53 protein-coding genes are annotated in these 54797 nt (G+C 73.6%); 19 read left to right on the top strand and 34 right to left on the bottom strand.

All coding sequences use genetic code 11. From position 1 onward, the window contains the following. The 6 genes from hpnE to PSD17_RS27325 form a co-directional block, all read left to right on the top strand. Nucleotides 1–1315, top strand: a 1315-nt coding sequence (hpnE, locus tag PSD17_RS27350) for a hydroxysqualene dehydroxylase HpnE (protein WP_339125142.1), incomplete at its 5' end; no start/stop codon positions are given. Continuing rightward, a complete protein-coding gene (locus PSD17_RS27345) occupies nucleotides 1312–2382 on the top strand; it encodes a polyprenyl synthetase family protein (RefSeq protein WP_103380201.1) in 1071 nt (356 codons plus the stop codon). The genes hpnE and PSD17_RS27345, both read left to right, overlap by 4 nt. Continuing rightward, nucleotides 2382–4289 carry a squalene--hopene cyclase gene (shc, locus tag PSD17_RS27340; RefSeq protein WP_013675769.1) on the top strand — a complete coding sequence of 636 codons (1908 nt, stop codon included), beginning with the start codon at nucleotides 2382–2384 and terminating at the stop codon, nucleotides 4287–4289. Before PSD17_RS27345 ends, shc begins: the two co-directional genes overlap by 1 nt. Then, nucleotides 4286–5815, top strand: coding sequence for a 4-hydroxy-3-methylbut-2-enyl diphosphate reductase (ispH, locus tag PSD17_RS27335; protein WP_339125138.1), 1530 nt, complete (start codon nucleotides 4286–4288; stop codon nucleotides 5813–5815). Before shc ends, ispH begins: the two co-directional genes overlap by 4 nt. Beyond that, nucleotides 5815–6819 (top strand): adenosyl-hopene transferase HpnH, encoded by a 1005-nt coding sequence (gene hpnH / locus PSD17_RS27330; protein ID WP_013675771.1) that lies wholly within the window; start codon nucleotides 5815–5817, stop codon nucleotides 6817–6819. The genes ispH and hpnH overlap by 1 nt, the downstream gene beginning before the upstream one ends. Before the next feature lie 150 nt (nucleotides 6820–6969). After that, nucleotides 6970–7626, top strand: coding sequence for a VC0807 family protein (locus PSD17_RS27325; protein WP_103380232.1), 657 nt, complete (start codon nucleotides 6970–6972; stop codon nucleotides 7624–7626). A 17-nt stretch (nucleotides 7627–7643) separates the two neighbouring features. Here the strand turns inward: PSD17_RS27325 and PSD17_RS27320 are convergent, their stop codons facing one another. Further along, nucleotides 7644–8813, bottom strand: coding sequence for an MGDG synthase family glycosyltransferase (locus PSD17_RS27320; protein ID WP_339125134.1), 1170 nt, complete (start codon nucleotides 8811–8813; stop codon nucleotides 7644–7646). 41 nt (nucleotides 8814–8854) lie between these two features. Between PSD17_RS27320 and PSD17_RS27315 the strand changes: the two genes are divergently transcribed. From PSD17_RS27315 to PSD17_RS27305, 3 genes are read left to right on the top strand one after another with little or no spacing between them, the layout of a single operon-like run. Then, the gene (locus PSD17_RS27315; protein WP_339125132.1) at nucleotides 8855–11446 is read left to right on the top strand and encodes a WS/DGAT domain-containing protein; all 2592 of its coding nucleotides are present in this window, start codon (nucleotides 8855–8857) and stop codon (nucleotides 11444–11446) included. Between the two features lie 31 nt (nucleotides 11447–11477). Then, nucleotides 11478–12407 carry a DMT family transporter gene (locus PSD17_RS27310; RefSeq protein ID WP_013675775.1) on the top strand — a complete coding sequence of 310 codons (930 nt, stop codon included), beginning with the start codon at nucleotides 11478–11480 and terminating at the stop codon, nucleotides 12405–12407. Then, nucleotides 12404–13147: an SDR family NAD(P)-dependent oxidoreductase gene (locus PSD17_RS27305; RefSeq protein WP_013675776.1), complete on the top strand. Its 744-nt coding sequence runs from the start codon at nucleotides 12404–12406 to the stop codon at nucleotides 13145–13147. The genes PSD17_RS27310 and PSD17_RS27305 overlap by 4 nt, the downstream gene beginning before the upstream one ends. Nucleotides 13148–13395: 248 nt before the next feature. On the opposite strand, the gene aroQ is transcribed toward PSD17_RS27305, so the two are convergent. Further along, nucleotides 13396–13836 (bottom strand): type II 3-dehydroquinate dehydratase, encoded by a 441-nt coding sequence (aroQ, locus tag PSD17_RS27300; RefSeq protein WP_013675777.1) that lies wholly within the window; start codon nucleotides 13834–13836, stop codon nucleotides 13396–13398. 18 nt (nucleotides 13837–13854) lie between these two features. Between aroQ and PSD17_RS27295 the strand changes: the two genes are divergently transcribed. Both PSD17_RS27295 and PSD17_RS27290 read left to right on the top strand, forming a co-directional pair. Further along, entirely contained in the window at nucleotides 13855–14454 is a 600-nt protein-coding gene (locus PSD17_RS27295) for a GNAT family N-acetyltransferase (protein ID WP_013675778.1), read from the top strand. Between the two features lie 53 nt (nucleotides 14455–14507). After that, on the top strand, nucleotides 14508–14966 hold the full coding sequence (locus tag PSD17_RS27290) for a MarR family winged helix-turn-helix transcriptional regulator (RefSeq protein ID WP_013675779.1): 459 nt from the start codon (nucleotides 14508–14510) through the stop codon (nucleotides 14964–14966). A 180-nt stretch (nucleotides 14967–15146) separates the two neighbouring features. Here the strand turns inward: PSD17_RS27290 and PSD17_RS27285 are convergent, their stop codons facing one another. The 10 genes from PSD17_RS27285 to PSD17_RS27240 form a co-directional block, all read right to left on the bottom strand. Next, a complete protein-coding gene (locus PSD17_RS27285) occupies nucleotides 15147–16505 on the bottom strand; it encodes an MFS transporter (RefSeq protein WP_339125130.1) in 1359 nt (452 codons plus the stop codon). A 2-nt stretch (nucleotides 16506–16507) separates the two neighbouring features. Continuing rightward, entirely contained in the window at nucleotides 16508–17650 is a 1143-nt protein-coding gene (locus tag PSD17_RS27280; RefSeq protein ID WP_013675781.1) for an ABC transporter ATP-binding protein, read from the bottom strand. Continuing rightward, nucleotides 17647–18825, bottom strand: coding sequence for an ABC transporter ATP-binding protein (locus PSD17_RS27275; RefSeq protein ID WP_013675782.1), 1179 nt, complete (start codon nucleotides 18823–18825; stop codon nucleotides 17647–17649). The genes PSD17_RS27280 and PSD17_RS27275 overlap by 4 nt, the downstream gene beginning before the upstream one ends. Beyond that, nucleotides 18822–19796, bottom strand: coding sequence for an ABC transporter permease (locus PSD17_RS27270; RefSeq protein WP_103380197.1), 975 nt, complete (start codon nucleotides 19794–19796; stop codon nucleotides 18822–18824). Before PSD17_RS27270 ends, PSD17_RS27275 begins: the two co-directional genes overlap by 4 nt. Continuing rightward, the gene (locus PSD17_RS27265; protein ID WP_013675784.1) at nucleotides 19789–20832 is read right to left on the bottom strand and encodes an ABC transporter permease; all 1044 of its coding nucleotides are present in this window, start codon (nucleotides 20830–20832) and stop codon (nucleotides 19789–19791) included. Before PSD17_RS27265 ends, PSD17_RS27270 begins: the two co-directional genes overlap by 8 nt. A 7-nt stretch (nucleotides 20833–20839) precedes the next feature. Beyond that, nucleotides 20840–21184 carry a ferredoxin gene (gene fdxA / locus PSD17_RS27260; RefSeq protein WP_013675785.1) on the bottom strand — a complete coding sequence of 115 codons (345 nt, stop codon included), beginning with the start codon at nucleotides 21182–21184 and terminating at the stop codon, nucleotides 20840–20842. A 42-nt stretch (nucleotides 21185–21226) separates the two neighbouring features. After that, entirely contained in the window at nucleotides 21227–22852 is a 1626-nt protein-coding gene (locus tag PSD17_RS27255; protein ID WP_013675786.1) for an ABC transporter substrate-binding protein, read from the bottom strand. 144 nt (nucleotides 22853–22996) lie between these two features. Next, nucleotides 22997–24352: a Rieske 2Fe-2S domain-containing protein gene (locus tag PSD17_RS27250; RefSeq protein ID WP_013675787.1), complete on the bottom strand. Its 1356-nt coding sequence runs from the start codon at nucleotides 24350–24352 to the stop codon at nucleotides 22997–22999. An 81-nt stretch (nucleotides 24353–24433) separates the two neighbouring features. Next, nucleotides 24434–25132 (bottom strand): 4-carboxy-4-hydroxy-2-oxoadipate aldolase/oxaloacetate decarboxylase, encoded by a 699-nt coding sequence (locus PSD17_RS27245; protein ID WP_445261040.1) that lies wholly within the window; start codon nucleotides 25130–25132, stop codon nucleotides 24434–24436. Beyond that, nucleotides 25126–25866 carry a PIG-L deacetylase family protein gene (locus PSD17_RS27240; protein ID WP_103380195.1) on the bottom strand — a complete coding sequence of 247 codons (741 nt, stop codon included), beginning with the start codon at nucleotides 25864–25866 and terminating at the stop codon, nucleotides 25126–25128. Before PSD17_RS27240 ends, PSD17_RS27245 begins: the two co-directional genes overlap by 7 nt. A 224-nt stretch (nucleotides 25867–26090) precedes the next feature. Between PSD17_RS27240 and PSD17_RS27235 the strand changes: the two genes are divergently transcribed. From PSD17_RS27235 to PSD17_RS27210, 6 genes are all read left to right on the top strand, one after another. Beyond that, entirely contained in the window at nucleotides 26091–26774 is a 684-nt protein-coding gene (locus PSD17_RS27235; protein ID WP_339125124.1) for a GntR family transcriptional regulator, read from the top strand. Nucleotides 26775–26847: 73 nt separating this feature from the next. After that, on the top strand, nucleotides 26848–27990 hold the full coding sequence (locus tag PSD17_RS27230; protein WP_013675791.1) for a cobalamin-independent methionine synthase II family protein: 1143 nt from the start codon (nucleotides 26848–26850) through the stop codon (nucleotides 27988–27990). A gap of 7 nt (nucleotides 27991–27997) precedes the next feature. Beyond that, nucleotides 27998–28717, top strand: a complete 720-nt coding sequence (locus PSD17_RS27225; protein ID WP_339125122.1) for an alpha/beta hydrolase family protein — start codon at nucleotides 27998–28000, stop codon at nucleotides 28715–28717. Between the two features lie 67 nt (nucleotides 28718–28784). Then, nucleotides 28785–29060 carry a muconolactone Delta-isomerase family protein gene (locus PSD17_RS27220; protein ID WP_013675793.1) on the top strand — a complete coding sequence of 92 codons (276 nt, stop codon included), beginning with the start codon at nucleotides 28785–28787 and terminating at the stop codon, nucleotides 29058–29060. Nucleotides 29061–29062: 2 nt separating this feature from the next. Beyond that, complete coding sequence (locus PSD17_RS27215; protein ID WP_339125120.1) at nucleotides 29063–30763, top strand: thiamine pyrophosphate-requiring protein; 1701 nt, start codon at nucleotides 29063–29065, stop codon at nucleotides 30761–30763. Nucleotides 30764–30825: 62 nt separating this feature from the next. Next, on the top strand, nucleotides 30826–31656 hold the full coding sequence (locus PSD17_RS27210) for an alpha/beta fold hydrolase (RefSeq protein WP_339125119.1): 831 nt from the start codon (nucleotides 30826–30828) through the stop codon (nucleotides 31654–31656). Here the strand turns inward: PSD17_RS27210 and PSD17_RS27205 are convergent. The 7 genes from PSD17_RS27205 to PSD17_RS27175 all read right to left on the bottom strand — a co-directional run bounded on the left by PSD17_RS27205 (nucleotide 31625) and on the right by PSD17_RS27175 (nucleotide 39336). Continuing rightward, complete coding sequence (locus PSD17_RS27205; protein ID WP_339125117.1) at nucleotides 31625–32611, bottom strand: alpha-ketoacid dehydrogenase subunit beta; 987 nt, start codon at nucleotides 32609–32611, stop codon at nucleotides 31625–31627. The genes PSD17_RS27210 and PSD17_RS27205 overlap by 32 nt on opposite strands. Then, nucleotides 32608–33612 (bottom strand): thiamine pyrophosphate-dependent dehydrogenase E1 component subunit alpha, encoded by a 1005-nt coding sequence (locus tag PSD17_RS27200; protein WP_013675797.1) that lies wholly within the window; start codon nucleotides 33610–33612, stop codon nucleotides 32608–32610. The genes PSD17_RS27205 and PSD17_RS27200 overlap by 4 nt, the downstream gene beginning before the upstream one ends. Next, the gene (locus PSD17_RS27195) at nucleotides 33609–34607 is read right to left on the bottom strand and encodes an alpha-ketoacid dehydrogenase subunit beta (RefSeq protein WP_339125116.1); all 999 of its coding nucleotides are present in this window, start codon (nucleotides 34605–34607) and stop codon (nucleotides 33609–33611) included. The genes PSD17_RS27200 and PSD17_RS27195 overlap by 4 nt, the downstream gene beginning before the upstream one ends. Before the next feature lie 61 nt (nucleotides 34608–34668). Beyond that, complete coding sequence (locus PSD17_RS27190; RefSeq protein ID WP_339125114.1) at nucleotides 34669–35688, bottom strand: thiamine pyrophosphate-dependent dehydrogenase E1 component subunit alpha; 1020 nt, start codon at nucleotides 35686–35688, stop codon at nucleotides 34669–34671. Then, nucleotides 35685–36572: a sugar phosphate isomerase/epimerase family protein gene (locus PSD17_RS27185; RefSeq protein WP_013675800.1), complete on the bottom strand. Its 888-nt coding sequence runs from the start codon at nucleotides 36570–36572 to the stop codon at nucleotides 35685–35687. The genes PSD17_RS27190 and PSD17_RS27185 overlap by 4 nt, the downstream gene beginning before the upstream one ends. Continuing rightward, on the bottom strand, nucleotides 36569–38026 hold the full coding sequence (locus PSD17_RS27180) for a dihydrolipoamide acetyltransferase family protein (RefSeq protein WP_339125112.1): 1458 nt from the start codon (nucleotides 38024–38026) through the stop codon (nucleotides 36569–36571). Before PSD17_RS27180 ends, PSD17_RS27185 begins: the two co-directional genes overlap by 4 nt. 245 nt (nucleotides 38027–38271) lie before the next feature. After that, the gene (locus PSD17_RS27175; RefSeq protein ID WP_013675802.1) at nucleotides 38272–39336 is read right to left on the bottom strand and encodes a helix-turn-helix domain-containing protein; all 1065 of its coding nucleotides are present in this window, start codon (nucleotides 39334–39336) and stop codon (nucleotides 38272–38274) included. 230 nt (nucleotides 39337–39566) lie between these two features. Between PSD17_RS27175 and PSD17_RS27170 the strand changes: the two genes are divergently transcribed. Next, entirely contained in the window at nucleotides 39567–40616 is a 1050-nt protein-coding gene (locus tag PSD17_RS27170) for a zinc-dependent alcohol dehydrogenase (RefSeq protein ID WP_013675803.1), read from the top strand. 20 nt (nucleotides 40617–40636) lie between these two features. On the opposite strand, the gene PSD17_RS27165 is transcribed toward PSD17_RS27170, so the two are convergent. The 15 genes from PSD17_RS27165 to PSD17_RS27095 form a co-directional block, all read right to left on the bottom strand. After that, nucleotides 40637–41599, bottom strand: a complete 963-nt coding sequence (locus PSD17_RS27165) for a D-2-hydroxyacid dehydrogenase family protein (protein WP_339125110.1) — start codon at nucleotides 41597–41599, stop codon at nucleotides 40637–40639. Further along, complete coding sequence (locus PSD17_RS27160) at nucleotides 41596–42360, bottom strand: hypothetical protein (protein WP_339125109.1); 765 nt, start codon at nucleotides 42358–42360, stop codon at nucleotides 41596–41598. Before PSD17_RS27160 ends, PSD17_RS27165 begins: the two co-directional genes overlap by 4 nt. Continuing rightward, complete coding sequence (locus tag PSD17_RS27155; RefSeq protein ID WP_158703440.1) at nucleotides 42357–43145, bottom strand: IclR family transcriptional regulator; 789 nt, start codon at nucleotides 43143–43145, stop codon at nucleotides 42357–42359. Before PSD17_RS27155 ends, PSD17_RS27160 begins: the two co-directional genes overlap by 4 nt. 78 nt (nucleotides 43146–43223) lie before the next feature. Continuing rightward, complete coding sequence (locus PSD17_RS27150) at nucleotides 43224–44048, bottom strand: SDR family NAD(P)-dependent oxidoreductase (RefSeq protein WP_339125107.1); 825 nt, start codon at nucleotides 44046–44048, stop codon at nucleotides 43224–43226. Next, nucleotides 44045–44758, bottom strand: a complete 714-nt coding sequence (locus tag PSD17_RS27145) for a cyclase family protein (protein ID WP_339125105.1) — start codon at nucleotides 44756–44758, stop codon at nucleotides 44045–44047. Before PSD17_RS27145 ends, PSD17_RS27150 begins: the two co-directional genes overlap by 4 nt. Then, the gene (locus tag PSD17_RS27140) at nucleotides 44755–45690 is read right to left on the bottom strand and encodes an amidohydrolase family protein (RefSeq protein ID WP_339125103.1); all 936 of its coding nucleotides are present in this window, start codon (nucleotides 45688–45690) and stop codon (nucleotides 44755–44757) included. The genes PSD17_RS27145 and PSD17_RS27140 overlap by 4 nt, the downstream gene beginning before the upstream one ends. Further along, nucleotides 45687–46397, bottom strand: a complete 711-nt coding sequence (locus PSD17_RS27135; RefSeq protein WP_013675810.1) for an alpha/beta fold hydrolase — start codon at nucleotides 46395–46397, stop codon at nucleotides 45687–45689. Before PSD17_RS27135 ends, PSD17_RS27140 begins: the two co-directional genes overlap by 4 nt. A 4-nt stretch (nucleotides 46398–46401) precedes the next feature. Further along, the gene (locus PSD17_RS27130) at nucleotides 46402–46770 is read right to left on the bottom strand and encodes a DUF4286 family protein (protein WP_013675811.1); all 369 of its coding nucleotides are present in this window, start codon (nucleotides 46768–46770) and stop codon (nucleotides 46402–46404) included. Then, nucleotides 46767–47768 (bottom strand): Gfo/Idh/MocA family protein, encoded by a 1002-nt coding sequence (locus PSD17_RS27125; protein ID WP_339125100.1) that lies wholly within the window; start codon nucleotides 47766–47768, stop codon nucleotides 46767–46769. Before PSD17_RS27125 ends, PSD17_RS27130 begins: the two co-directional genes overlap by 4 nt. Before the next feature lie 8 nt (nucleotides 47769–47776). Beyond that, on the bottom strand, nucleotides 47777–48550 hold the full coding sequence (locus PSD17_RS27120; protein ID WP_013675813.1) for an SDR family oxidoreductase: 774 nt from the start codon (nucleotides 48548–48550) through the stop codon (nucleotides 47777–47779). A 127-nt stretch (nucleotides 48551–48677) separates the two neighbouring features. Continuing rightward, on the bottom strand, nucleotides 48678–49934 hold the full coding sequence (locus PSD17_RS27115; protein ID WP_103380173.1) for an ABC transporter substrate-binding protein: 1257 nt from the start codon (nucleotides 49932–49934) through the stop codon (nucleotides 48678–48680). Next, nucleotides 49931–50830 (bottom strand): sugar phosphate isomerase/epimerase family protein, encoded by a 900-nt coding sequence (locus tag PSD17_RS27110; protein WP_339125098.1) that lies wholly within the window; start codon nucleotides 50828–50830, stop codon nucleotides 49931–49933. Before PSD17_RS27110 ends, PSD17_RS27115 begins: the two co-directional genes overlap by 4 nt. A gap of 218 nt (nucleotides 50831–51048) precedes the next feature. Beyond that, nucleotides 51049–52080 (bottom strand): alpha-ketoacid dehydrogenase subunit beta, encoded by a 1032-nt coding sequence (locus PSD17_RS27105; RefSeq protein WP_339125096.1) that lies wholly within the window; start codon nucleotides 52078–52080, stop codon nucleotides 51049–51051. After that, nucleotides 52073–53053, bottom strand: a complete 981-nt coding sequence (locus PSD17_RS27100; RefSeq protein ID WP_339125095.1) for a thiamine pyrophosphate-dependent dehydrogenase E1 component subunit alpha — start codon at nucleotides 53051–53053, stop codon at nucleotides 52073–52075. Before PSD17_RS27100 ends, PSD17_RS27105 begins: the two co-directional genes overlap by 8 nt. 194 nt (nucleotides 53054–53247) lie before the next feature. Next, nucleotides 53248–54066 carry an SDR family NAD(P)-dependent oxidoreductase gene (locus tag PSD17_RS27095; protein ID WP_013675818.1) on the bottom strand — a complete coding sequence of 273 codons (819 nt, stop codon included), beginning with the start codon at nucleotides 54064–54066 and terminating at the stop codon, nucleotides 53248–53250. A gap of 219 nt (nucleotides 54067–54285) precedes the next feature. Between PSD17_RS27095 and PSD17_RS27090 the strand changes: the two genes are divergently transcribed. After that, a partial coding sequence (locus PSD17_RS27090) for a carboxymuconolactone decarboxylase family protein (protein ID WP_339125094.1) occupies nucleotides 54286–54797 on the top strand: 512 nt, incomplete at its 3' end.

Raw genomic sequence — 54797 nt, 5'->3', positions numbered from 1 at the left:
CGCGGGCTCCTTCCGGCGCGGCGAGCTCGACGTCGACACCGGCCAGCACGTCGTGCTGCGCTGCTGCACCTCCTACCTGGCGCTGCTCGACCGGCTCGGGGTCACGGCCGACGTCGGTCTGCAGGACCGTCTCGACATCCCGGTGCTCGCGCCGGGTGCGGCTCCGTCGCGCCTGCGCCGCAGCGGGCTGCCTGCTCCCCTGCACCTCGGCGCGGCGCTGCTGCGCTACCGGCCGATGCCCGTCGCCGATCGGGTGCGGGTGCTGGGCGCGGCGCTCGCACTCGGCCGCGTCGACCCCACCGACCCGGCGGTCGACGCCCGGACGTTCGGCGACTGGCTGGCGGCGCACGGGCAGCGGCCGCGGGCCGTCGAGACGCTGTGGGACCTCGTCGGCATCGCGACGCTCAACGCCCGGGCCGACGAGGCCTCGCTCGCACTGGCCGCCACCGTGTTCCAGCTCGGCCTGCTGACCGACGCCGCGGCGGGCGACATCGGCTGGGCCCGGGTGCCGCTGGGCCGCCTCCACGACGACGCCGCCCGCCGCGCACTGCGCGCCGCCGGCGTCGACGTCCGGACCTCGGCCCGGGTCCGGTCGCTCACCCCGGCCCCCGACGGCTGGCGGGTCGCCGTCACCCGCACCACCGCCCGAACCGGACGGGACACCCAAGCGCAGGCCGGGCCCGGCACCGCCGGACCCGCAGGAGAGGAGGAGATCGTGGCCGACCGGATCGTGTCCGCCGTGCCCCCCGCCGCCGCGACCCGGCTGCTGCCGGCCGGCGCCGTCGACCTGCCCGACGGCTGGGCCGGGCGGCTCGGCAGTTCCCCGATCGTCAACGTGCACGTCGTCTACGACCGGCGGGTGCTGCACCACGAGTTCGCCGCCGCCGTCGACGGCCCGGTGCAGTGGGTGTTCGACCGGACGGCCTCGTCGGGCGCGGAGTCGGTGCATCCGCCGGGCGCGCAGTACCTGGCGGTGTCGCTGTCGGCGGCCGACGACCTGATCGGGCTGCCCGTCGCCGCGCTGCGCGACCGGATGCTCCCGGCGCTGGCCGCGGTGCTGCCCGCCGCCGCCACGGCCCGGGTGCTCGACTTCTTCGTGACGCGCGAGCCGCACGCGACGTTCCGCGCCGCCCCCGGGCAGGCCGCGCTGCGTCCCGGGCCGGTGTCCGGGCTGGCGGGCCTCGCCCTGGCCGGCGCGTGGACCGCCACCGGGTGGCCCGCGACGATGGAGGGCGCGGTGCGCAGCGGTGACGCCGCGGCCGCCGCGGTCCTCGCCGACTCCGGTGCGACCGTCGCCGCGGGGGCGGCGGCATGACCGCGACACTGGGCAGCCGGGCGGTGCCCGGGTCCCCGGACCACGGTGCCGGCCACCGGGAGGTGGCGACCGCGGTGCTGCGGCGCGGCCGCGACACCGTCACCCCGGCGCTGCAGGCCGCCGTCGACCGCCTCGACGACGCCAGCCGCACCCAGGCCCGCTACCACCTCGGCTGGACCGAGCTCGACGGGTCACCCGGCGCGGGCGGCGGCAAGGCCGTCCGGCCCGCGCTCGCGCTGCTCTCGGCCGCCGCGGCCGGTGCCGGGGTCGAGGTGGGCGTACCGGGGGCGGTCGCCGTCGAGCTGGTGCACAACTTCTCGCTGCTGCACGACGACCTGATGGACGGCGACACCGAACGCCGGCACCGCACGACGGTGTGGGTGCAGTGGGGCGCGTCGTCGGCGATCCTGTGCGGCGACGCGATGCTGGCGCTCGCGCAGGAGGTGCTGCTCGAGGCGCCGTCGCCGCACGCGGCGCCGGCCGCCCGGCTGCTCGCCGTCACCACCCGGGAGCTGATCCGCGGCCAGGCCGAGGACCTCGCGTTCGAGTCGCGCGACGACGTCGGGGTCGACGAGTGCCTGTCGATGGCCGCGGGCAAGACGGGGTCGCTGCTCGCGGCGAGCGCGTCGATCGGCGCGGTGCTCGCGGGCGCCCCGGCCGCGCAGACCGAGGCGCTGCACACCTACGGCCACGAGGTCGGGATGGCGTTCCAGCTGGTCGACGACCTGCTCGGAATCTGGGGCGACCCGGGCGTCACCGGCAAGCCGGTGCTGTCGGACCTGCGGTCGCGCAAGAAGTCGCTGCCGGTCACCTACGCGATCCGCAACGGCGGGGACATCGGCCGCGAGCTCGGCGACTGGCTCGCCGCCGACGGCGACCCGACCGACGACGAGCTGCACGCCGCGGCGCGGCTCGTCGAACAGGGCGGCGGCCGCGAGTGGGCCGCCGCCGAGGCCCGCCGCCGCCGCGACCGCGCACTCGACGCCGTGACCGGCGCCGGGCTCCTCCCCGGCCCCACGGCCGAGCTCGTCGCCGTCGCACACCACCTCGTCGACAGGGAGTTCTGATGACCCTCACCGCGCCGGAGCTCCTCGCGACCCGCACGCCGCGGGCCGCGCTGGACGCCGCCGTCGCGTTCCTGCGCGCCGGCCGGCACCCCGACGGCTGGTGGCAGGGCGAGCTCGAGACGAACGTCACGATGGACGCCGAGGACCTGCTGCTGCGGGAGTTCCTCGGCATCCGCACCGAGACCGAGACCGCGGAGGCGGCCCGCTGGATCCGCTCCCGTCAGCGCGCCGACGGCACCTGGGCGACGTTCCAGGACGGCCCGCCCGACCTGTCGACGACGGTCGAGGCCTGGGTCGCGTTGCGGCTCGCCGGCGACGACCCGGCGGCCGAGCACATGCGTCGCGCGCAGCACCACGTCCTCGCCCACGGCGGCCTGGAGCGCACCCGCGTCTTCACCCGCATCTGGCTGGCCCTGTTCGGTCTCTGGTCCTGGGACGAGCTCCCGGACATGCCACCCGAGCTGATCTTCCTGCCGAAGTGGTTCCCGCTCAACGTCTACGACTGGGCCTGCTGGGCGCGCCAGACCGTCGTCCCGCTGACCGTGGTCGCGACGCTGCGGCCCAGCCGCCCGCTCCCCTTCGGTGTCGACGAGCTGCGCACCGGCGCGGTGCCGCCCCCGCCCGCGCGGCCCTGGACGTGGGCCGGGGCGTTCCAGCGGCTCGACCGCGTGTTGCACGCGTACTCCCGGCGCCCGCTGCGCGGTCTGCGGAGGCTCGCCATGCGCCGCGCCGCGGAGTGGGTACTGGCCCGTCAGGAGGCCGACGGCTCGTGGGGCGGCATCCAGCCGCCGTGGGTGTACTCGCTGCTGGCCCTGCACCTGCTCGGCTACCCGCTCGACCACCCCGCCGTCGCCGCCGGCCTGCGCGGGCTCGACCGGTTCCTGGTCCGCGAGGACACCCCCGACGGCGTCGTGCGGCGGCTGGAGGCCTGCCAGTCCCCGGTGTGGGACACCTGCCTCGCGGTCACCGCGCTCCTCGACGCCGGCGTCCCCGCCGACGACCCCGACGTCCTCGCCGCCGCCGACTGGCTGCTCGCCGAGGAGGTCCGCGACGTCCGGGGCGACTGGGCCGTCCGCCGGCCGGACATTCCCACCGGCGGCTGGGCGTTCGAGTTCGACAACGACGGCTACCCCGACACCGACGACTCCGCGGAGGTCGTGCTCGCGCTGCGCCGCGTCGCCCATCCCGACCCGGCACGGCTGCGGGCCGCCGTCGACCGCGGTGTCGCGTGGACCGTCGGCATGCAGTCGAGCGACGGCGGCTGGGGCGCCTTCGACGCCGACAACACCCGGGAGCTGATCACCAAGCTGCCGTTCTGCGACTTCGGCGCCGTCATCGACCCGCCGTCGGCCGACGTCACCGCGCACGTCGTCGAGATGATGGCCGCGGAGGGCCTGGCCGGCACCGACGCCTGCCGGCGCGGCGTCGACTGGCTGCTCGCCGCGCAGGAGCCCGACGGCTCCTGGTTCGGCCGCTGGGGCGCCAACCACGTCTACGGCACCGGCGGCGTCGTCCCCGCACTCGTCGCCGCCGGGGTGTCCCCCACGGCGCCGTCGATCCGCCGGGCCGTCGCCTGGCTGGAACGCCACCAGAACGACGACGGCGGCTGGGGCGAGGACCTGCGCTCCTACGACGACCCCGCGTGGATCGGGAAGGGCGCGTCGACACCGTCGCAGACGGCGTGGGCACTGCTCGCGCTGCTGGCCGCGGGCGAGCGGGACTCGGCCGCGACCGCCCGCGGCGTGCGGTACCTGGTCGACACCCAGCTCCCCGACGGGTCGTGGGAGGAGACGCTCTACACCGGCACCGGCTTCCCCGGCGCGTTCTACATCCGCTACCACCTCTACCGGATGGTCTTCCCGGTGTCGGCGCTCGGCCGCTACGTCCACGGCGAGGGCACCCGATGACGGCCCCGCTGCCCCACACCCTCGGACCGCCGGTCGTGTGCGCACCGTTGGCGGTCGAACGCCGCGCGCTCGACGGGGACGCGCTGGCCGGGGTCAGGCTCGTCCGCACCGGGATGGGCCGGCGCGCCGCGGGCACCGCGCGCGCGCTCGCCGTCGACGGGCCGCGCCCGGTGCTCGTCGCGGGCGTCGCCGGTGCGCTCGCCCCGCACCTGGAGCCGGGCGACGTCGTCGTCGCCGACGAGGTCCGCGACGGCACCGGCGCGCGCGGGCCCGTCGCCGTGCCGACGGCCCGGCCGCTCGCCGCCGCGCTGCGCGCGCTGGGACTGCGCGTGCACGTCGGACCGGTCGTGAGCACGCCGCAGGTCGTCGACGGCGACCAGCGGATCGCGCTGGCCACGACGGGTGCGCTCGTCGTCGACATGGAGTCCGCCGACCTCGCGGCGGCCGCGGCGGGCGGACCGTTCGCGGTGGTGCGCGTCGTCGTCGACACGCCCGGGGCCCCGCTGCTGCGGCCCGGGACCCCGGTGCGCGGCCTGACGGCCCTGCGGACCCTGCGCCGGGCGGCGCCCGCGCTGCGCACGTGGCTCGACGCGACCGGACCGCGCACCGTGCGGCTGGCCGAGCCGCGGTCGTTCTGCGCGGGGGTCGAGCGGGCCATCGAGATCGTCGACCGGGCGCTGGACCGCTACGGCGCCCCCGTCTACGTGCGCCGCCAGATCGTGCACAACGCCCACGTCGTGCGCCGGCTGACCGACCGCGGCGCGGTGTTCGTCCAGGAGGTCGACGAGGTCCCGCCCGGGGCGCACGTCGTGCTCGCCGCACACGGTGTCTCCCCCGCGATCCGCGCCGACGCCGACGCCCGGGGGCTCTCGGTCGTCGACGCCACGTGCCCCCTCGTGGCCAAGGTGCACACCGAGGTCCGGCGGCACGCCCGCCGTGGCGAGTCCGTGCTGCTCATCGGCCACTCCGACCACGAGGAGGTCGAAGGCACCGTCGGCGAGGCCCCCGCGCGGGTGACCGTGGTCGAGGACGAGGAGTCCGCGCGCACCGTCGAGGTCCCCGACCCCACGCGGGTCGCGTACGCGATGCAGACGACGCTCGCCGTCGACGAGGCCGAGCGGATCGCGGCGATCCTGCGCGAGCGGTTCCCGTCGATCGCGGCGCCCCGCCAGGACGACATCTGCTACGCGACGACCAACCGGCAGCGCGCCATCCGCGCGGTGTCTGCCGACGTCGACCTCGTCATCGTGGTCGGGTCGCCCAACTCGTCGAACTCGCGGCGCCTCGCCGAGGTCGCCGCCCGCCAGGGTGTGCCCGCCCACCTCGTCGACGACGTGTCCGAGCTCGACCTCTCCTGGCTGGCCGGGGTGGGCCGGGTCGGGCTGTCGGCCGGCGCGTCCGCCCCCGACGACCTCGTGGACGAGGTCGTCAGCTGCCTGTCCGGGCTCGGCCCGGTGACCGTCACGGCCACCTCGACCGGATCCGAGCACGTCCGATTCACCCTTCCCAAGGAGGTGAGCCACTAATGGCCATGCCGCTTCGCCAGTCGGTTCGGCTGGGTGCCTACCTGATCAAGCAGAAGATCAAGCGCGTCGAGAAGTTCCCGCTGCTCGTCGAGCTCGAGCCGCTGTTCGCCTGCAACCTCAAGTGCAACGGCTGCGGCAAGATCCAGCAGCCGGCCGCCCTGCTCAAGCAGCGGATGCCCGTCGAGCAGGCGGTCGCGGCGATCGAGGAGTCCGGCGCGCCGATGGTCTCGATCGCGGGCGGCGAGCCGCTCATGCACCCGCAGATCGATGAGATCGTCCGGCAGCTGCTGGACCGCAACAAGATCGTCTTCCTGTGCACCAACGCGGTCCTGCTGCCCAAGCACATCCACAAGTTCACCCCGCACAAGAACTTCGCGTGGATGGTGCACATCGACGGGCTGCGCGAGCGCCACGACGCGTCGGTGAGCAAGGACGGCGTGTTCGACCAGGCCGTGGCCGCGATCAAGCAGGCCAAGGAGCTCGGCTTCCGGGTGAACACGAACACGACGTTCTTCGACACCGACACGCCGCAGGACGTCATCGACGTGCTCGACTACCTCAACGACGAGCTCGGCATCGACAACATGCAGATCTCGCCCGGCTACGCCTACGAGAAGGCGCCCGACCAGGAGCACTGGCTCGGCGTCGAGCAGACCCGCGAGCTGTTCCGCAAGGCGTTCGACGGTGGGCGGCGCAAGAAGTGGCGGCTCAACCACTCGCCGGTGTTCCTGGACTTCCTCGAGGGCAAGGTCGACCTGGACTGCACGGCGTGGGCGATTCCCTCGTATTCCTTGCTCGGCTGGCAGAAGCCGTGTTATCTGCTCGATGACGGGTACACCTCTTCCTACAGGCAACTGTTGGAGGAGACCGACTGGGATGCGTTCGGTCGCGGTAAGGACGAGCGGTGCGCCAACTGCATGGCGCACTGCGGGTACGAGCCGTCGGCGGTGTTTGCGACCATGGGGTCGCTGCGCGAGTCGATCCGCGCCGCGGCGGGAAGCTGAGGCCCGCCACGTCAGAGACGGCCCGTTCGGCACGAGCTGCCGCGAACCGGACAGCAGCCCCGTTACCTCCTCGTTATCGGGACCGATATGCTTCGGAGACCCCGAACCCCCCCGGAGAGGCGGACCGCGCGGATGCCGGACCACCACCGCATGACGACCCTGATCCACCTGCCCCCCATCGGGTCGTTACTGCGACAGGCGGGACGCCCGCTGCTCGAGTCGACGCTCGTCCCGCTCGCGCTGTTCTGGGTGCTGTTCACCCAGGCCGGCTTCGACGCGGGGCTGCTGGCCGCGCTCGCGTGGTCGGCGGTGGCGATCGGGCGGCGGGTGGTGCTGCGCCGGAAGATCCCCGCGATCCTGGTGATCAGCACGCTGCTGCTGCTGGCGCGGACGGTGGTGGGCTTCTGCACGGGGAGTGCGTTCCTGTACTTCCTGCAGCCGACGGTGCAGAACTTCGTGTTCGCGTTGGCGCTGCTGGTGACCCTCGGCTTCGAGCGTCCGCTGCTGGCCAAGCTGGCCGACGACTTCTGCGCGTTCCCCGACACGCTGACCGACCACCCGCACATGAAGCGGTTCTTCAAGCGGGTGTCGCTGCTGTGGGCGATCGTCTTCCTCGTCAACGGGGCGACGACGCTCGCGGTGCTGGCGACCCAGACCGTCGGCAACTACCTGATGGTGTCCACGGCCGGGTCGTACTCGCTGGTCGGCCTCGGGATCGTCGCGTCGCTGTGGTGGTTCCACCGGTCGATGCGCGGGCAGGGCATCCGGCTGCGGATCGGCCTGCCGTCGCCGGTGCGCGTGGGCTGAGCCCCCGACCCGTCGGCTCAGGGCCGGCCCGCGGGTGTCCGCACCCGGCCGGCCAGCTCGCGCAGCGCAGCGTCGAGGTCGCGGACGCCGAACTCCGCGGCCCGCGCCTCGAGCGGCGCCACGGCGTCCGGGTCGGCGGCCAGCCGCGCGATCGTGGCGGTGACGTCGGCCGGACGCGGGCACACGAGCGCGAGCCCCGCCTGCTCGGCGAGCCGGGCGCCGGCCCGGCCGTGCCCTGCGACCGGCGTGGCGAACACCACGGGCCGTCCGACGGCGAGCGCCTCGGTCGCGATGACCCCGCCCGCCGTGGTGAGCACGACGTCGCCGGCCGCGATGAGATCGGGTACCCGGTCGGTCCAGCCGACGGCGCGCAGCGTCGTCTCCGGCAGCCCCCGCGCCTCCAGGTCGCGCTTGAGCCGCTCGTTGCGCCCGCACAGCACGACCACCCGCACCGGCCTGTCCGCCGTCGCGGCGGCCAGCACGGCGTCGACCACGGTGTCGACGTCGCCGAAGCCCAGCGACCCGCCCGAGACCAGCACCGTGAAGCCGACGACCGGCAGCCCGAGGTCGACCCGGGCGGCGTGCCGGTCCCGCGGGGCGAAGCGGACGTCGACGGCCGCGGGGGCGACCCGCACGTCGGCGCCCGGGACGACGGTCAGTGCCTGCTCGCGCGAGGACTCCAGCAGCGTCCAGGTCTCGTCGACGTCGCGCCACGCCCAGTACGGGTGCACGGCCATGTCGGTGACCACGGCGACGCTGCGCGCCGACAGCCGCCCGTGGCGGCGCAGCCACGCCAGCCCGCCCGTCGTCATCGGGTAGGTCGACACGACGAGGTCGGGCCGCTCCGCCTCGACGAGCGGGGCGAGGTCGTGACCCACCCGGGCCGCGCTCACCGCCTTGAACGGCGCCGCCGCGCGCGGGGCGTGCAGCAACGCGTCGTAGGCGACGCCGTAGAGGCCGGGGACGTAGCGCATCGTCGCGGCGTAGCTGCGCGCCAGCGCCGCGTCGCGGGCGGTGCTCCCGGTGCTCTCCACCTCGCGCACGACCGCGCGGGGCCACAGCGCGCGCATCCGCGTCGCGAGGGCCCGGGCCGCGGCGACGTGGCCCTCCCCCACCGGCGCCGACAGCACCAGCACGTGTCCCGGGCCCTCGGGAGGTCCGTCCGGGGCCGGGCCGCTCAGCTCCACGACCGCACGCTAGCGCGGACACGACCAGAACGGATGGCGGGATGACCAGCGGGACGACCACCGGTGCCGAGACCCCGGCAGGCGACGTGCGCACCGTCGCCGGGGGCCGCCCCGCCACCGCGGCCGCGGGCCGTGCGCCGCGGCGCGTCCTGCTCGTCACCGGCAGCCTCGGCGAGGGCCACCACGCCGCGGCGCGCGCCGTCGAGGAGCGGGCCAGGGCACTGTGGCCCGGCGTCGAGGTGACCTGGACCGAGACCCTCGACGCGATGGGCCAGGGCGCGGGGCGGCTCTTCCCGGCGATCTACGCCGGCTGCGTGCGCCGGCTGCCGTGGCTCTACGAGCTGTACTTCCGGCTCCTGTGGCACGCCGCGCCGTTCCGCGCGGGGACGCGGGCGGTCGTGTCGCGGTGGAGCGCGCGCGGGATCGCCGCCGCGGTCGACGCCCACCGGCCCGACCTCGTCGTCGCGACGTTCCCCGAGGCCGTGCTGGGCCTGGGCCGGCTGCGGCGCGCCGGGCGGCTGCCGATGCCGGCCGTCGCGCTGGTCGCCGACCCTGCGCCGCACCCGCTGTGGGGCGACGCGGCACTCGACGTGCACCTCGTCAGCACCGAGGACGGCGCCCGGATGCTGCGCAGGGCGGTCCCCGGTGCGGCGGTCCGCGTCGCGGCGCTGCCCGTCGTCGGCGCGTTCACCCCGCCCGGGTCCGACGCGCCCGTGCGCGCCCGGCCGCTGGTCTACGTCTCGTGCGGGTCGCTGGCGTTCGGCGACGTCGCGGGCGCCTGCACGGCCGTCCTCGACGGCGGCGGGGACGTGCTGGTCAGCGCGGGCCGGGTGCCGTCGGTGCGGACCCGGCTCGAACAGGTCGCGCGGGCGCATCCCCGCGGGGTGCGGATGCACGTCGTCGACTGGGTCTCCGACCCGGCGGCGACGACCCGCGACTGCGACGCCGTCGTCACCAACGCCGGTGGGGCGACCGCGCTGGAGGCGATCGCGTGCGCGCGTCCCCTCCTGCTGTTCGCCCCGATCCCCGGCCACGGGCGGGCCAACGCCGAGCTGCTGGCCGGTGCGGGACTGGCGACGGTGTGCCCCGGCCCCGCCGACCTCCGGGCCGCCGTCGAGGCGCTCGCCGACCCCGCGGCCCGCGCGGACGTCACCGCCCGGCTGCGCGCCCGCCTCGACGGCACCGACCTCGCCGCCGACGTGGCGGCGCTGGTCCCGGCCGTAGGGTCCCCCGCCGCAGGGTCCCCCACCGGCAGCACGGCCGCGGATGCCGCGAGCACCGCCGCGGCCCCTGCCGCGACGACCCGGCCCGGTGAGCGCGTGCGCGGCCAGGACGCGCTGTTCCTCTACGCCGCCACCCCGGCGGTACCCCAGCAGGTCGGCGCCCGGCTGCTCATCGACGACCCGGACGGTCCCGGTACCGACCCGGCGCTCGCGGAGGGCTGGCGCGCGCACGTCGCGTCGCTGGTGACCGAGCGCGCGGCCCACATCGAACTGCTCACCCGCCGGCTCGCGCCCTCCCGGCCCGGCCGGGCGCGGCGCTGGGTCGTCGACACCGCCCCGGATCCGGCCCGGCACGTCCGGGCCCGGGCGGTGCACGTCGGGCCCGGGGCCGACCACGAGACCTGGGACGACGCGCTCACGGCGTTCTTCGCCGAGCCGGTGGACCCCGTCGCGACCGGCTGGGAGCTGCTGATCGCCCGGCACACCGGCGGCGACGGCATCGGCGTGCTCGCCAAGGTCCACCACGCCCTCGGCGACGGGCTGGCCGTCACCGACGCGCTCATCCGGCTCCTCACCGACGAGGAGGCCGCCCTGCCCGCGCGCGGCCCCGGCGAGACCGCCGCCCCCCGGACGCGACGCGACCGGATCCGGGCGGGCGCCCGCGTCGCACGCGGGATCGCGGGCCTCGCGCTCGCGGGCACGGCCGGGCGCTCCCCGCTGTCGGGCGGGGTGTCCTCGCCGGGGCCGCGGCGAATCGGGGTCCGGCTGGACGGCAAGCAGGTCCGCGACGCGGCCCGGGCGCACGGCGTCGGGACGACGGTGCTCGTGCTCGCCGTCGTCGCCGAGTTCCTGCACCGCCACCTGGCCGCGCACGCCGGCGGCGCGCCCGACCACGTCCGGACGATGGTGCCGCTCACCACACGGACGACCCGCGGCGTGGGCAGCCGGTCGAGCGGGAACCGGACCGCCGCGGTGTCGGTCGACCTGCCGACCGGACCCATGACCCCCGCCGAACGCGTCACCCGGGTGGCCGCGCTGCTGGAGCGCGGTACCGCGAGCGGCCAGCCCGAGGGCGCCGCCGCGGTCCTGCAGCTCCTCGGCGCGCTGCCGGGACGGGCCCAGGAGGTGCTGGTCGGGGGCGTGTACGGGCGGCGCTTCTTCCATCTGCTCGCCTCGGTCATGCCCGGCGCGCGCCGGCCGCTGCACGTGCAGGGCGCCCGGATCCGCGAGGTCTACCCCGTGCTGCCACTCGCCGAGGGCGTCGGTCTGGCCGTCGGTGCGCTCAACTGGGGACCCTGGACCACCCTGGGTGTGACGGCCGACGCCGGTATCGTGCCTGCTCTCGGGGGAATACCTGATTGTCTGCGGGCGTCGTTGCGCGATATGAGTGACGTGTGCGGCCGGGGGTGACCGCACACCGGTAGGACCACAGGGGGTGGCGATGGACTCCGGGACCGGCATGCTCATCGCCGTCCCGGCGGCAGTGCTGGGTGCCGCCGGCTTCGGCCTGGCGACCGCCGCGCAGCAGCGCGCGACCAAGGAGGTCGAGCTCGCCCCGACGCTGAGCCCGCGGCTGCTCGTCGAGCTGTTCGGGCGGCCGATGTGGATGCTCGGCCTGGTCGCGACGGTCGCCGCGCTGCTGCTGCAGCTCGTCGCACTGGCGTTCGGGCCGATCGCGGTCGTGCAGCCGCTACTCGTCACCGGCGTGGCGTTCGCGGCGGGGTTCTCCGCCCTGATGGCCCGGCGCCGCCCGGACATCCTCATCCTGCTCGGTGCGCTGTGTTGCGCCGCCGGGCTGTCGGCGTTCCTGCTCCTGGCCCGGCCCGTTCCCGGGGGGGCCGACGAGAGCCTCGATCTCGCCGACGGTCTCCCGCTGGCCATCGCGCTGGCCGCGCTCGTCGTCGGCTGCCTCGTCTACGCGGCCGCGGTCTCGCACCCCTCGCGGGTGCTCGCGCTGGCGACCGCGACGGGCGTCCTCTACGGCGTGACGGCCGGGCTCATGAAGGTCGTCACCGGCCAGCTGCGGGTCGGCTGGACCGAGCCGTTCGGCCACATGGCCCTCTACGTGGTGTGCGTCATCGGGCCGCTCGGGTTCCTGCTCAGCCAGAACACCTTCCAGCAGGGCAAGCTCATGTCGCCCGCCGTCGCCGTCATCACCAGCGTCGACCCGGTGGTGGGTGTGCTGATCGGTGTCGGGTGGTTGGGCGAGCAGCTCGACACCAGCCCCGGCATGCTGGCCGGGGAGTGCCTCGCCGCCCTCACCGTCGTCGCCGGGATCGTGCTGATCACCGCGCGCGGCACCCATCTCCTGCACCGCATGGAGGCGATGGAGGCCGTCGGGGCGCGTCACGTCGGACCCGCGCCGGGGTGAGCACGCCTGCCGGAGGAACGGCCGTCGTCACGGGCGGGTCGTCGGGGATCGGTGCGGCCGTCGCGCTGCGGCTGGCCGCCGCGGGCTGGGACGTCGTCGTGAGCGGTCGGGACCGGACCCGCCTCGCCGCGGTCGCCGCGGCCTGCGGCGGGACCGCCGTCGAGGCCGACCTCGCGCGGCCCGACGGCGTCGAGGCCGTCCGGTCCGCAGCCGAGGGGCGGGTGCGGCTGCTCGTGCACGGCGCCGGGCTCGGGTGGGCGGGGCCGGTCGCCGACACCCCGCCCGACGCCGTCTCCGCCATGCTCGCGGTGAACCTCGACGCCCCGATCCGGCTCACGAACGCCCTCCTGCCCACGCTGCGCGACCAGGACGGGCACGTCGTGTTCGTCGCCTCGGTCGCCGCGATCGGGGTGGCGGGTGAGGCCGTCTACTCCGCGACGAAGGCGGGCCTGCGCGGCTTCGCCGACGCGGTGCGCCTCGAGTCCGGCGTCCGCGTGACGACCGTGCTGCCCGGCGCCGTCGACACGCCGTACTTCGCGCGCCGCGGGACCCCGTACCACCGGAGGTTCCCGCGCCCGGTGAGCGCCGATCGGGTCGCGGCCGCGGTCGTGGACTCGGTGGGGCGCGACCGGGCCGAGGTCTTCGTCCCGCGCTGGCTCACCCTGGGTGCACGGGTGCACGGCGCCGTCCCGGCGACCTTCGCCCGGCTCTCCCGCCGGTTCGACCCGCCCGCACGCTGACCGCACGCTGACCGCACGGAGGCCCTCCGTCCGGCCGACGACGCACCCCGCCCGGCCCCGTCCGGCCCGCCGCGCCGTGCCCCGTCCGGCCGACGAACCACCCCGCCCGCAACCTCACTGCTGCCGCCGGCCGCCAGGACGACCGTGTGGTTGCGCCCGACAGCACGCGCGCAACCTCACCGCTCCCCCGACGCGCCACGACGACCGCCAGGTTGCACCGGCGACGCTCGGGGCGGCAGGTCGGCAGGTCAGCCGCGGGTCGCGAGCCCCCGCAGGGCGAGCGCGTAGCCCGGCACCCCGAACCCGACCACGATCCCCGCGGCCACCGGCGAGAGGTAGGAGTGGTGCCGGAACGACTCCCGCCGGTGCACGTTGGAGATGTGCACCTCGACGACGGGCACGTCGACGGCCTCGATCGCGTCGTGGAGGGCGACGGAGGTGTGGGTGTAGGCGCCCGCGTTGAGCACGACGCCCGGGCAGTCGGGTGTGCGGCCGGCCTCGTGCAGCCAGTCGACGAGCTCGCCCTCGTGGTTGGTCTGCCGGAACTCGCACGCCCATCCGGCGGCCGCGGCCTCGGCCCGGCACAGCTCCTCGACGTCGGCCAGCGTCGTCGAGCCGTAGACCTCGGGCCGGCGGGTGCCGAGCAGGTTGAGGTTCGGGCCGTTGAGCACGAAGACGGTCGCGGTCACGCGCCGATCCTCCCGCACGTGATCAGCGGGCCGGGCGCGGGTGGCATCATCGGCCCCATGGCGATGACCAGCAGGCTCGCGACGGTCGCCGACCTCCCCGCCCTCCTCCCGCTGGTCGACGCCGCGATCGAGCGGCTGCTCACCCCCTGGCTCGATGCCGAGCAGATCCGGGCGAGCCGTCGGATCATGGGCCTGGACACCCGGCTGATCGAGGACGGGACCTACGTCGTCGTCGAGATCGACGGCAGGCCTGCGGGCTGCGGGGGCTGGAGCAGGCGGACCACGCTCTACGGCGGCGACCACACCCCGGGTCGCGACGACGCGCTGCTCGACCCGGCGACGCAGCCGGCCCGGATCCGCGCCATGTACACCGACCCCGGCTTCGCGCGGCGCGGGGTCGGGATGCTGGTCCTGCGGCGCTGCGAGGCGGCCGCGGCCGCCGAGGGGTTCACCCGCGCCGAGCTGATGGCGACGGTGGCGGGCCGGCCGCTCTACGAGGCGGCGGGATACCGCGTCGACGAGGAGCTCGACGACACGTCCACCGGTGTCCGGATACCTCTCGCCCGGATGAGCAGAACCATCGGCCCGGGCGCCGCCGCGGCGGGTGCGTCCTGGTAGGCATAGGGCGCGACACCAGCAGCGTCGCAGCTTTCCCGGCGAGGAGACCAGGCGTGCCCGACCCCGTGACGTTCGACCCGGAGGCGGTGGCGCGGCTCCGGCGCGCCATCGGCAGGCTCGCCCGCGTCCTCAACGCGTCGGCGATGAGCGAGGATCTCACGCCCAGCCAGGCGTCGGTGCTCGCGATCATCGGGTTCCGCGGCCCGATCGGGCCCACGGAGGTCGCCCGGATCGAGGGCATCAACCCGACGATGCTCTCGCGCATCGTCACCAAGCTCGACTCCGCGGGCCTGATCCGCCGCACCCCGCACCCGACCGACCAGCGCGCCGCCCTGCTCGAGGCCACCGACGCCGGGCGGGCGCGGACACAGCGCATCCGGGAGAAGCGGTCGGCGACCGTCACGGCGATCCTCGCCGACCTCCCCCCGACCACGACGGCGACGCTGCTCGCGGCACTGCCCGCGCTCGAGGACCTGGCCGACGGCTTCGACCGGACCGCCGCCGACCGCTGAGCCCGCTCGCGACCGCAGCGGAGCCGGTCGGACCCGCGCGCGGCCTGACTCCCGGGCCCGGACTCCGTTCCCGAGGACTCCGTCCCCGACTCCGGGCCCGGCCTCCGAGCCCCCGACCCCCAGCCCGGACTCCGAGCACGGACCCCGGGGCCCTCGGGCCGCGCGGCGGCGCCCCGGGGCTCAGGCCGCGGTGTCCGGTGACGCCGCGCACCCGTACCGCGTCGCGCCTGGCGCCGCGGCGGCGAGCGCCGGCCGTCGCGGCGGTCGCACGACGAGGAACGCGACCATCCCGACGACCGTCAGGACGGTGATCGCCGCGAACCCGAGCGGGTAGCCCCCGGCGCCCGCGGCGAAGGCGGTGACGACGAGCGGGCCGGCGAGCATGCCGAGCGACACGAAGCCCATGGACCAGCCCATGATCGTGCCGAACGAGCGGACCCCGAAGTAGTCCGCGCGGATCGCGTTCATCGCGGGCCCGCGCAGTCCCCAGGCCAGCCCGTGCACGAGCGCCGCACCGATCACCACCGGCAGGGTCGTCGCCACGGCGAGCGTGACGAGCACCGCCGTCTGCACGACCATGCAGCCCACCGCGAGCCGGCGCTTGTCGAAGCGGTCCCCGATGATCCCGGTGACGATCTGGCCGACCAGCTGCGTCACCGACATCCCCGCCACGGCCAGCCCGGCGACCTGGATGTCGAACCCGCGCCCGTGTGTCATCAGCGGGATGAGGTGCAGGTTCATCGCGCCGACGGCGACGAGCGCGCAGCCGTGCCCGACGATCAGCAGCCAGAACGCCGACGTGCGGATCGCGGCGCGCAGGTCCATGTCCGGGGTCCCGGCCGCCACGACGACGCCGTCGGGGACCGCGGCGGGGACGGGCACCTCGGAGCGCCGCCGCAGGCTCCGGCGCCGGGAGCGGGTGGGGCGGCGCTCGATCGGCCCGGGCAGCGGCAGCACCGCCGCGAGGCCGAGAACGAGCGTGATCACGGCGACGACAAGGAACGTGGTGCGCCAGCCGGTCGCGCCGAGCAGCCAGACGACGGCGGGTACGAGCAGCCCGCCGAGCGCGATCCCGCTGGGCAGCAGGCCGAGCGCGAGCGTGCGCCGCTCGGTGAGCGCCTGCACGACGGCGACGGTCAGCGGCGTGATGCCCGCCGCCGACACACCGAGCGCGACGACGACGATCGCGGCGACGAACCCGCCGCCGCTGCCGGCCTGCGCCGCGAGCGCGCAGCCCGCCGCGGTGAGGATCGTGCCCACGCCCGCGACCGCACGGGTGCCGAACCGGTCGCAGCACCACCCGGTCACGGGCGACAGCGTTCCGTTGCCGAGCTGGACGACCGCGAACGCCACCGCGACGACGCCGGGGTTCCAGCCGGTCTCGGCCGTGATCGCGACGAGGTAGGCGCCGAAGGCACTGACGACGAAGCCGGTCTGCAGCGTCAGCAGCGCCGCCCCGGCGACGACGACGCCCCAGCCCCGGGCACGTACGCGGGTACGGCCCGGTCCGCCACGGGCGGACCGGGCCGTGGACGGCACGCTCAGCTCTCGGTGCGGCTCGACGCCGCCCCGTTCGACCCCGCCCCGTTCGACCCCGCCCCGTTCGACGCCGTCAGCGGCGTCGTGGGGACGGCTGTGACCGCGGGTGCGATCGGCTCGCCCACCGCCGTGTCGAGCACCGGGTGGTGGCACGCGGTGAAGCGGCCGGGAGCGACCTCCCGCATCTGCGGGACCTCATCGGCGCACCGGTCGGTGGCGAGCGGGCAGCGGGTGCGGAACCGGCACCCGCTGGGCGGCGACACCGGCGAGGGCATCTCGCCCGTGCCGACCTCGCCCCGCTGCGCGCCCTCCATCGACGGGATCGACGACACGAGCAGCCGCGTGTACGGGTGCACGGGGGCATCGAACAGCGCCTCGGTCGGGCCCAGCTCGCAGATCCGGCCCAGGTACATCACGGCGACCCGGTCGCTGATGTTGCGCACGACGCCGAGGTCGTGGGCGATGAACACCAGCGTGAGGCCGTAGCGGGCCTTCATGTCCTCGAGCAGGTTGAGGATCTGCGCCTGCACCGACACGTCGAGCGCCGAGACGGGCTCGTCGCAGATCAGCACCTCCGGCTCGAGCACCAGCGCCCGCGCGATGGAGACGCGCTGGCACTGGCCGCCGGAGAACTGGTGGGGACGGCGGTCGGCCACCTGGTCGGGGTCGAGACCGACGGCGCGCAGCACGTCGGGAACGACCTTGTCCTTGTCGGCGCCCCGGCCCCACACCACCAGCGGGTCGCCGACGATGTCGGGGATCCGCCGCCGCGGGTTCAGCGAGGAGATGGGGTCCTGGAAGATCATCTGCAGCTTCGGCCGCAGCTTGCGGACCTCCTCGGGCGAGAGCGCCGCGAGGTCGCGGCCGTCGAAGTGCACCGACCCGCCCGTCGGCCGCGGCAGCTGCATGATCGCGCGGCCGGTGGTCGACTTGCCGCACCCGGACTCCCCGACGAGTCCCAGCGTCTCGCCGCGCCGGACCTCGAGGTTGATGCCCGACACCGCGTGCACGACCTGCCCCGCGCCGGCCGGGAACTCGACGACGAGGTCCTCCAGCCGCAGCACGACGTCGTCGGCCGACCGGTCGTCACGCGTCTTCTCCAGGACCGAACCAGTGTCCGTGCTCATGTCCGTCGTGCTGCTCATGCCGGCACCATCTCCCCCGTCACCGGTGTCCCGGCCGCGGTCTCCCCGCGTTCGACGTTCCGTCTGCGCGCCTCGGCGTTCTCGGGCGTCCCCACCGGATACCAGCACCGGTAGGAGTGGCCCTCGATGCCCCCGCCGGGCAGCTCCGAGGCGGGGCGCAGCGGCGGCTCCTCGGTCAGGCAGCGGTCCTGCGCGTACGGGCAGCGCGGGCTGAAGCGGCAACCGCTGGGCGGGGACAACAGGTTCGGCGGACGACCGGGGATGACGGCCAGCCGCACGTGGTTCGGCCCGGTGATCGGCGGGACCGCGTTCATCAGCGCCTCGGTGTAGGGCATCCGGGGCGCGTCGAAGAGGTCCTTCGTCGGCGCGGTCTCGACGATCCGGCCCGCGTACATGACCGCGATCCGGTCCGACCGGCTGCGCACGACCCGCAGGTCGTGGGTGACCAGCAGCATCGCCATGCCCAGCCGCGACTGCAGGTCGCCCAGCAGGTCGAGGATCTGGGCCTGGACGGTGACGTCGAGGGCCGTGGTGGGCTCGTCGGCCAGCAGCAGCCGCGGGCTGCACGACAGCGCGATCGCGATGGTCACGCGCTGGCGCATGCCGCCGGAGAGCTCGTGCGGGTACTGCCGCACGCGCCGCTCCGGCTCCGAGAGCCCGACCGACCGCAGCAGCTCGACCGCCCGGGCGTTCGCGTCCTGCTTGGAGAGCTTGTGGTGCAGGACGAGCGTCTCGGTGATCTGCGCCCCGATGCGCTTGACCGGGTTGAGCGAGGTCATCGGGTCCTGCAGGACGAGGGCGATCTCCTTGCCCCACACGCCGGCGAGCCCCTTGGCGTCGAGGTCGGAGAGCGTGATCCCGTCGAAGGTCACGGTGCCCTCGACGTCGGTCTCGCGGCTCCCCGAGATCAGGCCCATGACCCGCCTGGTGAAGACGGTCTTGCCCGACCCGGACTCGCCGACGACGGCGAGCACCTCGCCCTCGCGCAGCGTCAACGAGACGCCCTCGACCGCGTGCACCACACCGTTGCGGGTGTGGAAGCGGACGTGGACGTCGTCGACGGTCAGCAGGTCGCCCTTGGCGGGCCGGGCGTCGCCCGCGGCGTTCGCGGCGCGGTGCCGGCCGGCCGCCTCGGCGGCGACGGTCGTGGGTGCGGTGTCAGTCGGGCGCGTCACAGGTTGCTCTCCCTGACCTCGAACAACTTCCGGCTCCGCTCACCGACGTAGTTGATCGCCAGCACGGTGAGGAACATGACCGCGGCGGGGATCAGCGAGATGTGCGGGTACTCGATCAGCTGGGTGCGCCCGCCGGCGATCATGCCGCCCCACGAGGGGGTGGGTGGCGGGATACCCAGGCCGAGGAAGCTCAACGAGCCTTCCACGACGATGAAGACGCCGACCATGATGAAGCCGTACGCCGCGATCGGCATGACGACGTTGGGGGCGATCTCCCGCAGGATGATCCGCATGGGTTTCGCCCCGTAGGCCCGCGCGGCGTGCACGAACTCCCGCTGCGTGACGACGAGCGTCGTCGCCCTGGCGAGCCGGATGAACGTCGGCACCGACAGGATCGCCAGGCCCACGATCAGGTTCGTCAGGCTCGCCCCCAGGATCGCGACGATCGCGATGATCAGCACGAGGCCGGGGAACGCGAGCACGACGTCGGTGACGAGCGAGAGCACGCGCTCGGTGCGACCGCGGAAGTAGCCCGCCATCATGCCGAGGATGCCACCGACGACCGCGCCGAGCAGGACGGCGCAGATGCCGACCAGCAACGACGCCCGCGCGCCGTAGATGATGCGCGAGAGGTTGTCACGGCCGAGCGTGTCGCCGCCGAGCCAGTGCTCGGGCGTGATGCCGCCGAACACGTTGTTGTAGTCCGGCACGGCCGGGTCCCACAGCGGCAGCAGCGGGGCGAAGATCGCCGAGATCACGACGGCGGCGATCCAGAACCAGGCGAGGTACCAGCCGATCGGCGTGCGCGTGCGGCGCGCCTTGACCGGCTCGGTGGCCGTGTTCCCGGTGATGGGCTCGACGAGGTCGAGGTCGACGGAGGTGACCTCCGAGTCGAGGGCGTCGGTGTCGGTGGCCGACACCTTCTCGAGGCTCTCGAGGCTCTGTGTGCTGGTCTTCCGGATGTCAGGCATCTCGGCGCACCCGTGGGTCGAGGACGAGGTAGAGCAGGTCGATGATCATGTTGATCACGACGTAGGCCACCGCGACGAACAGCAGTCCGCCCTGCAGCAGCATGTAGTCGCGGTTGAACACCGCCTGCACGATCATCTGGCCGAGCCCGGGGATCGCGAAGAGCGTCTCGACGATCACCGTCCCGCCCAGGAGCCGCCCGATGTTCACCCCGGAGAGGGTGATCAGCGAGAACGACGAGGGCCGCAGCGCGTGGCGCAGCAGGATGGTCCGCGGGCCGAGGCCCTTGGACCGGGCCATCAGGATGTAGTCCTCCTGCAGCGTCGAGATCATGTCCGATCTCAGGAGTTGTCGGTAGACCGCCGCCTCGCCGATCATCAGCGTCAGACAGGGCAGGATGATCGTCCTGATGTTGCCCAACGGGTCGGTGAAGAAACTCTCGTACCCGGTCGCCGGCAGGATGCTCGTCAGGCCGCCCGCGAACAGGACGATGAGCACCATGCCGAACACGAACTGCGGCATGGCCGCGGCACCGAACCCGAGGGTCATCGACGCGCGGTCGACGAACCGGCCCGGGCGGTAGGCCGAGTAGATCGCCAGCGGCACGGCGATCAGCAGTGCGAGCACCTCGGCGACGATGGTCAGCTCGAACGTCACCGGGATGCGCTGTGCCAGCGCCTCGGTGACGGGCTGGCCGGTGCGGAAGGACTTGCCGAGGTCACCGGTGACGACGCCGCCGAGCCAGTCGATGTATCGCACGATCATCGGCCGGTCCAGGCCCAGGTCGAGGCGCACCTGCGCGACCTGGGCCGGGGTGGCGTTGTCACCGGCGACGACGACGGCCGCGTCGCCGGGGAGCAGGTCGATCACGACGAACGACAGGAACGTCACCGCGATCAGAACGATGAGCAGATGGACCAGCCGGCGCCGGACCCGTCGCACGGCCGCGTTCCGCCGGGCCCCGCGCGGGGCCTTGCCTGGCGCCTCGCCCGGCGGCGCAGCCGTGGTCGGTGGTGTCGAGATGGTCATCTCTGCCATGGCGGCCTCAGCTCTCCCGCGGCGGCAACGCTGCGACCAGCGGGGTGTCGATGTCGACGGGTCCGAACGCCCCCGCACCGCCGGGCTCGCCGAGCGGCGCGTCGCGGCCGGGCAGGGTCTCGTAGAAGAAGGCTGCGTTGTCGGCCAGGTGTGGACGCTCCTCGTCGGTGAGCTCCTGCTCGAGCACGATGGCGTCGACCGGGCACTCCGGCTCGCAGGCGCCGCACTCGATGCACTCGCCCGGGTTGATGTAGAGCTTGCGCCCACCCTGGTAGATGCAGTCGACCGGGCAGACGTCGACGCAGCTGCGGTCCATGAGGTCGACACACGGTTCGGCGATGATGTAGGTCATCTCGTCACTCCCTCCCCTTGATCGGGTGCGGTGTGGGCCGGGTCATCGGTCCAGCCAGAGGTTCGCGTAGAACATGTCACGCGACGTGTACCGGTCGACGCCCTTGACCTGCGGTTTCGTGATCGTGGACAGGTAGCTCCGGCTGAAGAAGGCCACCGGCAGGTCCTTGCCGGCGATCATCTCGACCTGCTGGTACGCCTTCGTGCGTGCCGCGTCGTCGGTCGTGCTCGCCGCCTGGTCGAGCAGCTGGTCGACCTGCGGGTTGGAGTACTTGCCGTAGTTGGTGTTGCCGTCGCTGCGCAGCAGCCGCGCGGTGCCGGGGTAGGCCGAGTCGAACCCGCCGACCCACGTGGTGAGCTGGAAGTCGTTGCTCTGCACGACCTTCGACGAGAACTGCGCCAGGTCGAAGTACTGCACGTCGACGTTGATGCCGACGGCGGCCATCTGGGCCTGGATGAACTCGCCGAACGCGCGGCGCGCCGTCGTGGTCTTGAACGTGAAGGTCGGGTTGCCGCCCGAGGCCTTGTAGTCCTCGATCAGCTGTTTGGCCTTGGCCGGGTCGTAGGTCGGCCACTCCTGCGACGCCGCCGGCGTGTGGAACGGGCTCGAGGCGTCGTAGAGGCTGTCGGCCTTGACCAGCCGGTTGTTGTACTGGCTCGCGCCGAGTGCGTTCAGGTCCAGCGAGCGGATGATCGCCTCACGCATGCGGCGGTCGTCGAAGGGCGCCTTGTTGAAGTTGAAGTAGAGGTACTCCCCCGCGTTGCCCGGTCCGTAGTAGACCTTCAGGTTGGGGTTGGCCAGCGCCGGGACGAGCTCCTGGCTGTACCCGCCGAACGCCACGTCGACGTCGCCGTTCTGGATCGAGGCGAGCCGCGAGTCGGTGTCGGGGATCGGCCGGAACTCGAGCTTGTCGAGGTGCGGCAGGCCCTGCTGCCAGTAGTTCGGGTTCTTCTGGAACGTCACGTGCGAGTCCGGGACCCACTCGACGAAGGTGAAGGGGCCCGCGCCGACGGGGTGGCGGCCGATGTCGTTGCCGTACTGCTGCAGCGCCGCGGGCGAGACGATCAGGCCGAGGCTGCCGTAGGTGATCGGCTGCGCGAACACCATCGGGAACACGCCGAGCGGGGCCTTCATGACGAACTGGACCGTGTACGGGTCGGTCGCGCGCATCGAGGCGATCTGCGCGGCGTAGCCGTGCGCGGGCGAGGACACCTTGTCGATGTGCCGCTGCACGTTGATCATGACGGCCTGCGCGTCGAGCGGGGTGCCGTCAGAGAACTTGACCTCGGGCCGCAGCGCGAGGTTCCACGTCTTGCCGTTGTCGGGCGAGGTCATCGACTTCGCCATGTACGGCTCGGCGCCGCCGTCCGGCGTCAGCTTCATCAGCGAGTCGTAGACGGCCATCGCGGCCATGTTCGAGTTCTGGACCGTCGGGTCGTAGCTGACGATCTCCCGGTCCATGCCGAGGGTCAGGGTGCCGCCGTCCTTCGGCGTCCCCTGTGTCGCGAGGTCGGCGCCGTAGGGGTCGATGGCGGCGATGGGGCCGCTGTTGTTGGGCTTGCCGCCGCCGGCCGCACCACAGGCGGCGACGACGAGCAGGCCGAGCAGCGCCGCGACGATCGTGACGACGCGCCCGGCGGACCGGGTCCGTACTGGACGGATCCGCATTCTCACTCTCCACTATTCGCCGCGCGCTCCGCGCGCGCGGATTTCGGTCTTCCGGCCGGGCGGCCCCGCCCCCGACGGGGCCGTCCGGTCCGCATGCGGCAGCGGGCACCGCCGGCGCGGCTGCACCGGCGGCCCCGTCCGCGGTCAGTTACCGGCCGAGGGCAGCGGGCTGCGGTCGGGCAGCCCGTCGACGTCCATCTCGATGACGGTCGGGTCCTCGTTCGTGCCCAGGATGCGCCAGTCCTCGTCGGCCTCGAGGATCTTCTCGGCGGACCGGATGCTGCGGTAGTCGAGGTCGGCCTCGACGGCCGGCGGCTCGCCGCCCTCGCGGACCTTCTTCGCCGCCGCGATCAGCTGCCGCCGCATCCGGATGATCGCCTTGTCCGACGTGCCCAGCCGCTCCTGCGAGCGGTCGTAGATCGGGCCCATGGACTCGGTGACCATCAGGTCCTGGCTGACGAACTCGGCGACGCCGGAGAAGCTGAAGTCGCGCTGGTGGTCGCGGTCGATGCCGTAGTCGTTCTCGGCGGTGTACTCGCGCGGGATGATCCCGTTGCCGTTGACCTCGGCGCGGCCGAACTTGAAGGGGCTCACCGAGAACAGGTTCGGGCCGCCGATGTTGCGCGGGTTCTCGAACTCACGGGTGGTGATGCTGTAGCGCCAGCAGTTCTCGTCGTCGATGGGGACGAAGATGCCGAGGCGGCAGCCCCACGGGACCGTGGCGATCACGGTGATGTACGGGTAGCAGAACGCGCTCATCCGGACGTGCTTGTGCCCGTTGGGCGTGGTCCGGACCCCGACGTACTTGAACCCGTACCAGGTGTCCTCGATCTCCAGCCGCGGCGCCCGGTCGTGCAGCCAGAACTTCCACGACTGCGGGTTCGACGGGTAGCCGGGCTTGTCGCTGCCGTCGTCGGGGATGTCCGGGACGGAGTGGAACTGGTGCAGCCACGAGATGTGCGAGGTGTCGAGGTTGCCCTCCATCGCCTGCACCCAGTTGCAGGTGGTGTGCAGCTTCGTGGCCGAGATGTGCTCGGGCCGCAGGGTCTCGGTGCCGAAGTCGCGGAACGGCGTCATCTTCTCCGGCGGGCCCATGTAGGTCCAGATCACGCCACCGGACTCGTGCGTCGGGTACGCCTTGATCTTGACCTTGTCCTTGAAGACGCTCTGCGGCGGCTCGCTGGGCATGTCGACGCAGTTGCCCTCGCGGTCGAACTTCCAGCCGTGGTACGGGCAGCGCAGCCCGCACTCCTCGTTGCGGCCGAACCACAGCGACGCCCCGCGGTGCGGGCAGTTCTCCTGGACCAGCCCGACCTTGCCGTCGGTGTCGCGGAAGGCGACCAGGTCCTCGCCCAGCAGCCGCACCCGCACGGGTTCTCCGTCGGGCGTCGGCGCCTCGCTGGCCAGCAGCGCCGGGGTCCAGTAGCGGCGCAGCAGGTCACCCATCGGCGTACCGGGGCCGACCCGGCACATGAGGTCGTTGTCCTCTGCTGACAGCATCGTCGTCCTTCTTTCCGGATGTGTTGTCGGCCTGTGGTGGAAGCCGGCCCGCCGTGGTCCCCGGTGCGGGCCGGCCGGTCGTCAGGAACCCGGTGCGGCGTCGACGTAGGTGACGCCGAGCCGCTCCAGCTCGGCCCGCAGGCCGTACATGTCCAGGCCCAGCTCGCCCGCGGCGAACCGGGCCCGCTTCTCCTCCTCCGAGCGCAGCCGTGCTGCGCCCGCTGCGGCGACCTCGGCCGCCTCCTCACGCGCCACGACGACGACCCCGTCGTCGTCGGCCACGATCACGTCTCCCGGCGCCACGTGGACACCTGCGACGACGATCGGCACGTTCACCGAGCCCGGGCTGGCCTTCACCGTGCCCTGCGCGCTGACGGCGCGCGACCAGACGGGGAAGCCCATCCGCCGCAGCTCCGCGGTGTCGCGCACGCCGGCGCCGGTGACCAGACCGAGGACGCCGCGCGCGGCCAGCGACACGGCCAGCAGCTCACCGAACATGCCGTCGGTGGAGTCCGACGTCGTCGTCACGACCAGGACGTCGCCGGGCTCGCACTGCTCGACGGCTGCGTGGATCATGAGGTTGTCGCCCGGGTGCGAGAGCACCGTGACGGCGCGCCCCGCGATCGCGGCGCCCTCCTGCCGCGGCGCGATCCGGGGGTCGAGCAGCCCACGACGCCCCTGCGCCTCGTGCACGGTCGCCACCCCTTGTGCGCGCAGCTCCTTCACCGCGGCCGGGTCCGGCGCGGCCGCGGAACGCACGACCACGTGGCGACTCACCACAGCGCGTCCCCGACCGTCGGGAACGTCCGCATGTAGGCCTCGGCGTGCACGACCGACCTGGGTGCGCCGTTGCGTACGGCCTGCACGCCCCGGCGCGTCGCCAGGTCGACGTAGTAGTCGACGAGGTGACCCTGCGCGCCGCCCATGCACTTCATCGCCGCGTGCTTCTTCTCGAAGACCGAGGTGATGTCGAGCAGGTGGTCGGGCTTGAAGTCGCACTGCTCGGGCTGGTGCGGCTCGAACGCCAGCACCTGCGCCGCGCCGAGCGGTTTCGTCTCCCGGTCGGGCAGACCGTGGGCCTGCGCCACCATCCGCGCCCGCAGCACCAGCTCGTGGGCCAGTGCGTGGTCGAGGTTGTACGGGTCGCGCGCGGCGTGCGTGAGGATGACGCCGGGCTGGACCCGGCGGAACAGCGCGACGACGGCATCGAGCACCTCGTCGGTGACCTGCAGCGGGTAGTCACCCGCATCGAGGAACTCGATCTCGGCCCCGAGGGCCTCGGCGGCGTTGGTCGCCTCCTGGTGGCGCGCAGCCTTGACGGTCTCCAGCGTCGCGCCCGGCTCACGCCACAGCGCGGCGGACTCGCCGCGCTCTCCGTAGCTCAGGCACAGGACGGTGACCTGACCGCCGTCCTCGACACAGCGGGCGATGGCACCGCCGGCCCGCCACACGAAGTCCGCGGCGTGGGCGCTGACGACCACGACCCGTGGTGCGTCCTCGACGGAGGTCCTCATCGACATCCTCTCCCGGCGTCGGGTCCCGGCTTCCGATCTCCGGTCCGGTTCCGCCTCGCCGATTCGCGGCACCGGGTGCGTCTGCGCAGCCCGGTGTGGCTGGGACCATAACCCCGTGTGCGCGAGAGTGGCAACCAGATTGTTAACAATCTTGGTTACGAGTAGCGTGTGCCCAGAACCGCCCAGAACCGCAGCCCGCACTCGGGTCCGACAGGGGGAACCGCATGGCCGTGAGCAACGAGATGGCTCCCGACGAGCCGTCGACCGCGACGGTCGACGGCGTTGTCACGGCCGTCCGCGACGGCATCATGCAGGGCCGTTACGCGCCGGGGCAACGCCTGCCCGAAGCCGACCTCGTGTCGCTCTACCAGGCGTCCCGCGGCGCGGTGCGCACGGCGCTGGCCCAGCTCGAGAGCGAGGGCATCGTGCTGCGCGAACGCAACCGCGGCGCCCGCGTCCGCCCGATCTCCCTCGACGAGGCCGTCGAGATCACCGAGGCGCGCGCCGTCGTCGAGGGACTGTGCGCGGCGAAGGCCGCCCAGCGCATCACGGCCGAGGAGAAGAAGAGCCTGCGCGCGCTCGGCGACGAGCTGCGTGTCGCCGTCGAGGAGGGCGACGTCATGGCCTACACGCGCGTCAACCAGGAGGTGCACCGCGCGGTGCGCGACATCTCCCGGCACGAGACGGCGGGCGTGATGCTCGACCGGCTGCGGACCCAGAGCGTGCGCTACCACTACACGGTCGCGCTGCTGCCCGGACGGCCCGCCGTGGGCATGCGCGAGCACGTCGAGGTCATCGAGAGCGTCTGCTCCGGTGACGCCGACCGGGCCGAGCAGACCATGCGCGCGCACCTGCTGAGCGTCGTCGACGCCCTCCAGCAGCTCGACGCCAACCTGCACCAGTGGTGAGCCCCGCGGGGACGACCCGCGCCGCATCCGACACAGCCGGTGTCGAACGACCAGATCGAGGACAGGAGCAAGGATGCCCCAGACCGATCGGATCCTGACCACGCACGTCGGCAGCCTCCCGCGGCCCGAGCAGCTGCTCGACCTGCTCAACGCCGACGACCGCGGTGAGGACGTCGACCAGCAGCTGCTCGCCGACACGGTCCGCGACGCGGTTCGCGACCAGGTGCGCCAGCAGGCAGAGGTCGGGATCGACGTCGTGAGCGACGGCGAGATGAGCAAGATCGGCTACGCCACCTACCTGCGGCACCGAATCTCCGGCTTCGAGATCGGCGATGCGCCCCGGGCGACCCCGGCCGATCTCGACAAGTACCCCGAGTACCGCGACCGCCTGCACGCCTCCGGCGACACCGTCGCCTACCTGCGCCCGATCTGCCGCGCCGAGCTCGCCTATGTCGACCGCGGCCCGCTGCAGACCGACCTGGAGAACCTGACCGCCGCGCTCGGTGAGGTACAGGTGACGGGCGGGTTCATGAACGCGCCGTCGCCCGGGATCGTCGCGCTGTTCCAGCCCAACGAGTTCTATCCCGACGAGGACTCCTACCTCACCGCGATCGCCGAGACCATGAAGACCGAGTACGACGCGATCGTCGCCGCCGGCTTCGCACTGCAGATCGACGCGCCGGACCTCGGCATGGGCCGGCACAACAAGTTCAAGGACCTCTCCGACGCCGACTTCCTCAAGCGCGCCGAGGTCCAGGTCGAGGTCCTCAACCACGCCCTGCGCGACGTCCCGGCCGACCAGGTCCGGATGCACCTGTGCTGGGGCAACTACGAGGGCCCGCACACGTTCGACGTCGAGGTCGAGAAGATCGCCGACGTCGTGCTGGGCGCGAAGCCCTCGACCCTGCTGTGCGAGGCCGCCAACCCCCGCCACGGCCACGACTGGGCCGGCTGGGCGGCGGCGAAGATCCCCGACGACAAGATCTTCTGTCCCGGGGTCATCGACACGACGACGAACTTCGTCGAGCACCCGGGCCTGGTCGCGGAGCGCATCCTGCGCTACGCCGACATCGTCGGCCGGGAACGGGTGATGGCCGGGACCGACTGCGGTTTCGGCACGTTCGCGGGCTGGGGCGGGGTCGTCCCCGAGCTCGCGTGGGAGAAGATGCGCTCCCTCGTCAGGGGAGCCGAGATCGCGACCGAGAAACTCTGGTGATCAACGCGTGAGCACGTTCGTTCTTCTGCACGGGGCCTGGCACGGTGGGTGGGCCTGGCGGCGCGTCGAGCCCTGTCTGCGCGAGGCGGGGCACGACGTGCTCACGCCGACGCTGACCGGGCTCAGCGACCGGGCCCACCTGCTGAGCCCGGCCGTGGGGCTCGACACCCACATCCAGGACGTCGTCGCGCTCCTCGACGCCGAGGACTGCCGCGACGCCGTCCTGGTGGGCCACAGCTATGCGGGGCAGGTCGTCACCGGGGTCGCGGACCAGCATCCCGACCGGCTCGCCCTGCGGGTCTACCTCGACGCCTTCGTCGGCGGCGACGGGGACGCCGCGATCGACCTGCTGCCCGAGGAGGTCGCCGGGCACTACCGCGAGTCCGTGGCCACGGCCGGGTTCGGCTGGCTGATCCCGCCGCGGTCGCTGCAGGTGCTGGGCGTCACCGACGAGGCGGACCTGGCCTGGCTCACGCCCCGGCTCACCCCGCACCCCTGGCGCACCTACACCCAGCGGCTCGACCTGCGGGGCGACCACGCCGACGTGCCCGCGCACTACATCGAGTGCACGGACTGGATGCGTGCCTTCGCCGGTCATGCCGCGCGTGCCGAGGCGGGCGGGTGGCCGGTGTCGACGATCCCGACCGGGCACGAGGCGATGGTCACCGCACCCGAGGCGCTGGCCAAGGCACTGATGGCCGCGGCCCTCGGCGTGGACAAGGGCTGACGGCCGTACGACCGCGACGCCGCGCGCTCCTGTCTGCGCGCGGCGCTTTTCTGGAGGCGAACGAACGATGGAGTTCCTGGTCCGTGCCGAGAACCGGCTGCCGGTGGAGACCCCCGACGAGGAGCGCAACCGGCTGAAGAAGGGTGAACGGGCGCGCGCCGACGAGCTGCGCGCCGCGGGCATCCTCAAGCGGCTCTGGCGGGTGCCCGGCCGCAACGCGACGATCGGCCTCTACGAGGTCGGCGACGCCACCGAGCTGCACGACGTCCTCGCGTCGCTGCCGATGTTCCCGTGGATGGACATCAGCGTCGAGGCGGTCGCCACCCACCCGCAGGAGCAGTGAGCGTGCAGAACGCCGAGACGGTTGCGGAGGCCTACCTGGTCGCGCTGCGCGAGCGCGGTGTCGACCGGCTGTTCGTCAACGCGGGCACCGACTTCGCGACGATCGTCGAGGCCTACGCCCGGCAGAAGGAGTCCGGTCTCGACCTGCCGCAGGTGATCGTCTGCGCGCACGAGAACCTCGCGGTGTCGATGGCGCACGGCTCCTACCTGGGCGACGGCCGGGTGCAGGCGGTCATGCTGCACACCAGCGTCGGCTCGGCCAACGCGGTCTGCGCGGTGTCCAACGCCGCCAGCGCCCGGGTGCCGGTGCTGCTGTCCGCCGGCCGCACCCCGCTGTTCGAGGACGGCGTGCTCGGCGCCCGCGACTACGGCATCCACTGGGCCCAGGAGATGTTCGACCAGGCCGGGATGCTGCGCGAGCTCGTGAAGTGGGACTACGAGCTGCACGACGGGGGCCAGGTCCGCCAGGTCGTCGACCGGGCGCTCGACCGGGCCCGCACCGAGCCGCCCGGCCCGGTGTACCTGTCGCTGCCGCGCGAGGTGCTGGCCGCGCCGACGTTCGGCATCCCCGCGACCCCGGCACCGCCCGTCCCGACGTCGGCCCATCCCGATCCGGCGGCCGTCGAGACGCTCGCCGAGCACCTGGCGACGGCGCGGTTCCCGCTGATCGTCACCGGCGACTCCGGCGCCGACCACGGCTGCGTCGCGCTGCTGGCCGAGCTGGCCGGGCGGCACGGCATCGGGGTCGTCGAGAGTGGCCCGCGGCACGTCAGCATGCCGGCCGACCACCCGATGCACCTGGGCTACCGGCCCGGCGAGGTACTCGCCGACGCCGACGTCGTCGTCACCCTTGACCTCGACGTGCCCTGGCTGCCCTCGGCGGTCTCCCCCGCCGACGACGCCGTCGTCGTCCAGGTGGGGCCCGACCCGCACTTCGCGCGCTACCCGATCCGCTCGCACCGCTCCGACCTGACGATCACCGCCGGGTGCGGGCCGCTGCTCGCGGCACTGGGTCCGGCGCTCGCGGCCCGGGCCGAGCGCATCGACCCGGGCCGGGCGGCGCGGCTCACCGAGCTGGGCGGACGCTGGCGCGCGCGCCGGCAGGCCCTGCTCGACCAGGAGGCCGCCGCGACCGACGGCCCGATCACCAAGGCCGCGATGAACGCGGCGCTGGCGACGGTGCTCGACGACGGGTCCGACACCGTCGTCGTCAACGAGTACTGGGCGCAGGCCGAGGTGCTGGCGCCGACCGTCCCCGGCTCCTACCTGGGCACCCCGCCCGCGGGCGGCCTCGGCTGGGGGCTGCCGGCGGCGATCGGGGTCAAGCTCGCCCGGCCGGGTGCGACGGTCGTCGCCACCGTCGGCGACGGCGCGTACCTGTTCGCCAACCCCGCGGCCTGCCACCAGGCGATGGCGATGCACGGGCTGCCCGTGCTGACCGTCGTCTGCAGCAACGACCACTGGGGCGCGGTGCAGGCCTCCGCGCTCAAGGTCCACCCCGACGGCCACGCGGCCGCGTCGGCGGACCTCTCACCGCTGGCCCGGCTCGACCCGGTGCCCGCGTTCGCCGCATACGCCGAGGCCTCCGGGGGCCACGGCGTCCGCGTCACCGAGCGGTCGGAACTGGTCCCGGCGCTGCGGAACGCGCTGCGCGTGGTGCGGGAGGAAGGCCGTCAGGCGCTGGTCGACGTCGCCTGCACCTGACCGTGCGTGGCGATGGTCGCTATCGCGACCATCGCCACGCACGACGGCTGTTGGATGGGGTCGTGCACGTCGCGCCCCCGCTCCCGGTCCCGTCGTTCCTCACCACCGCCGACGGCGTTCGGCTCGCCTACCGCGAGCTCGGCGCGGGCCGGCCGACCGTGCTGCTGCACGGGTTCTCCTCGACAGCCCTGATCAACTGGGTGACGCCCGGGCACGCGGCGGCGGTCGCGGCGACCGGGCGCCGGGTGATCCTCCCCGACCTGCGCGGGCACGGCGACAGCGACCGCAGCCACGATCCCCGCGCGTACCCCGCCGACGTCCTCACCGACGACGTCTTCGCGCTGCTCGACCACCTCGGCCTCGCCGACGGCGGCTACGACCTCGGCGGCTACTCGCTGGGGGCGCGCACCTCGCTGCGCGCGGTGGTGCGCGGAGCCCGGCCGGGCCGGCTCGTCGTCGCCGGCATGGGTCTCGCCGGGGTGGTCCACATCCGTGGCCACTCGTTCGCCGACGTGTTCACCCAGGTCCTCGACGACGCCGCCCCGCCCGCCGGCACGTTCGCGCCCGCGAGCCCGCAGCGGCGCATCGCCGACTTCGTCGAGCGCATCGGGGCGGACCGGACGGCGCTGCGGCTGGCGCTGGGCACGGCCGTCGACACCCCGGCCGTCGAGCTCGCGGGTGTCGTCGCGCCCACCCTGGTGGTGTGCGGCGACCGCGACGACCCCGACGACGCCCGCGCGCTCGCCGACGTCCTGCCGCACAGCACGTTCGCGACGGTGAAGGGCGACCACATCAGCGCGGCGAACCGCTCCGACGCGCTGGGCGTGGCGATCGCGTCGTTCCTGACCTCGCTCACGGGCTCTACACCGGGATGCGCCCCAGGGTGGTCATGACAGCCGACCGGATCTCGGCGGCACCGGGCAGGTAGGCGTCCTCGAGCGGCGGGCTCAGCGGGATCGGCTGGAACGGCGCGCCGACGCGCTCGACCGGGGCGTCGAGGTCGTCGAACGCGGCGTGCTGCACCGCGGCCGCGACCTCCGCGCCGAACCCGCCGTGCCGCACCGCCTCGTGGGCGACGACGAGCCGGTTGGTGCGCCGCACCGACTCCACGACGGTGTCCAGGTCGAGCGGGACGAGCGTGCGCGGGTCGATGACCTCGACCTCGATGCCCTCGGCCGCGAGCTCCTCGGCCGCCGCGAGTGCCTCGCCGACCATGCGGGACAACGCGACGACGGTGACGTCGCGGCCGCGGCGGCGCACCGCGGCGCGGCCGAGCGGGATGGGCTCGACGGGGTCGGGCACGGGCTCGCGGCGGAAGTACAGCACCTTGTTCTCGACGACGACGACCGGCCCGGGCGCGGTCATCGCGGCGGCGAGCAGGCCCGCCGCGTCGGCGGCCCCCGACGGCATGACGACGGTCAGCCCCGGCACGTGGGTCAGCCACGCCTCCAGGCTCTGCGAGTGCTGTGCCGCGGCCCGCTGCCCGGCGCCGCCCTGCGTGCGCAGCACCATCGGCACCGTCAGCTGGCCGCCGGACATGAAGTGCGCCTTGGCCGCCTGGTTCACCAGCTGGTCGAGCGCGAGCGTGATGAAGTCGACGTACATGATCTCGAGGACGGGCCGCAGCCCCGACTGGGCGGCACCCACGGCGACGCCGCAGATCGCGGCCTCGCTGATCGGGGTGTCGATCACGCGGGCCGCGCCGAACTCCTCGACCAGGCCGGCAGTCGTCGTGAACGGCCCGCCCGCGCTGACGTCCTCGCCGAGGACGAACACGTCGGGGTCGGCCCGCATGGCCTGCGCGATCGTCGTGGAGATCGCCTTGGCGTAGGTCAGCTCACGGGTCATCGCGCACCACCGGACTCGACGAGCGCCGCCGCACGCGCGACGGCGGGGAACGGGCTCGACCGGGCCCAGGCGACGGCCTCGTCGACCTCGGCGCGGGCGGCGGCCTCCAGGGCGGCGGGCTCGTCGGCGGCCAGCCAGCCCGCGTCGTGACCTGCTCGCTGGAGCCGCAGGATGGGGTCCTTGCGCTGCCAGTCCTCGGTGGAGACGGCCTCGCGGTAGCGGTCGGGATCGCCCTCGTAGTGCCCGCGCAGCCGGTGGGTGAGGCACTCCAGCAGTGCCGGACCCTCCCCCGCCCTGGCCCGCGCGAGCAGCTCGGAGAACGCCGACCAGACCTCGCCGACCTCGTTGCCGTCGACGGTCGTGCGCGGCAGCGGATAGGGCGCGACGACGTCGCTGACCCGCTCGACGGTCGTGTGTGCCGAGCGCGGGGTGAACTCGGCGAACCCGTTGTTCTCGCACACCAGCAGCACCGGCAGCCGCCACAGTGTCGCCAGGTTGACCGACTCGGTGAACAACCCGGCCTGCACCGCGCCGTCGCCGAAGAAGACGACGGCCACCGCGTCGGTCCCGCGCTGCTTCGCGGCGAGAGCCGAGCCCAGCGCGAGCGGGATGTTGCCACCGACGACGCCCGTCGCACCGAGGAAGCCGTGCGCGACGTCGACCAGGTGCATCGAGCCGCCCATGCCCGAGCACAGGCCGCCCTCGCGGCCCATCAGCTCGGCCATCGTGCGGTCGAGCGGCGTCCCCTTGGCGACGGCGTGCCCGTGCGCGCGGTGTCCGCTGTAGACGGCGTCGCCGTCGCGCAGCTGCCGGCACACCGCCGCGGCCACGCCCTCGCCGCCGATCGAGAGGTGGATGAGTCCGTGCACCTCGTCGGCGCGCTTGAGGGCGCCCACGCGTTCCTCGAACGCCCGGATGCGCCACATCGTCGTGAGGAGGTCGCGCAGCACGTCGGGCGTCGGCGCCGCCGTCGACACGTCCCGGTGGACCGACGCGGTCACCGCACGGCCGTAGCGGCGTCGTGCAGGAGCGTCACGTCGACGGCCCGGCGCACCCCGGCGACGATCTTGGCGACGTCGGGCAGCACGAAGTCCTCCATCGGCTTGCTGTACGCGATCGGCGCGTCCAGGGCCGTGACCTGCACGATCGGGGCACGCAGCGAGGCGAAGCCCGCCTCGGCCACCTCGGCGGCGATGATCGCCGACACCGACGCGTGCCGGGTCGCCTGGTCGACCAGGACCAACCGCCCGGTCCGCTCCACCGACGCCAGCACGGTGTCGACGTCGAGCGGCGCGATCGTGCGCGGGTCGATGACCTCGACCGACACGCCGTCGGCCGCGAGCTCCTCGGCGGCCTCCAGCGCGCGGTGCACCGTCCAGCCCGTCGCGACGAGCGTCACGTCGGTACCGGGCCGCACGATCGCGGCCTGGCCGAAGGGCACCAGGTGCTCGCCCTCGGGCACGTCGCCGGTCTCGAGTGTCAGCAGGTAGTGGTGCAGGAACAGCACCGGGTTGTCGTCGCGGATGGCGGTGGCCATGAGGCCCTTGGCGTCCGCGGGCGTGGACGGCAGCGCGACCTTGAGCCCCGGGACGCCCATGAACATCCCGTAGATCGACCCGGTGTGCTGGCCGGCCCAGCCCGCGGTGAAGCCGTAGCCGGCCTTGAGGACCAGCGGCGCGGTCACCCGGCCGCCGGACATGTAGTGGAACCGGTTGGCCTCGTTGACGACCTGGTCCATGGCGACGAGCAGGAACTCGGCCATCGTGCAGTCGACGACGGGCCGCTTGCCCGCGAGCGCCGCCCCGGCGGCCATTCCGATCTCCGCGGTCTCCGAGATCGGGGTGACGCGCACCCGGTCGGGTCCGAAGGCGGCGACGAACGGGTCCTCCGGGCTGCCGCCGACGCTCTGCCCGATCAGCAGGACGTCCTCGTCGCGGGACATCTCCTGATGGATGCCCTCCATGATCGCGGCGATGTAGGTGATCTCGCGGGCCATCTGGTGCTCCTGGGCTCGTGCAGCTCGGAGGGGGCCTCGTGCTGCTCGCAGTGGTGGGTGGTCAGGCGTGGACGAAGCGCAGCGCGTCGGCGGGCTCGGGCTCGGGACCCGCGAGCGCGCCGTCGACGGCCCGCTGCATCTCGTCGGCGGCCTCGGCGACGATGGCGTCGGCCCGGGCGGCGTCGAGGACCCCGCCGGTGACGAGCGCGCCGCGGAACCGCGGCACCGGGTCGCCGCGCTTGGCGGCCTCGTACTCGGCGACGTCGCCGAACACCGTGACGGCCTCGTGCTCGGGGTAGTGCAGGGGCACCCCGGGCGGAGCGATGGAGTTGCCGTGCGCCGAGAGCCGGTAGACCAGCGACTCGACGAGTGTCGGGCCCTCGCCCGCGCGGGCCCGCGACACGGCCTCGGCGACGGTCTCGTACACGACGTCGGGGTCGCCGCCGTCGATCGTCACGCCGGGCATGCTGTACGCCTTGGCCTTGGTGGCCAACGGCTCGCCCGCGGCGGCGTTGGCGTCCTCCTGCTCGACGCGCACCGACACGCTGTAGCTGTTGTTCTCCATGACGAACACGATCGGCAGCTTCCATAGCGACGCGATGTTCAGCGACTCGTGGAACGCGCCCTGCTTGCTCGCCCCGTCGCCGAAGAAGCACAGCACCACCTCGCCCGCCCGCCGGACCTGCGCGGCGTAGGCGGCGCCGGTGGCCTGCGGGATCGACTGTCCGACGATGCCCGACGTGCCGAGGAAGCCGCGCTCCGGGTCGGCCAGGTGCATCGAGCCGCCGTAGCCGCCGCACAGCCCGTTCGACCGGCCGTAGATCTCGGCGAGCATCGCCGTGGTGTCGGTGCCGAGCGCGATGGGGTAGCCGTGGCAGCGGTAGGTGGCCATGACCTGGTCGCCGGGCCGGATCGCCGCGATCGACCCGACGATCGACGCCTCGGCGCCGTCGGCGAGATGCGTGTGCCCGCGGATGACGCCCGGGTGCTCGGCGAACGTCCGCTTGACGCGCTCCTCGAACTCCCGGATACGCACCATCGTGCGGAACATCTCGACGCGGTCCTGACTGTTCGTGCTCACGGTCGCTCCTGCCCCGCCGCGACGCCGGCGCCGAGTGCAGCCGACGTCGTGTCCGTGGTTCGCTGGAAGATCTCGTCGATCGGCAACGCGCGCAACGCGTCCGAGAGCACCTCGACACCCCACGGACCGTCGTACCCGAGCTCGCGGAGCACGGCGACGTAGCCGGGGATGTCGAACTCGCCCTCGCCGGGCAGCCGGCGGTGCCGCGTCGTCTCGTGGCTGTGGTCGGGCATGTTCGCGACCGTGCCGTCGGAGAGCTCGACGTGGACGAGCCGCTCCGGCGGGATCACGCGCAGGTCCTCCGCGGTGATCCCGAGCTTGCCCAGGTGCCACGTGTCGATGGCGATGCCGCCGTGGGCCGGGTCGGACGCCGACACGATCTCCAGCACCCCCGCCAGCGAGGGCGCGTTGACGTCGAACGGCATCAGCTCGTAGGCCATCGGCGGCACCCCGCGGCCGGCGGCGTCGGCGCACAGCGCGGCGAACCCGTCGGTCAGCTGGGCCGTCGAGGCCGGTGTGCGGCGCAGGTTCCCGAGCTTGACGTGGTGGGCACCCAGCTCGACCGCCGCGGTGAACAGCAGGTCGCGCTGGGCGTCCGACGCGGTGCGCCGGTCGTCGCCCTCCTCGACGAACCAGTCGTTGAGGAACTCGATCTCCAGGTCGCGCAGCCCGGCGTCGACGAAGATCGTCCGGAGCTCGCCCATCGTGCGGCTCTCGAGGAGGTGCTCGAGGTCGGTGTGCCACAGGCCGAGCCCGGTCATGCCGACGCGGGCCGCCTGGGCGCAGCGCTCCGGCCAGTCGAACAGGCTCCACTCGCGGCCGGTCCCGATCTCCACCGGACCGGCGACGGTCCAGTAGGAGCCGAGGACGTCCGAAGAAGTCACGTGTCGTCCTTCCCAGGGGCGGCGTCGTCGCCGCGGTCGAGCAGCAGGGCGTGCGGTCGTTCGAGCAGCCCGACCAGGTCGCGCAGGAAGCGCGCGCCCGCGGCGCCGTCGAGGACGCGGTGGTCGCAGCTGAGGGTGAGCGTCATGACGGTCCGGCCGGTCCCGGGCTCGGCGCGCACCGCGCCGACGGCGAGGATCGCCGCCTGGCCGGGCACGACGACGGCCTCGAACTCGCGGACCCCGAACATGCCGAGGTTGGAGACGGTGAACGTGGCGCCGTCGAGCTCGGCCGGGGCGAGCCTGCCGTCGCGGGCCCGCGCGACGAGCCCGCGGGCCGCCGCGGCGAGGGCGCCGAGCGAGCGCGTCGCGACGTCGGTGACGACGGGGACGACGAGCCCGGCCGGGGTTTCGACGGCGACGCCGATGTTGACCCGCGACCAGCCGACCGGATCGGCTGCCGCGTCGCCACCCTCGGCGATCCCGGCGTTGACACCGGGGTGGCGGGCCAGGGCACGGCCCGCGGCGGTGACGACGACGTCGGTGACGGTCGGCACCGCGGCACCGGGAACGTCGTCGGCGACGGCCGCGAGCGCCGCGCGCAGGTCGAGCGCAGCGGTCATGTCGGCGTCGGCGGTGAGGGTGAAGACGGGGATCTCCCGCGCCGACCGGGTCATCCGTTCCGCGGTGAGCCGCTGGGTCCTGGTGCGCGCCAGCACGGTCCCGCGGCCGCGGGCGCCGGCGGCGGTCCCGACCCCGGCGGGAGCGGGGGCCTCGGCCCCCGGAGCGGCGGCGAGGCGTGGTGCGACCCCGTTGGACGACGTGACGTCGGCGTGCGCGGCCCGCGCCGCGGCCTCGATGTCCGCCCGCACGACGCGCCCGTTCGGGCCGGTGCCGGTGACCGTCGCCAGGTCCACCCCGAGCTCGCGGGCCCGCCGTCGCGCCAGCGGCGACGAGGGGATACGCACCCGGGCGGTGCCGGGCTCCGCCCCGGACACCGCACCGGGTGCGGCCGTCCCGGGTGCGACGGTCGCAGGCCCCTCGCCCGCTCCCGTCGCACCGCGGTCCCGGACGGCGACCGGACCCTCGCCGTTCGCCCGCGGGGTCTCCGCGGACGACGGCTCGGTCACCGCCGGAGCTTCTGCGGCGTCCACCGACGCCGGTACGGCCTGGTCCGCCACACCCGCCTGGGTCGCCCCGGGGGCGACCGTCCCGCCGACGTGCGCGATCACCGCGCCGACCGGGACGGTCTCGCCCTCACCCGCGAGGATGTGCAGGACGCCCGCCGCGTCGGCCTCGAAGGCCACCGTCGCCTTGTCGGTCTCGATCTCGGCGAGCTCGTCGCCGCGCGCGACCTCGGCGCCGGACTCGTGCAGCCAGCGCACGATCGTGCCCTCGGCCATCGACTCCGACAACCGCGGCATCCGCACCTCGACCGCACCGGTGGTGTCGGTCATCGGCGGGTCCCGGTTCTCGACCCCACGGCCTCGCGCTGCACGGCTCTCCTCGACGCTCTCGGCCCGGACCGGGTCCGGTCCGGCCCCGCGGCGCGGTGGGCGTCGACGGTTGCGCACCGCGCCACGGGGTAGTGAAAGCGTCGCCGGGAGGGGGATCGTGCGGCCATGCGCTGCGCGCCCGATTACCTGTCGATACGTGCACCCCGGCCGCGCACGCATCGTCAGAAGACGACAGAAGGCGCAGGTCAGCGCGTCGGGACGGCCTCGCGCGCGGCACGCCGGACGTCGCGCGGGGACATCCCGTACTCGCGCTTGAACACGTGCGAGAAGTGTGTGGCGTCGGAGAAGCCCCAGCGGAACGCGATCTCGGTGACCGAGCCGGCCGTCGGCTCCTCGAGGTCCTCGCGGCACCGCGCGAGGCGGGTCCGGCGCACCAGCGCGGCGACCGACTCGCCGGAGTCCTCGAACGCCGAGTGCAGGGTGCGCACCGACACCGCCAGCGCCCGCGCGATCGACTCCGGGCCCAGCCCCGGATCGGGGAGGTTGACCCGCACGAAGCGGCGCACGCGCGCCCGCAACGCCTCCCGGCGCGCCTCCCGCGTCTCCGGCATCCCCGGCTCGACGACGGCCCGCAGCAGCTCCAGCACGACGTCGGCCGCGGCGGCGCCGGTGCGCTCGTCGAGGGCCGGCAGCTCGTCGGCCAGCGCGTCGACGTAGCGGACCAGCAGGCGGGCGCCGGGGCGCGTCTCCAGCGCCGACACCGACCCGACGTCGGCCAGTCGCGGGCTCACCGAGTGCACCAGCTCGCGCGGGAAGATCAGCGTGCGCTTGCTGAACGGCTCCACGACCTCGACGCCGACCGCGCGCGACCCGTCCCACAGACCGACGGACCCCGCCTGCAGCACGTGTTCCTCGGTGCGCGAGCGGATGACCTTCTCCGAGCCGTGCAGCACCATCTGCAGCCCGATGTGGTCCTCGCCCGGGTCGCCCATCACCGCCGACGTGCGGCGGCCGGCGAACGGCGCGCAGGTGCACTCCACCAGGTCGAGCGCACCGAGGTGCCGCCGCTCGACGTGGCCGGCGAACCGGCCGGAGTCGGGCAGCTTCACGTCGAACGACACGTGCGTCGCCGCGAGGACGCCTTCCCACTCGGGCACCGGGCTCGCCGATGCGGGGTCGACACGCCAGCGTTCGGCGTCGGCAGGTCCGCTGCTCCCGGGTCCGGACCGGTCCTCGTCCGGGGGGCAGGGCCCCGCGAGACTCGAGACCCCGGACGTGCTCACGGACAGCTTCGTCGTGAGGGCAGTCATCGCCCCGTCCCTTCCGTCGTGGTCACCCGGCCGTCGTCCGGGTCCACCCCGCCAGCCTGACCCACGGGGGCACCCTCGATCAACCCACGCCGCCGACCTCGCCGCCGGTGTTGACGACGCGCGCACGGTTCCCTGCGGATCCGTGCCGGAGCAGCGTCCGCGGCGTCGTCGCGTGGGTAGCGTCCGGTCGGGCCGGCACCGCATCGGGCGCCGGCCGGCGAGGAGGCCACATGCGCGCCGGGGTGTTCCGCGGCAAGGGCCGCATCGAGGTCGAGGACGTGCCCGATCCCGTGGCCGGCCCCGACGATGTGGTCCTCGACCTGTACGGCTGTGGGGTGTGCGGGTCCGACATCGGACAGTTCCGCTCGGGCACCGCGCGGGCCGGCCAGGTCATGGGGCACGAGTTCGCGGGCACGGTCGTCGAGGTCGGCAGCCGGGTCCAGGGCATCGTCGAGGGCGACCGGCTCACCGGCCTGCCGATCCAGCCGTGCGGCGACTGCCGGCGCTGCAGGGCCGGACTCGCGCACCTGTGCGAGCGCTGGACGACCCGCAGCATCGCGTTCGGCCTGCCCGGCGGTTTCGCCGAGCGGCTGCACATCCCCGCGGCCCGCCTCGGCCACAACGTGCACCGGCTGCCCGACCTGCCCGGCGGCGCCGGGGCCGCGCTGGAGGCGGGGACGCTGGTGGAGCCGTTGTCGGTGGCCGTGCACGCGGTCCGGCTCGCCGACGCGGGGCCGGGCCGCAGTGCCGTCGTCACCGGCCTGGGGACGATCGGCCTGCAGGCGGCACAAACCCTGCGCGCCAAGGGATGCACTCCCGTCATCGGGGTGGACCCCTCGCCGCTGCGCCGGTCCGTGGCCGAGGGTCTGGGGATCGTCACCGTCGACCCGACCGTCGGCGAGGAGGCGCTCGCCGGGACGTTGAGCGCGCTCACCGGCGAGGCCGAGGCCGACATCGTCGTGGAGGCCAGCGGCGTCGGCGCGCTCGTGGCCGGCGCGATCGAGATCGTCCGCCCGCGCGGCACGGTGGTGCTCGTCGCGCTGTACCACTCCCCCGCGACGATCGAGCCGATGCGGGCCGTGCAGCGCGAGGTCGTGCTGCGCGGCAGCGCCAACGTCACCCCCGAGGACTTCCGCGACTCGCTGGAGCTCGTCGGGTCCGGGGCCGTGGCGACCGCGCCGCTGATCAGCCACCGGATGCCGCTGGAGCGGGTGCAGGAGGCCTTCGAGGCCCAGCTCGACGCCCGGGCCTCGGTCAAGGTGCTCGTCACGACGAGCTGACCCGGCGCGCCCGGCAACGGTCACGTGATCACCCGGACCGGTGAGCCCGCGACGTGGGCGGCGATGTCCTCGACGACCTCCCGCCAGAAGATCTCGTAGCCGCCGCGGGTGACGTAGCCCAGGTGCGGGGTGGCGAGCACGGTGGGCAGGAACCGGTAGGGGTGGTCGGCGGGCAGCGGCTCGACGTCGTAGACGTCGAGCCCGGCACCGGCGATCCGGCCCGCGCGCAGGGCCGCGACCAGCGCGTCCTGGTCGACGATCGGCCCCCGCGACGTGTTGACCAGGTATGCCGTCGACTTCATCAGGGCCAGGTCGTCGGCGTCGACGAGCCCGCGGGTGCGGTCGGAGAGCACGAGGTGGATCGTCAGGAAGTCGGCCGCGGCGCACAGCTGCGCCTTCGACTCGGCGAGCCGCACCCCGGCGGCCGCGGCGGCGTCGGCGGTGAGGTTCGTGCTCCAGGCGAGGACGTCCATCCCGAACGCCAGCCCGACCTTCGCGACGAGCGAGCCGATCCGGCCCAGACCCAGCACCCCGAGGGTGGCGCCGGCGAGGTCGGCCCCGACGGTCTGCTGCCACGGGCCGTTGCCGCGCAGCGCGGTGTTCTCGACGACGATCCCGCGCGCCAGCCCGGTGATCAGCGCCCACGTCAGCTCGGCCGTCGACGTCGAGAGCCCGCCGGTGCCGCACACGACGACACCGCGCTCGGCCGCGGCGGCCATGTCGACCGACGCGTTGCGCATCCCGGTGGTGACGAGCAGCCGCAGGTCGGGCAGCCTCTCGAGGATCTCGCGCGGGAACGGGGTCCGCTCTCGCATGAGCACGACGATCTCGCACCCGGCCAGCGCGGTGACGAGCTCGTCGGGGTCGGCGATGTGCTCGCGGAACACCTCGACGTCGACCTTGCCGTCGAGCACCGACCAGTCGGCGGATGTCAGCGCGACGCCCTGGTAGTCGTCGAGCACGGCGCAGCGCGGAACCGTCATGATGCGTCCTTCCGGGAGACGACCTGGTCGTGGGTGATCCGGGCGAGCAGCCGCATCCCCACGGCCGCGCCGACGTCGGCACCGCGCCCGGCGAGCCGGTCGGCGAGGTCGTCCAGCAGGGCCGGGGTGGTGGCGGGATCGGGCCACGCGCCCTCGACGAGCAGGAACCGCCTGCCGACGCCGGTCGGCACGTCGCGGTAGGTCGGGGTCGCGTCGCGCGCGGTCGTCACGGCGAGGTCGACCTCGGCGACGTGCACGGCGAGCGTCCCCGGCCGGCCGAGCAGCTCGGGGACGAGGTCGTCGACGACGAACGCGCGCAGCGGGTCCGCGTCCGCGCCGTCGCCGGGTCCGGGACCGAACTCGACGAACGCGAGGTCCCCGCCCTCGCCACGGGCGGACGACGCGACGACGCGGCAGGCGGTGCGGCTCATCCCCGACATCAGCGGGACGTGGGCGGCGGTGCCGGGTGTCGGGTCGTCGAGCGCCGAGAGGTACGCGGGCGAGCACAGGACGTCGACGTCGTCGGTCTCGTACGCGGCGAGGTACACCGGCGGCGTGCGCCGGTCGACGGTCGTCCAGCGCCGGGCCCGGCGGAACCCGGGCGTCGCGACGCGTTCGGGCAGGTGCTCGTGGGTGTACCAGTCGTTGAACCCGGCGTCGACGGTCGCCTCACGCGTCGTGTCGCCCGCGCCCCACACGACCAGCAGCCCCCGGCCGCGCAGCCCGCGGCGGACGGGTGCCGACGTCGGTCGCGGGTTCACCTGCCCCCGCCGGTGCCGGACGCCGCCGGCGTGCCGTCGCCCCCGCCGTCCTCGGCGGCGACCTCCTCCTCGTCGAGCATCGCCACCGCCGCGCGCAGGACGGCGAGATAGTGGCTGCGCTGCTTGCGGTAACGCTCGACGGGTGCCGAGATCGTGTAGCAGCCCATCAGCATCCCGTTGCGCCACACCGGGACCGCCACGCACGCGACACCGGCGGAGAACTCCTCGACCTCGGTGGCGTAGCCGTTGCGCGCGACCTGCCGCAGCTCCTTCTCGAAGACGTCGGGGTCGGTGATCGTCTTCTCGGTGACCGCCGTCAGGGGGTTCATCGCGAGGTAGCGCTCGCGCTCCTCCGGTTCGGCGAACGCGAGCAGCACCTTGCCCGACGCGCGCGCGTTCGCGACGCCGCGGTAGCCGGGTCGCAGGTTGGTGACCTGCACCGCGTGGGTACCGGACAGGTGCGCGAGTACGACCGGGTTCCCCGTGCGCCACGCCGTCAGGTAGGCGCTCTCCCCGGTCTCCTCGATGATCCGGCGCAGCGGCGCGACGAGCTCGGGCGGCGGCACGCTCTGCTGCGCGTAGGCGACCGAGAGCACCTCCATGGCCAGCCCGAAGCGGTACTGCTTGCGTTCGTCGCGGGTCAACAGCTTCGCGTCGACGAGCGTGTTGAGGAGGTGGTACACCGTCGGCACGGACGTGCCGAGCTCGGCCGCCATCCGTGTGACCGAGCGTTCCGCCTCGGGCAGCGACGCGATGAGCATCAGCAGCTGCGCCGCGCGCGACACCGACTGGATCCTGGTACCCGTTCTGGCCTCGTCCGGCATTGCCTCGTCCTGCGTCTCGTGGGGATTACGGGCGGCCGGTCAGCGGTCCGGGCTGCGGACCGACACCCCGCCGTCGACAGGCAGTGTCGTCCCTGTGATGTAGCGGGCTTCGTCCGACACCAGGAACAGCGCCGTGTAGCCGACGTCCCAGCCCGTACCCTCGATGCCCAGCGGGGAGGCGCCGCGGCGTTTGTCGCGCAGCGACGGGTCCATGCCCTCGGCGGCCACCATCGGCGTGTAGATCGGCCCGGGCAGGATCGCGTTGACCCGGATCCCTTGCGCCGCATGGTCGATGGCCATCGCCTTCGTGAGCGCGATGACGCCGCCCTTGGCCGTCGTGTAGGGGGTGAGGCCGCGCGGGCGGATCGCGGAGATCGACGACAGGTTGACGATCGCGCCGCCCCCGCCGTCGGCCATGACGGGGATGACCGCGCGGCTCGCCGACACGACGGTCCGCAGGTTGACCGTGATGACCCGGTCCCAGTCCTCGTCGGTGGTCTGCAGGATCGTGCCCGCGCCCTCGGTGCCGACGTTGTTGTCGAGGATGTCGATCCGGCCCCAGCGCTCGACGGCCGCCGCGGCCATCGCGTCGCAGTCGGCGGCCGAGGTGAGGTCGGCCTCGAACGCGGCGGCCTCACCACCGTCGGCGAGGATCGCGTCGACCGCGTCCTTGGCGGCCGCCGGGTCGCGGTCGACGACGAGCACCTTCGCGCCGTGGCGCGCGAACAGGATGGCGGCGGCCCGGCCGGTGCCGATGCCCTCGCCGCGCGAGCCGCCACCGGTGACGATCGCGATCTTCCCGTCGAGCCGGCGCGGGTTGGGTTCGGAGTTGGGCAGGGCGGCGTCGAGCCCTGGGGCGGTCATCGAATCTCCTCGTCGGGTACGGCGCGGGCGATCACCGGCGCCGGGGCGCCGTCGCCGCTACGGATGGGCAGGGGCACGGCGTTGACCTCGACGCGACGCCCGACGAGCTCCTCCAGGCGCGGTCCGAGGTGCTCGATGATGAGGATGTCGCGGGGCAGCAACGTCATGTGCACGGGATAGGCGTAGTCCGGCGGGCGGTGCGCGCCGCCGAGGTCGGGCGTCGTCGTGTCGACGCCGACCAGCTTCACGCCGCGTTCGACGAGCCAGTCGGCGGTGTCGTCGCCCAGGTAGGGATGGTCGCGGTAGGCCGGGGTGCCGAAGTGCCGGCCGTAGCCGAAGCAGAAGAGGACGATGTCGCCCGCGCGCACGTCGAGGTCCATCGCCTCGATCTCGGCCCGGGTCACGGGGACGACGCCCTCGCGGCGGGCGTCGACGACGATCCCCGGCCCGACGAACGCGTCCACCGGGTACTGCTCGATCGACCTCCCGCCGGGCAGGAAGTGCAGCGCCGCGTCGACGTGTGTGCCGACGTGCGTCGACAGGGTCAGGTGGGTGATCCGCACGGCCGACCCGGGCGGGCCGGTCTCGATGTACTGCGGGGTGAAGCAGACCTGGCTCTCCGGCAGCGCCCGCGGCATCTGCTCGTACATGGGCTGGGCGAGGTCGACCCACTCCCCCGTCCCGGCCGACCGGCCCACGGGCGCGCTCACGAGCCCAGCCCCAGCAGCCTCGACGCCGTACCGCCCAGCATCGCGGTGACCTCGTCGTCGGTGACCGTGGCGCCGTGACGGGCCGCGATCTCCGGGAGGTTGCGGAAGGTGTCGACCCATCCGTCGAGCGGCATGACCGTCGAGACGCCGGGGCAGTCGCTGCCGAAGACGACCCGCTCGAGGCCGATGCCGTGGCGGATCTCGGCGACGCGGGCGATGAAGCGGGCCTCGTCCTCCAGGAACAGCCCCTGCCACAGCGACAGCTCGAGATAGAGGTTCGGCTTCCAGCGGGCCATGTCGAGCGCGAGGTCGAAGTAGGCGCGCTGCCCGGCGTGCAGGATCACGAAGTTCACGTCGGGGAAGTCGGCGGCCGGCTCGTCGAGGTGCAGCGGGCTGCAGTACGTGCTCACCAGCGGGGCGGCCAGCGGGCCCGTGTGCGACACGACGGGCACCGAGTACTCACGGGCGAGCTCGTAGAGCGGGCGGCACACCGGGTCGGCCGGGGAGAACCCGGAGCACGGGTGCAGCTTGAGGCCCTTGGCACCGGCGTCGAGCGCGTCGCGGAACAGCTCGGCCGCGTCGGGTCGGCGGGGGTCGACGCCGAAGAACGCGATGAAGTGGTCGGGATCGGCGCGGGCGAGGTCGGTGGCCAGCCGGTTCTCCTCGGCGATCGACCGGTCGCCCTCGCCCAGGCGCAGCCCGTAGTCGCCGAGCAGCAGGCAGGAGCGGTCGACGCCGGCCTTGTCCATCTCGGTGCGGATCTCGGCGGCGCGCACGTCGACGTCCTGCACGGTGCCGTCGCCGTGGGCGTGCCCCACGGCCGTCCCGCGGGCGGCGATCTCACGGACGACGGCGTAGCGCTCGAAGATCGACCAGAGGTGACGGTGCAGGTCGATGACCAACGGCGGTGTCGTCTTCGACGGGTGGGTCATGATCGGGCGGGCTCCTCCCCCACCCACGCGAGGTGGGCGCGGACGGCGGCGGCGAACTCGTCGGCGTTCTCCAGGAACGCCATGTGCGGGGCGTCCAGCTCGACGAGGCGGGACTTCGGCAGCCGCTCCGCCAGGTCGCGCATGACCTCGAGCGGCGTGGACGCGTCGACCCGGCCGGCGATGCACGTCGTCGGGACGGTGATCTGCGCGAGCCGGTCGAGGACGTGATGGGACCCGATGGCGCGCCAGGTGTCGGCCAGCGCGCCGGGGTCCATGGCGAGCAGCCGGTCGCGGGCGTGGTCGAGGTACGGCGCGCCGGAACGCAGCCCGTCCGCGGTGAACCAGCGCGTCATCGTGTCGTCGAGCATGCCGGCCGAGCCGCGCTCCTCGGTGGCGGCCGCCCTGGCCTCCATCACGTCGGTGGCCCCGTCGGGTGTGGTGCAGGCGAGGACGAGCGAGCGCACGAGCCCGGGGTGGTCCAGCGCCAGATGCATGGCGACCATGCCGCCGAGCGAGGCGCCGACGACGTCGAAGGGCCCGGTGGCGTGGCCGGCGATCTCGTCGGCCATGTCGGCAAGGGTGAGCCCGGGCCGGGCGCGCCTGCGGTCGCCGTGCCCGGGGAAGGTCACCGCGTGCACGTCGGGCAGGTCGAGGAACCGCGCGGCCTCGCGGTCGAGGCCGACGGGGTGCAGGAAGAGCACGGTCACGGCGTCACGCCTCCTGCTCCCGGACCGCGTGCACCACGTAGCCGTCGGGGACCGTGGGGGTGATCTCGCGATAGACGTTGCGTACCAAGGTGGTGAAGTGCGGCTGCAGCTTCCTGGTCCACTCGCTCGGCGGCCGGATGCGCCGGTACTCCTCGGTCTCGAGGACCTCGGGGTCGTCGAGGTCGTAGAGGGCCAGGTACTTCGGCTCACCCTCGACCGAGACGAACCTCCGCGCGGACAGGAAGCCCGGGCACTGCTGACGCTCCGGGAAGTGCTCCTCGGTGTACCAGCGGTTGAACTCCTCCTCGTACGCCGGATCGATGTCGATCATGACGAGCAGCAGGCCCTTGGCCCGGTCCGTCGGCTCCGTCATCGGGTGCCCTCCTGGGGTGTGCGCGGCCGGACCGGGAGCGGCCCGGCGAGTGCGTAGGCGTCGCGGGTCAGGTCCATGACCGCGGCCATGTCGGTGAGCGAGGCGAGCGGCGGCTCGCCGGCGCGGACGCGGCGCAGCGCGTCGCGGACGAACACCGGGTAGTGGGCGACGTTCGTCGTGTGCGCCCTGACGTGCTCGCGGGAACCGTCGGGCGCGACGATCTCCACGTCGGTCGGCGAGGTCGCGATGACGTAGTGGTCGCAGGCCTTGATGCTGAAGCGCATGTCGAAGTTCGAGTGCGGGCCGGGCATGAGGTAGCCGACCTCGCCGACGAACACCCGCCCGCCCGACCGCAGCGTGACCAGCGAGTAGTCCTCGATCGGGAGGCCGTAGGCCGCGTTGGACATCGTCGCCGACGAGACCTGCACGTCGTCGCCGAACAGGACGCGGGCGAGGTCGATGAAGTGCACCCCGAGGTTGATCGTGCAGCCCCCGCCGGCCCGGGCCGGGTCGAGCATCCAGTCGCAGCCGGAGTCGCGGTAACGCGCCGGGGGCCCGGCGATCCAGCGGAAGGACAGGTACGACGGATCGGCGTCGGCGAACCGCTCGCGCATGACGGCGAGCAGCTCGCTCTGCCGCCACACGAACGGCACCGCCGCGAAGACGCCGGCGTCGCGGGCGCGGTCGGCGATGTCGTGCACCTGCGCGGCGTCGAGCCCGCAGGGTTTCTCCACCGCGAACGGGATGCCGTGCTCGATCAACGTCCGTGCCGTGGCGGCCATCTCGTCGTGCGCGCCGAGGGCGAGCACGAAGTCGGGGGCGGCGTCGTCGAGCAGCGTGCCCACGTCGGTGGCCGCGCGGGCTCCCAGGCCCTCGGCGATGCGCCGCGCCGCAGCCGGGTCGGGATCGTGCACGGCGACGACGTCGCCCTCCTCGAGCAGCGCCGGCAGGAACAGGTCCAGGTGCCAGTGCGCGGCGCCGGTGACCGCGATCCGCATGCGCCCCATCAGATCGCCCTGTTGACGCCGCCGTCGACGACGATCGTCTGTCCGGTGAGGTAGCCGGCGCGCTCCGAGCAGAGGAACGCGCAGAGGTCGCCGACCTCCTCCGGCCGCCCGATGCGCCGGGCGGGGATGTCCGCGGCGGCACGGCGCAGCTGTTCGTCGAGGTCGATGCCCGCGGCCGCGGCGAGCTTGCCCTGCAGCTCGCGGAGCCGGTCGGTGAGGATCGGGCCCGGTGCGATCGTGTTGACGGTGACACCGTCCGCCGCGTGGGTGTCGGCCACGACCTTGGCCAGGATCGTCACCCCCGCGCGCGTCGCCTCGGAGACGACGAGACCGGGCTTGGGCTCGCGGACCCCGTAGCCGGTGAGCGCGACGACGCGGCCCCGGCCGGAGGCGACCAGATGGGGCAGCGCGGCCCGCAGCAGCCGGACCGCGCTCATGAGCACCTGCTGGTGACCGGTGTCCCAGTCGTCGTCGACCGACTCGGCGAACGTGACCGCCGGCGGCGGGCCGCAGTTGACGACGAGCACGTCCAGACCGCCGAGCAGCGCAACGGTCCGCTCGACGAGCGCCCGGACGGCGTCGGCGTCGCCGAGGTCGGCGGCGACGTGGCCGGCCGCCCCGACGTCGCGCGCCGCGGCGGCGAGCCGGTCCGGGTCCCGGGAGGAGACCACCACCCGGGCGCCCTCGGCCGTCAGTGACGCCGCACAGGCACGGCCGAGGCCCGAGCTCGCCGCGGTGACGAGGGCTCGGGCGCCGGTGAGGCCGAGGTCCATCCAGGTCCCTTCCTGCAACTGCGGAGGTGGGAGTCCGGGCCGCCGCGGTGGGGTCAACGGCACCGCGGCGGCCGGACGGTCGGGGCTCCCGACGATCAGGGGATCGGGATCGCCGGGATTCGGATCATCAGGGGGTCGGGCCCGCGCCCAGCGGCAGCGAGGCCGTCGAGGCGACCTCCTTGGGGAAGACCGTCTTCAGGGTCCCGTTCTGCCACTGCACCAGGATCGGCTTGATGTACTTGTTCGCGCCGGTCGGGTCGAAGCCGACCTTGCCCGGCGGGACGGCCGAGGCCGGACCGGTCGTGAAGTCGGTGCTGGCCAGCGCGTCGCGGATCTTCTGCGGGTCGCACGTCTTGCCCTGGTCCATGACCTGGGCGAGCTCGTAGACGGCGGCCCAGGACTCGCCCGCCTCCTGCGGCATGAACGCGTTGTACTTCTGCTGGTACTGGGTCGCGGCGTCGGAGACACCGGGCAACGTCACGTCGGAGTTCCACGCCGCGGAGGCCATGATGCCGTCGGCCGCGTCACCGAGCGCCTTGGCGAACTGCGGGGTGAGCGCCCCACCGCCGCCGGACGTCGCGATCGGCGTGGTGACCCCGCGGGCCCGGATGCCCTTGATGATCAGCGACAGGTCGGACACGTTGCCGCCCAGCACGATCAGGTCGGCCTTGGCGTCGGAGATCTTGTTGACGATGGCGGTCGCGTCGGACAGGCCGTTGGGGAAGATGACCTGCTGCAGGACCTGCACACCCTCCTTGCCCGCCCCCGCGACGACACCGGCGGTCTGCGCCTTGGTCGACGCGTCGTCGGAGCCTGCGACGGCGAGCGTGCGCAGCGGCCGGTTCTGCGCCTCGAAGACGCCCTTGGCGTCGGTGACCGTCTCCGAGCCGAACGCCGAGGCCTTCGGCGGGATCTGGAAGAGGTACTTGTAGCCCTTCGCCGTCAGGTCGTCGACGAACGACTGCGTGATCAGCGGGACCTTCTTGGTCTCGGTCGCGACGACCGTCGTCAGCGTCATGCTCGACAGGTACGAGCCGACGACCGCCGACATGTTGCCCTGCTGGAGCAGGTTCTCCGTGACCGTCTTGGCCTGGCCCGGGTTGTCCGAGCTGGTGTCGCCGCTGACGATCTTGACCTTGGCGCCGTCGAGGCCCTTGATCCCGCCGGCGTCGTTGATCTGGTCGGCGGCGAGCTGCATGCCGTTGAGGGAGTTCTGGCCGTTCTCGGCCCAGACCCCCGACAGCGGGTAGGGCGCACCGATGCTGACGGTGTCACCGCAGTTCACCGCATTGCCGGACTGGCTCTGGGTGGCGATGCCACCGCATGCGGTGGCGAGTGTGAGCAGGGCGGCGGCTGCCGCCGCCCCGGCGATCCTGGTCCTCATCGCGTCTCCTTCGACGGGGCCGCCGCCGCGGGGGCGTCGGTGATGAGCTTCTGGAGGAACGCCAGCGATGCCGCGAGCCGTTCGCGCTGGTCGGCGACGCCGGGGTGGTTGTCGAGGCCCTCGACCGAGAGCCGGTACGGTTCGGCACGACCGGCGGATCCCACCAGCACGCCGACGAGCGAGGCGAGGTCGGCGACCCCTTCGCCCGGGTAGCACCACTGCACGTCGAACCCGCGCCGGTGGAAGCGGTCCTCCACGTAGCGCGAGACGAGCCTGAAGTCCTTCACGTGCCCCGACGGCGCCAGCGGCGCCAGCCGGGTGATGACCGGCAGCGGGTCCTGCAACGACGAGATCGGGTTGATCAGGTCGAGGAACACGCCGATCCGGTCGGAGCCGACGCCGTCGATGATCTCGGCGTACTCGTCGGCGGTGAAGTCGGAGTGGTTCTCCAGGAGGATCTGCACGTCCCCGGGCACCTCGTCGGCCGCCCGGCGCAGCGTCTCGGTGACGTAGCGCTGCTCGGCCGCGATCAGCCCCGGCTGGGAGAACAGCTCCGCCCGGTAGAAGCCCGACGACACCCGCGCGAACGGGCTGCCGATGGTCTCGGCGAGCGCGACCCAGCCGCGGATGCGCTCGACGCCGGGCTCGACCGTGTCGCCGTTGCCGACGCGCCCGACGACGTCGCCGGACAGCGTGATGTCCAGGCCGAGCTCGCCCGCGAGCCCACGCAGCGCCTCCAGCCCGGCCTCGTCGCGGTCGCGCACGTGCACCGCGTTGAACTGGACGAACGAGTAACCGAGTTCCGCGATCTCCCGCAGGACGTCCTCGAGGGAGATCTCCCCGGTCGCGAGCCGGCAGTGGTAGGAGAGCGTGTCGACGCCCAGGACGATGTCCATCCGGGGTCCCATCCTTCCCTCGACGAGCCCCTCACACGGGGGCCACGCGCCGCGGGACGGCCGTGGTGACGGCCACCGCCGCGGCTGTGCGTACGGTCCGAAAGAGTTCAGATGATGAATCTCAACTCACTGTCGTGAAAACCTAGCGATCCACCGGTGACCCGGTCAAGAGCTTCCGTGGACCCGAATCCTGGCCGTGACCAGCAGTTACGTCCGTTTCAGCCCAACCACTCGCGGATCGTTGCAGCGATCGCGTCGGGACCCGGCACCAGACCGGCGGCGAGACTCGGCGCGGCGGGCACCCGGGCGTCGGGCAACCCGACCCGCAGCGGCGGGACCCGGAGTGCGACACCCTCGCCGGCGACGCGCGCGACCACCTCGGCCCCGAACCCGCCGGTGGTGTTCGCCTCGTGCACGACGGCCAGCGCACCGGTGCGCCGGGCACTCGCCGCGACCTCGTCGGTGGGGAACGGGTTGAGCCACGGCGTCTCCAGCACCTCGACCGAGATGCCCTCGCCCGCCAGGGTCGCGGCCGCCTCCAGCACCCGGGCCGTCATCGCCCCCCAGGTCACGACGGTGGCGTCGGTCCCCTCACGACGGACCCGCAGCCCGCCCGGTTGCTGCGCGGGCCCGCCGAGCCGCACCGGACCGGTGCCCGCCGGATAGAGCGTCCGGTTCTCGATCACGAGCACCGGGTCGTCGGAGTGCACGGCGGCGACGAGCAGGTCGTAGGCGTCCTGCGCGGTCCAGGGCATGCACACCCGCAGGCCCGGGACGTGCAGGAACAGTGCCTCGAGGCTCTGGCTGTGCTGGGCGCACGCCCCGGGCGCGCTGCCCTGCTGGGTGCGGATCGTGACCGGCGCGACGAGCTCGCCGCGGCTGACGTAGCGCACGTTGACCAGCTGGTTGACCACCTGGTCGAAGGCGACGAGCGAGAAGTCGACCCACATGATCTCGACGATCGGCCGCCTGCCCAGCATCGCGGCCCCGACGGCCGAGCCGAGGATCGCGGACTCGCTGATCGGGGTGTCGAAGACCCGGTCGCCGAAGTCGCGGCGTAACCCGCGGGTGACGCCGAAGACACCGCCGGGCTTGGCGACGTCCTCGCCGTAGAGCAGCGTCTCCGGGATCTCCTCGAGGCAGCGGCGCAGCGCGGCGTTGACAGCACCGCCGTAGGTCAGCTCCTTGACGTCCTGCGTCGCGGACGAGGCACCCGTCGTGGCGGGACCCGAGACGGCCGTGTCAGGCATAGAGGTGCTCCTTCGCGGTCGCGGGGTCGGCGAGCGGGGCGGCCAGCGCCGCCGCGGCGGCGGCCTCCATCTCGGCACGGGCGTCGGACTCGGCGGCGGCGATCTCGTCGTCGCTCACGCCGCTCTCGCGCAGCCGGCGCGTGAGCAGGGCGACCGGCTCGCGCTCGGCGTCGCGCTCGCGCTCGCCGGGGCGCCGGTACTGGTCGGCGTCGCCGATGTAGTGGCCGACGAGGCGCTGCGTCATGGCCTCGACGAGGGTCGGGCCCCCGCCCTCGCGGGCGACCTCGAACGCGTCGCCGAGCCGCTCGCGCACCTCCCGCGGGTCGTTGCCGTCGATCCGCTCGCCGGGCATCCCGTAGGCGGCCGCACGGCGGAAGAGCTCGGGGTCGCGGACCATCTCGTCGATCGGGGTGAGCTCGGACCACGAGTTGTTCTCGCACAGGAAGACCACCGGCAGCGAGAACGCCGAGGCGAAGTTCATCGCCTCGTGGACCGCGCCCTGGTTCATCGCGCCGTCGCCGAAGACGGTGAGCGCCACGCGGTCCGAACCGTCGTGGCGGCCGGCCAGCGCGGCGCCGCAGGCGATCGGCGCGCCGGCGCCGACGATGCTGTTCTCGCCGAAGAACCGGTACGCCGGTGCCGTCAGGTGCGCCGACCCTCCGCGACCACCGTTGATCCCGGTGTCGCGGCCGAGGATCTCGCCGAACAGCGCCTCGACGGGCACCCCGCAGGAGATCGCCCACGAATGTCCGCGATAGGTGGCGAAGACGGCGTCCTGCGGACCGGCGAGCCCGGATGCGCCGGTGGCCACGCCCTCCTGGCCGATGCCCAGGTGGATCGAGCCGACGGCGTCGCCCGCCAGCCGCAGCTCGCGCACCTTCTCCTCGAACGCGCGCATCCGCCACACCATGCGCAGGTCGGTCAGTGAGGTGCCGGCGGTGGCGCTGCCGGGCGCGGCATCGGTGGCGGTCACGGCCGTCTGCCGTTCTGGGAGTTCATGTGCGTCTCCTCGCGAGAGGGGCCGCCGGGTGGTGTTCCCGCGACCTGTCGTGCGGATCGGGGCGCGCCCCTGGTCCTGGATGCTCGGCCCTGGCCGGCCCTCATCGGTCGGCCCTGTGTCGGTCGGCCCTGTGTCGGTCGGCCCTGTGTCGGTCGGCCCTGTGTCGGTCAGCCCGCGGCCAGCCGCTGCCCGCCGTCGACGGCGAGCGCGACACCGGTGATGAAGCTCGCCTCGTCCGAGGCGAGGAACAGCGCGGCATTGGCGACGTCCCAGGCGGTGCCCATCCTGTTGCGCAGCGGGACGTGGGAGTTGCGCTCGGCGTAGACGTCCTCGCGGGTCCGCCCGTCGAGGCCGACCCGGTTCTCGATCGCCATCGGGGTGTCCATCAGCCCCGGCAGGATCGCGTTGGCCCGGATCCCGTACTGCGCGTTGGTGATCGCGATGTGCTCGGTCATCGTCACCACACCGGCCTTGGACGTGCGGTACGTGACGTACGGGTAGTTGATGCACGCGGCGATCGAGGAGATGTTGGTGATGACGCCGCCGTCCTGCTCGCGCATGACGCGGATCGCGTGCTTGCAGGTCATCACCATGCCCTGCAGGTTGACGGCGGTGACGCGGGCGAACGCGTCGGCCTCGATGTCGGCGATCGGGGCGTCGCCGCCCGCGATGCTGATGCCGACGTTGTTGTGCAGGATGTCCAGCCGGCCCCACTGCTCGACGCACCCGGCAACGGCGGCGGCCACCTCGTCCTCGACCGTGACGTCGGCCGTGATCGCGACGGCCTCGCCGCCCTCGGCGGCGATCTGCTTGACGGTGTCCTCCGCGGCGGCGAGGTCGCGGTCGGCGCACAGGACCTTGGCGCCCTCCCGGGCGAGCAGCACGGCCGTCGCCCGGCCGTTGCCGGTGGTCTGCCCCGGCGTCTGGCCGGCGCCCATCACGAGCGCCGTCTTCCCCGCCACCCTGCCGGTCCCCGGCTGCGCCATCCTCGACCCCTTCGTCACGGTCCCGCACACATCGCGGCTCGCTGCGGTGCGTCGTGCAGAATTTCAAATGATGAATACTTGCGGCATTTCGTGAACGACGGTAATCATGGGTCGTCGCCCCGTCAACTCCGCCGGGGCACCTGCGGGACCCGGCGCCGACCCGGCGGGCCGACGGCCGTGGCACCCCCGCGGACACCCCGGACTCCCCACGGAGCGACGATGGCACTGGTGCCCTATCTGTCCGAGTCGGATCTCGCCGAGAGCGACCGCGAGCTGCTCGAGAGGCCGATCAACCTGTTCCGCGGCCTCGCCAACAGTCCCGACGGCCTGCGGCACTTCCACGTGCTCGGGCAGTGGATCCGGCACGGCTGCGAGCTCGACCCACGGCTGCGCGAGCTGGCCATCCTGCAGGTCGGGTACCTGACCGCGAGCCCCTACGAGTGGAGCCACCACGTCAAGATCGGCCACGACTTCGGTGTGACCGACGCCGACATCGCGGACCTCGTCAAGGCGAGCAACGACGAGTCGCACGGCCTCGGCGACCTCGAGACCCTCGTGCTCACCGCGGCCAGGGAGATCACCGCCGACCGGCGCGTCAGCGACGAGACGTGGGCATCGCTGGAGAAGGCGCTCGGCCGGGCCCGGGCGGTCGACCTGGTGATCATCGCGTCGTTCTACAACGCGGTCATCCGCATCCTCGGGACGCTGCGCATCGACGTCGAGCCCGAGTA

Origin of the sequence: Pseudonocardia sp. D17 (assembly GCF_036984265.1) — a bacterium.
Taxonomy (GTDB): Bacteria; Actinomycetota; Actinomycetes; order Mycobacteriales; family Pseudonocardiaceae; genus Pseudonocardia; species Pseudonocardia benzenivorans.
This window is presented reverse-complemented; position numbering and strand designations above follow the sequence as displayed.

What these genes read in the sequence shown, in the direction of transcription:
- PSD17_RS27345 (WP_103380201.1), top strand. Translation starts at nt 1,312, where the DNA reads ATGACCGCGACACTGGGCAGCCGGGCGGTGCCCGGGTCCCCGGACCAC.
- shc (WP_013675769.1), top strand. Translation starts at nt 2,382, where the DNA reads ATGACCCTCACCGCGCCGGAGCTCCTCGCGACCCGCACGCCGCGGGCC.
- ispH (WP_339125138.1), top strand. Translation starts at nt 4,286, where the DNA reads ATGACGGCCCCGCTGCCCCACACCCTCGGACCGCCGGTCGTGTGCGCA.
- hpnH (WP_013675771.1), top strand. Translation starts at nt 5,815, where the DNA reads ATGGCCATGCCGCTTCGCCAGTCGGTTCGGCTGGGTGCCTACCTGATC.
- PSD17_RS27325 (WP_103380232.1), top strand. Translation starts at nt 6,970, where the DNA reads ATGACGACCCTGATCCACCTGCCCCCCATCGGGTCGTTACTGCGACAG.
- PSD17_RS27315 (WP_339125132.1), top strand. Translation starts at nt 8,855, where the DNA reads ATGACCAGCGGGACGACCACCGGTGCCGAGACCCCGGCAGGCGACGTG.
- PSD17_RS27310 (WP_013675775.1), top strand. Translation starts at nt 11,478, where the DNA reads ATGGACTCCGGGACCGGCATGCTCATCGCCGTCCCGGCGGCAGTGCTG.
- PSD17_RS27280 (WP_013675781.1), bottom strand. Translation starts at nt 17,650, where the DNA reads ATGAGCAGCACGACGGACATGAGCACGGACACTGGTTCGGTCCTGGAG.
- PSD17_RS27270 (WP_103380197.1), bottom strand. Translation starts at nt 19,796, where the DNA reads ATGCCTGACATCCGGAAGACCAGCACACAGAGCCTCGAGAGCCTCGAG.
- PSD17_RS27265 (WP_013675784.1), bottom strand. Translation starts at nt 20,832, where the DNA reads ATGGCAGAGATGACCATCTCGACACCACCGACCACGGCTGCGCCGCCG.
- fdxA (WP_013675785.1), bottom strand. Translation starts at nt 21,184, where the DNA reads ATGACCTACATCATCGCCGAACCGTGTGTCGACCTCATGGACCGCAGC.
- PSD17_RS27255 (WP_013675786.1), bottom strand. Translation starts at nt 22,852, where the DNA reads ATGCGGATCCGTCCAGTACGGACCCGGTCCGCCGGGCGCGTCGTCACG.
- PSD17_RS27250 (WP_013675787.1), bottom strand. Translation starts at nt 24,352, where the DNA reads ATGCTGTCAGCAGAGGACAACGACCTCATGTGCCGGGTCGGCCCCGGT.
- PSD17_RS27240 (WP_103380195.1), bottom strand. Translation starts at nt 25,866, where the DNA reads ATGAGGACCTCCGTCGAGGACGCACCACGGGTCGTGGTCGTCAGCGCC.
- PSD17_RS27235 (WP_339125124.1), top strand. Translation starts at nt 26,091, where the DNA reads ATGGCCGTGAGCAACGAGATGGCTCCCGACGAGCCGTCGACCGCGACG.
- PSD17_RS27230 (WP_013675791.1), top strand. Translation starts at nt 26,848, where the DNA reads ATGCCCCAGACCGATCGGATCCTGACCACGCACGTCGGCAGCCTCCCG.
- PSD17_RS27220 (WP_013675793.1), top strand. Translation starts at nt 28,785, where the DNA reads ATGGAGTTCCTGGTCCGTGCCGAGAACCGGCTGCCGGTGGAGACCCCC.
- PSD17_RS27205 (WP_339125117.1), bottom strand. Translation starts at nt 32,611, where the DNA reads ATGACCCGTGAGCTGACCTACGCCAAGGCGATCTCCACGACGATCGCG.
- PSD17_RS27195 (WP_339125116.1), bottom strand. Translation starts at nt 34,607, where the DNA reads ATGGCCCGCGAGATCACCTACATCGCCGCGATCATGGAGGGCATCCAT.
- PSD17_RS27180 (WP_339125112.1), bottom strand. Translation starts at nt 38,026, where the DNA reads ATGACCGACACCACCGGTGCGGTCGAGGTGCGGATGCCGCGGTTGTCG.
- PSD17_RS27175 (WP_013675802.1), bottom strand. Translation starts at nt 39,336, where the DNA reads ATGACTGCCCTCACGACGAAGCTGTCCGTGAGCACGTCCGGGGTCTCG.
- PSD17_RS27170 (WP_013675803.1), top strand. Translation starts at nt 39,567, where the DNA reads ATGCGCGCCGGGGTGTTCCGCGGCAAGGGCCGCATCGAGGTCGAGGAC.
- PSD17_RS27165 (WP_339125110.1), bottom strand. Translation starts at nt 41,599, where the DNA reads ATGACGGTTCCGCGCTGCGCCGTGCTCGACGACTACCAGGGCGTCGCG.
- PSD17_RS27150 (WP_339125107.1), bottom strand. Translation starts at nt 44,048, where the DNA reads ATGACCGCCCCAGGGCTCGACGCCGCCCTGCCCAACTCCGAACCCAAC.
- PSD17_RS27140 (WP_339125103.1), bottom strand. Translation starts at nt 45,690, where the DNA reads ATGACCCACCCGTCGAAGACGACACCGCCGTTGGTCATCGACCTGCAC.
- PSD17_RS27130 (WP_013675811.1), bottom strand. Translation starts at nt 46,770, where the DNA reads ATGACGGAGCCGACGGACCGGGCCAAGGGCCTGCTGCTCGTCATGATC.
- PSD17_RS27125 (WP_339125100.1), bottom strand. Translation starts at nt 47,768, where the DNA reads ATGCGGATCGCGGTCACCGGCGCCGCGCACTGGCACCTGGACCTGTTC.
- PSD17_RS27120 (WP_013675813.1), bottom strand. Translation starts at nt 48,550, where the DNA reads ATGGACCTCGGCCTCACCGGCGCCCGAGCCCTCGTCACCGCGGCGAGC.
- PSD17_RS27115 (WP_103380173.1), bottom strand. Translation starts at nt 49,934, where the DNA reads ATGAGGACCAGGATCGCCGGGGCGGCGGCAGCCGCCGCCCTGCTCACA.
- PSD17_RS27110 (WP_339125098.1), bottom strand. Translation starts at nt 50,830, where the DNA reads ATGGACATCGTCCTGGGCGTCGACACGCTCTCCTACCACTGCCGGCTC.
- PSD17_RS27105 (WP_339125096.1), bottom strand. Translation starts at nt 52,080, where the DNA reads ATGCCTGACACGGCCGTCTCGGGTCCCGCCACGACGGGTGCCTCGTCC.
- PSD17_RS27095 (WP_013675818.1), bottom strand. Translation starts at nt 54,066, where the DNA reads ATGGCGCAGCCGGGGACCGGCAGGGTGGCGGGGAAGACGGCGCTCGTG.